60 protein-coding genes and 2 pseudogenes (2 of these 62 cut by a window edge) are annotated in these 56343 nt (G+C 50.2%); 34 read left to right on the top strand and 28 right to left on the bottom strand.

The window, feature by feature from the left end; genetic code table 11:
* Window positions 1–563 carry the 5' portion of a sigma-70 family RNA polymerase sigma factor gene (locus tag EL633_RS35055; RefSeq protein ID WP_126631838.1) on the bottom strand. It extends 325 nt beyond the left edge of the window, so only the first 563 of its 888 coding nucleotides appear in the window; its start codon is at window positions 561–563; the stop codon falls past the left edge of the window.
* Between the two features lie 208 nt (window positions 564–771).
* Between EL633_RS35055 and EL633_RS35050 the strand changes: the two genes are divergently transcribed.
* The 5 genes from EL633_RS35050 to EL633_RS35030 all read left to right on the top strand — a co-directional run bounded on the left by EL633_RS35050 (window position 772) and on the right by EL633_RS35030 (window position 5927).
* Entirely contained in the window at window positions 772–1401 is a 630-nt protein-coding gene (locus tag EL633_RS35050; protein ID WP_126631837.1) for an LUD domain-containing protein, read from the top strand.
* Between the two features lie 77 nt (window positions 1402–1478).
* Complete coding sequence (locus EL633_RS35045; protein ID WP_126631836.1) at window positions 1479–2450, top strand: NAD-dependent epimerase/dehydratase family protein; 972 nt, start codon at window positions 1479–1481, stop codon at window positions 2448–2450.
* 52 nt (window positions 2451–2502) lie between these two features.
* Window positions 2503–4074, top strand: a complete 1572-nt coding sequence (locus tag EL633_RS35040) for an FAD-dependent oxidoreductase (protein ID WP_126631835.1) — start codon at window positions 2503–2505, stop codon at window positions 4072–4074.
* A gap of 102 nt (window positions 4075–4176) precedes the next feature.
* Window positions 4177–5061: an SDR family oxidoreductase gene (locus EL633_RS35035; protein ID WP_246039327.1), complete on the top strand. Its 885-nt coding sequence runs from the start codon at window positions 4177–4179 to the stop codon at window positions 5059–5061.
* A gap of 656 nt (window positions 5062–5717) precedes the next feature.
* Window positions 5718–5927, top strand: a complete 210-nt coding sequence (locus tag EL633_RS35030; protein ID WP_246039326.1) for a hypothetical protein — start codon at window positions 5718–5720, stop codon at window positions 5925–5927.
* 8 nt (window positions 5928–5935) lie between these two features.
* On the opposite strand, the gene EL633_RS35025 is transcribed toward EL633_RS35030, so the two are convergent.
* Window positions 5936–6865 (bottom strand): NmrA family NAD(P)-binding protein, encoded by a 930-nt coding sequence (locus tag EL633_RS35025; protein ID WP_126631834.1) that lies wholly within the window; start codon window positions 6863–6865, stop codon window positions 5936–5938.
* A gap of 72 nt (window positions 6866–6937) precedes the next feature.
* Window positions 6938–7168 carry a hypothetical protein gene (locus EL633_RS35020; RefSeq protein ID WP_174845196.1) on the bottom strand — a complete coding sequence of 77 codons (231 nt, stop codon included), beginning with the start codon at window positions 7166–7168 and terminating at the stop codon, window positions 6938–6940.
* 589 nt (window positions 7169–7757) lie between these two features.
* Here EL633_RS35020 and EL633_RS35015 point away from each other — a divergent pair.
* The 7 genes from EL633_RS35015 to EL633_RS34985 all read left to right on the top strand — a co-directional run bounded on the left by EL633_RS35015 (window position 7758) and on the right by EL633_RS34985 (window position 14126).
* Window positions 7758–8489 carry an SDR family oxidoreductase gene (locus EL633_RS35015; RefSeq protein WP_126631833.1) on the top strand — a complete coding sequence of 244 codons (732 nt, stop codon included), beginning with the start codon at window positions 7758–7760 and terminating at the stop codon, window positions 8487–8489.
* A gap of 532 nt (window positions 8490–9021) precedes the next feature.
* On the top strand, window positions 9022–10335 hold the full coding sequence (locus EL633_RS35005; protein ID WP_246039325.1) for an ISL3 family transposase: 1314 nt from the start codon (window positions 9022–9024) through the stop codon (window positions 10333–10335).
* The gene (locus EL633_RS37750) at window positions 10266–10592 is read left to right on the top strand and encodes a transposase (RefSeq protein WP_307720629.1); all 327 of its coding nucleotides are present in this window, start codon (window positions 10266–10268) and stop codon (window positions 10590–10592) included. Before EL633_RS35005 ends, EL633_RS37750 begins: the two co-directional genes overlap by 70 nt.
* Before the next feature lie 251 nt (window positions 10593–10843).
* Window positions 10844–11470 carry a TetR/AcrR family transcriptional regulator gene (locus EL633_RS35000; protein WP_126631832.1) on the top strand — a complete coding sequence of 209 codons (627 nt, stop codon included), beginning with the start codon at window positions 10844–10846 and terminating at the stop codon, window positions 11468–11470.
* Between the two features lie 12 nt (window positions 11471–11482).
* Window positions 11483–12382: a DUF4013 domain-containing protein gene (locus tag EL633_RS34995; protein ID WP_126631831.1), complete on the top strand. Its 900-nt coding sequence runs from the start codon at window positions 11483–11485 to the stop codon at window positions 12380–12382.
* A gap of 56 nt (window positions 12383–12438) precedes the next feature.
* Window positions 12439–13734 (top strand): glycosyltransferase, encoded by a 1296-nt coding sequence (locus EL633_RS34990; protein ID WP_126631830.1) that lies wholly within the window; start codon window positions 12439–12441, stop codon window positions 13732–13734.
* A gap of 38 nt (window positions 13735–13772) precedes the next feature.
* On the top strand, window positions 13773–14126 hold the full coding sequence (locus EL633_RS34985) for an MFS transporter (RefSeq protein ID WP_126631829.1): 354 nt from the start codon (window positions 13773–13775) through the stop codon (window positions 14124–14126).
* A gap of 456 nt (window positions 14127–14582) precedes the next feature.
* On the opposite strand, the pseudogene EL633_RS37995 reads toward EL633_RS34985, so the two are convergent.
* Both EL633_RS37995 and EL633_RS37990 read right to left on the bottom strand, forming a co-directional pair.
* Window positions 14583–14849: pseudogene (locus EL633_RS37995) on the bottom strand (tyrosine-type recombinase/integrase); the annotation flags it as partial.
* A 40-nt stretch (window positions 14850–14889) separates the two neighbouring features.
* Window positions 14890–15177: pseudogene (locus EL633_RS37990) on the bottom strand (tyrosine-type recombinase/integrase); the annotation flags it as partial.
* An 81-nt stretch (window positions 15178–15258) separates the two neighbouring features.
* Here EL633_RS37990 and EL633_RS34970 point away from each other — a divergent pair.
* From EL633_RS34970 to EL633_RS34950, 5 genes are all read left to right on the top strand, one after another.
* Window positions 15259–15543: a hypothetical protein gene (locus EL633_RS34970; protein WP_126631826.1), complete on the top strand. Its 285-nt coding sequence runs from the start codon at window positions 15259–15261 to the stop codon at window positions 15541–15543.
* Between the two features lie 285 nt (window positions 15544–15828).
* Window positions 15829–17031 (top strand): sigma-70 family RNA polymerase sigma factor, encoded by a 1203-nt coding sequence (locus EL633_RS34965; RefSeq protein ID WP_126631825.1) that lies wholly within the window; start codon window positions 15829–15831, stop codon window positions 17029–17031.
* Window positions 17028–18077, top strand: coding sequence for a F0F1 ATP synthase subunit beta (locus EL633_RS34960; protein ID WP_126631824.1), 1050 nt, complete (start codon window positions 17028–17030; stop codon window positions 18075–18077). The genes EL633_RS34965 and EL633_RS34960 overlap by 4 nt, the downstream gene beginning before the upstream one ends.
* A gap of 558 nt (window positions 18078–18635) precedes the next feature.
* Window positions 18636–19094, top strand: coding sequence for an SDR family oxidoreductase (locus EL633_RS34955; protein WP_246039324.1), 459 nt, complete (start codon window positions 18636–18638; stop codon window positions 19092–19094).
* Window positions 19095–19343: 249 nt separating this feature from the next.
* Window positions 19344–20204 (top strand): RNA polymerase sigma-70 factor, encoded by an 861-nt coding sequence (locus tag EL633_RS34950; RefSeq protein WP_126631823.1) that lies wholly within the window; start codon window positions 19344–19346, stop codon window positions 20202–20204.
* A gap of 163 nt (window positions 20205–20367) precedes the next feature.
* Here EL633_RS34950 and EL633_RS34945 read toward each other — a convergent pair whose 3' ends face one another.
* The 6 genes from EL633_RS34945 to EL633_RS34925 all read right to left on the bottom strand — a co-directional run bounded on the left by EL633_RS34945 (window position 20368) and on the right by EL633_RS34925 (window position 24557).
* Window positions 20368–21147: a hypothetical protein gene (locus EL633_RS34945; protein WP_126631822.1), complete on the bottom strand. Its 780-nt coding sequence runs from the start codon at window positions 21145–21147 to the stop codon at window positions 20368–20370.
* A 429-nt stretch (window positions 21148–21576) separates the two neighbouring features.
* A complete protein-coding gene (locus tag EL633_RS34940) occupies window positions 21577–21972 on the bottom strand; it encodes a hypothetical protein (protein WP_126631821.1) in 396 nt (131 codons plus the stop codon).
* A 33-nt stretch (window positions 21973–22005) separates the two neighbouring features.
* A complete protein-coding gene (locus tag EL633_RS34935) occupies window positions 22006–22776 on the bottom strand; it encodes an SDR family oxidoreductase (protein ID WP_126631820.1) in 771 nt (256 codons plus the stop codon).
* Window positions 22777–22972: 196 nt separating this feature from the next.
* Window positions 22973–23359, bottom strand: a complete 387-nt coding sequence (locus EL633_RS34930) for an NmrA family NAD(P)-binding protein (RefSeq protein WP_218027648.1) — start codon at window positions 23357–23359, stop codon at window positions 22973–22975.
* Window positions 23319–23567: an SDR family oxidoreductase gene (locus EL633_RS37385; RefSeq protein WP_218027647.1), complete on the bottom strand. Its 249-nt coding sequence runs from the start codon at window positions 23565–23567 to the stop codon at window positions 23319–23321. Before EL633_RS37385 ends, EL633_RS34930 begins: the two co-directional genes overlap by 41 nt.
* A gap of 687 nt (window positions 23568–24254) precedes the next feature.
* On the bottom strand, window positions 24255–24557 hold the full coding sequence (locus EL633_RS34925; RefSeq protein WP_126631819.1) for a putative quinol monooxygenase: 303 nt from the start codon (window positions 24555–24557) through the stop codon (window positions 24255–24257).
* Between the two features lie 327 nt (window positions 24558–24884).
* Here EL633_RS34925 and EL633_RS34920 point away from each other — a divergent pair, with 327 nt between their 5' ends.
* Window positions 24885–25832, top strand: a complete 948-nt coding sequence (locus EL633_RS34920; protein WP_126631818.1) for an MmyB family transcriptional regulator — start codon at window positions 24885–24887, stop codon at window positions 25830–25832.
* 255 nt (window positions 25833–26087) lie between these two features.
* Window positions 26088–26258 carry a hypothetical protein gene (locus tag EL633_RS36870; protein ID WP_161982701.1) on the top strand — a complete coding sequence of 57 codons (171 nt, stop codon included), beginning with the start codon at window positions 26088–26090 and terminating at the stop codon, window positions 26256–26258.
* A 36-nt stretch (window positions 26259–26294) separates the two neighbouring features.
* Here the strand turns inward: EL633_RS36870 and EL633_RS34915 are convergent, their stop codons facing one another.
* Window positions 26295–26492, bottom strand: coding sequence for a hypothetical protein (locus EL633_RS34915; RefSeq protein WP_126631817.1), 198 nt, complete (start codon window positions 26490–26492; stop codon window positions 26295–26297).
* A gap of 1153 nt (window positions 26493–27645) precedes the next feature.
* On the opposite strand from EL633_RS34915, the gene EL633_RS37985 reads away from it, so the two are divergent.
* Window positions 27646–27771, top strand: coding sequence for a hypothetical protein (locus EL633_RS37985; protein WP_281275974.1), 126 nt, complete (start codon window positions 27646–27648; stop codon window positions 27769–27771).
* A 5-nt stretch (window positions 27772–27776) separates the two neighbouring features.
* Here the strand turns inward: EL633_RS37985 and EL633_RS36865 are convergent, their stop codons facing one another.
* The gene (locus EL633_RS36865; RefSeq protein ID WP_161982700.1) at window positions 27777–27935 is read right to left on the bottom strand and encodes a hypothetical protein; all 159 of its coding nucleotides are present in this window, start codon (window positions 27933–27935) and stop codon (window positions 27777–27779) included.
* A gap of 315 nt (window positions 27936–28250) precedes the next feature.
* On the opposite strand from EL633_RS36865, the gene EL633_RS34910 reads away from it, so the two are divergent.
* Window positions 28251–30203: a glycoside hydrolase family 30 protein gene (locus EL633_RS34910; RefSeq protein ID WP_126631816.1), complete on the top strand. Its 1953-nt coding sequence runs from the start codon at window positions 28251–28253 to the stop codon at window positions 30201–30203.
* Window positions 30204–30369: 166 nt separating this feature from the next.
* Here the strand turns inward: EL633_RS34910 and EL633_RS34905 are convergent, their stop codons facing one another.
* The gene (locus tag EL633_RS34905) at window positions 30370–30942 is read right to left on the bottom strand and encodes a hypothetical protein (RefSeq protein ID WP_126631815.1); all 573 of its coding nucleotides are present in this window, start codon (window positions 30940–30942) and stop codon (window positions 30370–30372) included.
* A gap of 299 nt (window positions 30943–31241) precedes the next feature.
* Between EL633_RS34905 and EL633_RS34900 the strand changes: the two genes are divergently transcribed.
* Both EL633_RS34900 and EL633_RS34895 read left to right on the top strand, forming a co-directional pair.
* Window positions 31242–32204 (top strand): alpha/beta hydrolase, encoded by a 963-nt coding sequence (locus tag EL633_RS34900; protein ID WP_126631814.1) that lies wholly within the window; start codon window positions 31242–31244, stop codon window positions 32202–32204.
* 428 nt (window positions 32205–32632) lie between these two features.
* Window positions 32633–32920: a GlsB/YeaQ/YmgE family stress response membrane protein gene (locus EL633_RS34895; protein WP_126631813.1), complete on the top strand. Its 288-nt coding sequence runs from the start codon at window positions 32633–32635 to the stop codon at window positions 32918–32920.
* Between the two features lie 98 nt (window positions 32921–33018).
* Here the strand turns inward: EL633_RS34895 and EL633_RS34890 are convergent, their stop codons facing one another.
* Window positions 33019–33492: a MarR family winged helix-turn-helix transcriptional regulator gene (locus tag EL633_RS34890; protein WP_126631988.1), complete on the bottom strand. Its 474-nt coding sequence runs from the start codon at window positions 33490–33492 to the stop codon at window positions 33019–33021.
* 290 nt (window positions 33493–33782) lie between these two features.
* Here EL633_RS34890 and EL633_RS34885 point away from each other — a divergent pair, with 290 nt between their 5' ends.
* Both EL633_RS34885 and EL633_RS34880 read left to right on the top strand, forming a co-directional pair.
* The gene (locus EL633_RS34885) at window positions 33783–34220 is read left to right on the top strand and encodes an organic hydroperoxide resistance protein (RefSeq protein WP_174845195.1); all 438 of its coding nucleotides are present in this window, start codon (window positions 33783–33785) and stop codon (window positions 34218–34220) included.
* A gap of 191 nt (window positions 34221–34411) precedes the next feature.
* Window positions 34412–34654, top strand: coding sequence for a hypothetical protein (locus EL633_RS34880; protein ID WP_126631812.1), 243 nt, complete (start codon window positions 34412–34414; stop codon window positions 34652–34654).
* A 49-nt stretch (window positions 34655–34703) separates the two neighbouring features.
* On the opposite strand, the gene EL633_RS34875 is transcribed toward EL633_RS34880, so the two are convergent.
* Complete coding sequence (locus tag EL633_RS34875) at window positions 34704–34961, bottom strand: hypothetical protein (protein WP_126631811.1); 258 nt, start codon at window positions 34959–34961, stop codon at window positions 34704–34706.
* A 158-nt stretch (window positions 34962–35119) separates the two neighbouring features.
* On the bottom strand, window positions 35120–36157 hold the full coding sequence (locus tag EL633_RS34870; RefSeq protein ID WP_126631810.1) for an NAD-dependent epimerase/dehydratase family protein: 1038 nt from the start codon (window positions 36155–36157) through the stop codon (window positions 35120–35122).
* A 279-nt stretch (window positions 36158–36436) separates the two neighbouring features.
* Between EL633_RS34870 and EL633_RS34865 the strand changes: the two genes are divergently transcribed.
* The 3 genes from EL633_RS34865 to EL633_RS34855 all read left to right on the top strand — a co-directional run bounded on the left by EL633_RS34865 (window position 36437) and on the right by EL633_RS34855 (window position 40374).
* Window positions 36437–37321 (top strand): aldo/keto reductase, encoded by an 885-nt coding sequence (locus EL633_RS34865; protein ID WP_126631809.1) that lies wholly within the window; start codon window positions 36437–36439, stop codon window positions 37319–37321.
* 314 nt (window positions 37322–37635) lie between these two features.
* A complete protein-coding gene (locus tag EL633_RS34860) occupies window positions 37636–39297 on the top strand; it encodes a GAS domain-containing protein (RefSeq protein ID WP_126631808.1) in 1662 nt (553 codons plus the stop codon).
* Between the two features lie 303 nt (window positions 39298–39600).
* Window positions 39601–40374, top strand: coding sequence for a class I SAM-dependent methyltransferase (locus EL633_RS34855; protein WP_126631807.1), 774 nt, complete (start codon window positions 39601–39603; stop codon window positions 40372–40374).
* Between the two features lie 239 nt (window positions 40375–40613).
* Here the strand turns inward: EL633_RS34855 and EL633_RS34850 are convergent, their stop codons facing one another.
* Window positions 40614–41195 carry a TetR/AcrR family transcriptional regulator gene (locus tag EL633_RS34850; RefSeq protein WP_126631806.1) on the bottom strand — a complete coding sequence of 194 codons (582 nt, stop codon included), beginning with the start codon at window positions 41193–41195 and terminating at the stop codon, window positions 40614–40616.
* 151 nt (window positions 41196–41346) lie between these two features.
* Between EL633_RS34850 and EL633_RS34845 the strand changes: the two genes are divergently transcribed.
* The 3 genes from EL633_RS34845 (at window position 41347) to EL633_RS34835 (ending at window position 43724) form a co-directional block, all read left to right on the top strand.
* The gene (locus EL633_RS34845) at window positions 41347–41979 is read left to right on the top strand and encodes an NAD(P)-dependent oxidoreductase (protein WP_126631805.1); all 633 of its coding nucleotides are present in this window, start codon (window positions 41347–41349) and stop codon (window positions 41977–41979) included.
* An 83-nt stretch (window positions 41980–42062) separates the two neighbouring features.
* Window positions 42063–42815: a hypothetical protein gene (locus tag EL633_RS34840; protein WP_126631804.1), complete on the top strand. Its 753-nt coding sequence runs from the start codon at window positions 42063–42065 to the stop codon at window positions 42813–42815.
* A gap of 12 nt (window positions 42816–42827) precedes the next feature.
* Window positions 42828–43724: an NADP-dependent oxidoreductase gene (locus EL633_RS34835; protein ID WP_126631803.1), complete on the top strand. Its 897-nt coding sequence runs from the start codon at window positions 42828–42830 to the stop codon at window positions 43722–43724.
* 88 nt (window positions 43725–43812) lie between these two features.
* Here EL633_RS34835 and EL633_RS34830 read toward each other — a convergent pair whose 3' ends face one another.
* The 5 genes from EL633_RS34830 to EL633_RS34810 all read right to left on the bottom strand — a co-directional run bounded on the left by EL633_RS34830 (window position 43813) and on the right by EL633_RS34810 (window position 47534).
* Window positions 43813–44280, bottom strand: a complete 468-nt coding sequence (locus EL633_RS34830) for an SRPBCC family protein (RefSeq protein WP_126631802.1) — start codon at window positions 44278–44280, stop codon at window positions 43813–43815.
* Between the two features lie 307 nt (window positions 44281–44587).
* Window positions 44588–44920 carry an AzlD domain-containing protein gene (locus EL633_RS34825; RefSeq protein WP_126631801.1) on the bottom strand — a complete coding sequence of 111 codons (333 nt, stop codon included), beginning with the start codon at window positions 44918–44920 and terminating at the stop codon, window positions 44588–44590.
* A gap of 17 nt (window positions 44921–44937) precedes the next feature.
* Entirely contained in the window at window positions 44938–45639 is a 702-nt protein-coding gene (locus EL633_RS34820; protein ID WP_174845194.1) for an AzlC family ABC transporter permease, read from the bottom strand.
* A 72-nt stretch (window positions 45640–45711) separates the two neighbouring features.
* A complete protein-coding gene (locus EL633_RS34815; protein WP_126631799.1) occupies window positions 45712–46527 on the bottom strand; it encodes an AraC family transcriptional regulator in 816 nt (271 codons plus the stop codon).
* Between the two features lie 308 nt (window positions 46528–46835).
* Window positions 46836–47534 carry a TetR/AcrR family transcriptional regulator gene (locus tag EL633_RS34810; protein WP_126631798.1) on the bottom strand — a complete coding sequence of 233 codons (699 nt, stop codon included), beginning with the start codon at window positions 47532–47534 and terminating at the stop codon, window positions 46836–46838.
* Between the two features lie 177 nt (window positions 47535–47711).
* On the opposite strand from EL633_RS34810, the gene EL633_RS34805 reads away from it, so the two are divergent.
* The gene (locus EL633_RS34805; protein WP_161982699.1) at window positions 47712–48698 is read left to right on the top strand and encodes a YndJ family transporter; all 987 of its coding nucleotides are present in this window, start codon (window positions 47712–47714) and stop codon (window positions 48696–48698) included.
* 3 nt (window positions 48699–48701) lie between these two features.
* A complete protein-coding gene (locus EL633_RS34800) occupies window positions 48702–49634 on the top strand; it encodes a TIGR01777 family oxidoreductase (RefSeq protein ID WP_126631796.1) in 933 nt (310 codons plus the stop codon).
* Between the two features lie 503 nt (window positions 49635–50137).
* Here EL633_RS34800 and EL633_RS34795 read toward each other — a convergent pair.
* Window positions 50138–51121 carry an aldo/keto reductase gene (locus EL633_RS34795; protein WP_126631795.1) on the bottom strand — a complete coding sequence of 328 codons (984 nt, stop codon included), beginning with the start codon at window positions 51119–51121 and terminating at the stop codon, window positions 50138–50140.
* A 382-nt stretch (window positions 51122–51503) separates the two neighbouring features.
* On the opposite strand from EL633_RS34795, the gene EL633_RS34790 reads away from it, so the two are divergent.
* Complete coding sequence (locus tag EL633_RS34790) at window positions 51504–53924, top strand: serine/threonine protein kinase (protein WP_126631794.1); 2421 nt, start codon at window positions 51504–51506, stop codon at window positions 53922–53924.
* A gap of 18 nt (window positions 53925–53942) precedes the next feature.
* Here the strand turns inward: EL633_RS34790 and EL633_RS34785 are convergent, their stop codons facing one another.
* The 4 genes from EL633_RS34785 to EL633_RS34775 all read right to left on the bottom strand — a co-directional run.
* Window positions 53943–55190, bottom strand: a complete 1248-nt coding sequence (locus tag EL633_RS34785) for a cytochrome P450 family protein (RefSeq protein WP_126631793.1) — start codon at window positions 55188–55190, stop codon at window positions 53943–53945.
* Window positions 55187–55309, bottom strand: coding sequence for a hypothetical protein (locus EL633_RS37980; RefSeq protein ID WP_281275973.1), 123 nt, complete (start codon window positions 55307–55309; stop codon window positions 55187–55189). The genes EL633_RS34785 and EL633_RS37980 overlap by 4 nt, the downstream gene beginning before the upstream one ends.
* Before the next feature lie 226 nt (window positions 55310–55535).
* Window positions 55536–56201 carry a DUF998 domain-containing protein gene (locus tag EL633_RS34780; protein ID WP_126631792.1) on the bottom strand — a complete coding sequence of 222 codons (666 nt, stop codon included), beginning with the start codon at window positions 56199–56201 and terminating at the stop codon, window positions 55536–55538.
* Between the two features lie 12 nt (window positions 56202–56213).
* Window positions 56214–56343: the final stretch of a hypothetical protein gene (locus EL633_RS34775; protein ID WP_126631791.1), read on the bottom strand. Its footprint extends 329 nt past the window's final position; the window shows 130 of its 459 coding nt (coding positions 330–459); its start codon lies beyond the right edge, outside the window; the stop codon is at window positions 56214–56216.

The raw sequence follows: 56343 nt of genomic DNA, 5'->3' as shown, positions 1-56343 counted from the left end.
GCCGCCGCTAAAAAGGCCTCCACCACCGCGCGCTGGGAGGCGAGATCGGGTTCTTTGAGCAGGGCCGATCCACGTACACGGCGGCGCGCCCGGCTGGCAAGCTGCCGGGTCGCCAGCGGAGAACGTTCCACGAGGGGCGCAATCTCATCGAAGGGGACGCTGAAGATATCGTGCAGGACGAAGGCGAGGCGCTCGGCGGGCGCAAGCGTGTCGAGCACCACGAGCAGAGCCAGCCCCACCGCATCAGCAAGCTCGGCCTCCTCCTCCGGGTCAACCTCACTCTCCTGGCTGGTGGGAGGATTGGAGGCCGACGCTTCCAGCGAATCCTCACGGCGCGTGGTACGTGCATGGAGCATGTTCAGGCAGATGCGCGCCAGCACCGTCGTCAACCATCCCTCCAGATTGGAGACCGCGCTCACATCGGCCCGAAAAAGGTGCAGCCAGGTCTCCTGGACGGCATCTTCCGCCTCGGCAAGTGAGCCAAGCATGCGGTAGGCCATCGCACGCAGGCGAGGGCGCTCCGCCTCAAATTGTTCTGTTAACCAGTTGGGTATCTCTCTCATCGGTCACACTTCCTCGTTTCAGTTTGTCATAGGTATAACGAAGAAAACCTGATCGGTGGAAGGGGAACAGCTTCGCTGCTGTCCGCCGATTCTCTCTTTCTCATCGGTCACATCTCGTCGTTTCGGTTTGTCATAGATATGACAGAGCAAACCCTCTGAATGTGACCAATGAGGATAAATAATAAACGAGAAAGTGACAATAAACACCATGACTCTCAATTCCTCACATTCCACCTTCACACAATTGGCAGCAGATGAGCAGGTCGAGAGGACCGTTCAAGCACTACAAACGCACGGCATACACGTGGTCGTCTGCGAAACAGGCGAAGAAGCAAGAGCATATGTGCTGGCTTGCATCCCCGCCGGTGCAGAGGTCTACGATGCGCCCTCACGGACGCTTGAAACGCTTGGTCTGACAGAGCAGATCGCACGCGCAAGCCGCTTCCAGTCCGTACGTACGCAGTTAGCGACGCTTGATCTCGCGACGGAGCGCAACAAGATGCGTAAACTGATTGCGGCTCCTGATCTCCTGCTGGGGAGCGTTCAGGCGATCACCGAACAGGGCGAGATCCTGCTTGCCTCTGCCTCCGGCAGCCAGTTAGGGGCCGCCGTCTTTGGGGCAAATAAAGTGATCTGGGTCGTGAGCACGCAAAAACTTGTGCACACCTTGGCCGATGGCCTGCGTCGCATCCGCGAATATAGCCTCCCCCTAGAAAATGAACGCGCTCTGCAAGTATATGGTCAAGGCAGCGCCATCAATAAGTTGCTGACCGTCAAGGCAGAGCACGAACCCGACCGCATCACGCTGGTCCTGGTCAAGCAGCAGATTGGTTTCTAGGCGCTCTGGGAAAGCGCGTGACATTGCAAAAAATAGCCATATAGGTATGGAGAAAGTGTCTGAGATAGGAGATAACGATGAAAATACTGATTGCTGGAGCAAGTGGGGCTTTGGGCGCCCCTTTGACCCGTGCATTGATCACCAAAGGACATCAAGTTTTGGGTCTGGCCCGGACCCCTGAGAGCCGAGCGCACCTCACCCGTCTTGGTGCTCACCCGCTTCAGGCCAATGTGATGGAGCGCGACGAGCTGCTCAAAGCGGTCAAGGGTGTACAAGCCGACGTCGTGATTCATGCCCTGACCGCGCTCAAGAAGTCGCCCCTGCGTCATCAGGACATGTATGCGACCAACGCCCTGCGCGATGTTGGCTCCAGAAATCTGCTCGCAGCAGCCCGCCAGGTCGGAGCACGCAGGTTCATTGCCGAATCGATGACGCTGGGCTACGGCTATGGAGACTGGGGCGCACAGGTCCTCACGGAAGACCATCCCTTCGCGCCCATGGGAAGCTCGGCGCAACTCGAACGACACGTGGCCGGGTTCCGCTCCTTGGAACGCCAGCTCTGGGAGGCGACCCAGGAGGGTTGGATCGAGGGGATCGCCCTGCGCTATGGCTACTTTTATGGCGCGGCCTCTCTCCCCCCGCTGCTGGAGGCCCTACGCCACCACAGCCTTCCTCTGCCCGATGGAGGCCGCGCGGTTACCTCCTGGATCTATCTGGAAGATGCCGCCGCCGCCACCATCGCCGCGCTTGAAGGAGGGAAGGCGGGAGAGGCATATAACATCGTCGATGACGAACCGGTACGCAACCAGGACTTCTTCGCGTTCCTGTGCCAACAAACTCACCTTCCCAAACCCTTGTCGCTGCCAAGTTGGATGATGCATCCCCTCGCCCCGCTAGCAACCGACTTTTTCGCAACCTCCATGCGCGTCTCCAATGCGAAAGCGGTGCGTGAGCTTGGGTGGAGGCCAACGATTGCCCCCAGCTATCGACAAGGGATCGCTCAAGCGCTGGAGGTGCTCAACTCGGAACAGGGCGCTATCAAGCTATAAGAAATACTATCTCAATTCAACATAATCACAAAAACAGTAAAGGTGCTCTATTATGCAGAACAACACAATAGGAACCCAGGCAAAACAACGGCAGGCGATCGTCATTGGTGCCGGGATCGCCGGCCTGTTGGCGGCCCGTGTGCTGGCGGAGTATTATGAACGAGTACTGGTGGTAGAGCGTGACCAGTTGCCCAGCCAGCCCCAACCGCGTGCGGGGACACCGCAGTCCCATCATCTCCATCGCTTGTTGCCGCGTGGCAAGATGATCCTGCAACGCCTGTTTCCCGGTTTTCTTGAGGATCTCCTTGCGCATGGAGCTGTCCCGCTGGAGCAGACCAAGAGCCTGTTGATCGCCAAAGATGGACGTACGGCCCACAGTGCGCCCAATGCGCTGGGCAAAGACGCCTCGTGTAGCAGGGCGCTGTTGGAGTGGGAGATACGGCAGCGCGTGCAGGCCATGGCAGGTGTGCATTTTCTGTCCCAACAGGACGTGGTTGGTCTTATCGCGGCCCCCGACCAAAAATCTATCGCCGGTCTCCATCTACGTAAGCGAGGACAATTGGAAAAGCGGACCCCTTTGTTCGCGGATCTGATCGTCGATGCCAGTGGACGCTCCTCCAAGCTCCCATCCTGGTTACAAGAATTAGGCTATCACCTGCCTGAGACTGAGCAGGTCCATTCCGCGATCGGCTATAGCACGCGCTACTACCAGTTCCCGGTAGAGACTGAGCCGGAGTGGAGTAACGCGCTCAAGCCATTCTCTCAGAGCGATGGGGTCGCCTTCTCGCTCATCGAGAACCATACCTGTGCCGCGATTATTGGCAATATCGGCGGCCAGTACCCTCCGACCGATGTGGTGGAGTTTGAGCAACGACTCTCCGACGCCATCGGACCCTATCTCCCTCAATTGTTGCGAGATGCTAAGCCCCTTGGTAATCCGCGTGGGCAGCGGATTCCGGTCTGTAAGCGCCATCACTTTGAGCAGATGGAAGATTGGCCTGCTGGTTTGCTAGTACTAGGAGATGCCTTTTGCAACTTTGATCCGATCTATGGGCAGGGCATGAGCGTGGCCGCGATCGAGGCCGAGACGTTGGCACAATGTTTGCAAGAGCAACAGAGCCAGCCCCGGCCTGGCTTTGAACGCTACGTACTTCAACGCATGCAGCAGGCCATCGACCCGGCCTGGTGGCTCAGCAGTGTCTCAGACCTCAATGCGCAGGGTGTCACCTATACAGGTCATTCTCCAGTACGCGGGGTCCGGTTGGTCCAATTGTATCTCGACCTGTATCTCAAGTATGCTCCAGTGCTGGATCGGGAATTGCTGCAACAAGGGAAGTATGGACAAACGTACCTGCTGAAAAACTTCTTGATGAATGGCTTGCTGATCTCACCGTGCGAAGTCATCAATGCGCGCGTACTGGCCGCCTTACTTGCGGTGGGAGGGGCTTCAGAGGAAGGACGACTGCTGGCAGAGCTGCTTCAGGGTTATCCGCAACGCTTCGAGGAGATCCTGGATGATATTATTCCTGACTTCTCCTTGTCCTTTCAGGAGTCTGTCCTGCTCTCTCAACCTCCGGTTGCTCAGGTCGTCGGGACCAGAGCAAGGAAGGAGGCCTTCGGATAAGAGGGGCGGTGGGCGAACGGGTACGGGGATAGATTTTCAACCTGTCCCTACAAGAGTTCGGCGTGAGATGTTTCAGTTTTCAGGATTGGAGTGACGACATATATGATGGAAACCGGTAACATGCAAGGGAAGGTTTGTCTGGTGACGGGGAGTAGTTCGGGGATTGGCAAGGCGACGGCGAAAGGACTGGCGCGGACGGGTGCGAAGGTGGTGATGATCTGTCGCAATCGTGCCAAGGGCGAAGCCACCCAGGCGGAGATCAGGCAGGAGATTGCGCACGCGCAGACGGATTTGATCGTTGCCGACCTTTCGGAGCTGGCCCAGGTGCAGCGCGCTGCTCAGGAGTTGACGCAAAGGTATCCGCACCTGCACGTGTTGATCAATAACGCCGGAGGGTTGAAGAGTAAGCGGGAAGTGACAACTGACGGCCTGGAGTACGCTTTTGCCACCAATTATCTGGCTCCCTTCCTGCTCACCCAGCTCCTGCTGGATACGCTCAAGGCCAGTGTTCCTGCGCGGATCATCAATGTCAGTTCGGCCGGGCACAGCCTGGGGCGGATCGATTTCGCGAATCTGCAAAGCGAGCAACGCTACAGTGCCTCAAGGGCTTATGCCGATACCAAGCTCGCACAACTTTATGCCACCTACGAACTGGCCGCCCAGCTCGAAGGGACGGGGATTACCGTGAACGCGCTTCATCCGGGGGCGGTCGCGACCAACTTCAACGACAACCTGACTGGGCTGGTGGGTTTTATTGGAGCCTTCAACAATCTGGTGGGGGCCAGCGCCGATAAAGGAACGCAGACGACGCTGTACCTGGCAAGCTCGCCTGAGGTGGAGGGAGTCACGGGGAAGTACTTCTCCAAATGTCAGCCGGTCTCTTCCTCCAAACGTTCCTATGATCTGGAGGTGCGCAAACGCCTCTGGCAGGTGTCGAAGGAGTTGATCCAGCCATATGCTTCTCTTACCAACACAAAGAGCTTCTAAGATAGGACCCTTGTGTGTCTTGCACACAAGGGTTCACCTTCCCATTTTAGAATTACTGGACGAAGAACCAGCCACCTACCACAACTGATGCTCTCTGGACGCGCCTGCAGCCCATGCCCCTGCCTCGCTCCCAGCAGTTCGACGCCGATCTCCACCGCATCGTCACCCATATGCGCACGTCTTTCCCGGATCACACCATGCACATCGCCCAGCTGGCCACCTTCCTGTGCACACCATTGGAACCAGAGCAGCCAGCACCCTGCTCACTGCTGTTCACCTCTCACGTCGTGTTCACACATTCATCTCATCTATCGATCAAAAAATGACACTAGGAGGCTGGCACAGTCAATTCCATTTTTATTTAGGGTGCTTTTTTCTTTGCTTTTTGAACACTTCTCCTTCTCCCCCCACCAACTTCTGCCCTCTCGCCCCACAAGCTTTCTCTCCCGTTTCCCCCCTTCCTCCTTCTCTCCAGGCCACCACGAAAAAATGTGATCATTTCATTTTCGCGTTTACAAATAATAGATTCAAAAAAGGATGAGCTGGAGACTATCTACAAACATCATCCTTCATGCAGTTGTAGCATGAAGGATGACATCTCCCCAACCATATGAGTTAGTCTTACTGGTGAGATGGAGAAGGCAGTATATTACCATATGGAAAAACGAGCAGAAGCGGTTGCCGATCAGGCTCATCGCCGCTGGATTGCCTCCAGTGATCCTGATGAGCACGTCGAACAGATTCGCCCCTACATCGAACTTGGCTTTACACACCTGATCTTTCACGCTCCAGGCGAAGATCAGTCACGCTTCCTACAGATCTATGCCAAAGAGATCTTACCGCGCTTACGCAAACGCTTCGGCTAAGAACTCCGTCAATGTGTAATTTCACGCCGCGTAAATTCGGCGGCATGCAGCTTTACAAAGTCGTGCACATTCGTTGGCCTCTCGCCAGTGAGCTTGAAAAAATCGTCCGTCATGCGGTCGTAACGTCCCTGTTCGTGCAGTTCTGCCATTACCCCAAAATGGTTGACGAGATATGGAGGCAACCCTGCCTCACGAAGTTGATCGGTCCATGTGGCGAGGGGTACATTGCGATAGCGAATCGTCCGACCGAGTGCCCTGGAGAAGAGGTACGCATAATGATTGAGATCTGCAGACTCAAAACCGGTGAGATTGTAACTGTGACCAATATAGGGAGCCGGGTCATCAAGGATGACAGCTACGGCGCGTGCTACGTCGACCGCCGAGATTGGTGAGGTCTTGCCTTCGCCCATCGGCAATGCCAACTCGTTGGCTTCCCGTACACTCGTAGCAGCGAGAAGCAGGAAGAAATTTTCAAGGAAGACCGTTGGTCGGACCGTAACGACTGGCAGTCCCGACCATGAGAGGGCTTGCTCCGCTAGCCAGTGCAATTTTTGCTGCTGGCTGTCTGTGGTCTCGGTGATGCTCATCTGCGAGACCGTCATTTGCGACATATTCACAAACGCCTCGACACCATGGTGGCGCGCCACGGCGGCGGTGTTGACCGTGGCTTCCAGATACGTCGGGGAGACGGACATGCCGAAATACATGCGCGCACAGCCTTCGATCGCGCGGTGCATCGAGGTAAGATCTGTCAAATCTCCTTGCACAACTTCGGCTCCGAGTCGGCGCAAAGCCTCGGCACGCTCATCCTCGCGCCGCACCAGGGCGCGTACCTTATGTCCTCGGGAGAGCAATAACGCAGTGAGGTTGCGACCGATCGAACCAAGACTACCGGCTGCCCCGGTCACAAGAGTCATGCTGTCATCTGTAGATTTCATTGTCATGCCTCTTTATTTATGAGTATGCTCAATCGCTATGGGTGGCTAAGGTGCAGTCTAGATATGCGAGCGTTAGGCACGCTGAAGCGGATCCCATGGTGTGTTCATCACATGGCCAGCGAAAGACGCCTTTGGATGGAGGCGCTCGCTGACAACGCCCCCCGTGGTGGTTTCGATCGCGATACGATCGGGTGTGAAAGCGGTGTGCCAGTCCATCTGGCCGAATGGGCTGACGGACGCAGTTTCCTCATGAAGCGTGATTGTCTCCTCACGGGGATTGGGATCCTGCTCGAGACCCTTCATCGGCCACACCCCCCCACCGGTGATGACCGTAGCAGTCGCCCTCTTGAATGTATTCCAACGATCAAGGCCGCCATGTGCGGCAATGACTTGGGTTAGTAGATCGTCCATCTGTTCCCCCCTCTCATCCTTTCATGATGCGCTAGAATAGAAGCCGTTGGAGTGATATACCAACCATACCAAACACTCGTGCCATCCGACTTTTGAGGAAGTTTTCTCGAGCACTGCATTACTCAGGAAATATCTTCTCACCCTTCAACTCTAATACGGGCGCTCTCTATTAAAGGTATCTTATACAAATCTGGTCATCGGTGATTCAGAAGATCAGGAAACCAGTTGGTGTTACCTTTCGACTGACGCATCGTGTCCTTACTGGAGGAAGAGAAGATTACTGTTACATCCCGTATGAGAAAAACCATGAAGAAGGATACCACTATGGCACCATTGGTGACGGTATAGTGAGCATACATGATTGAGGGCTATGTTTTTCTTTTTAGGAGCAAGAGTTGTGCTAGAGAAGCTTCATCTTGATGAGTGGATGATGGGAATGGCCTCGCCGCAAAAGCACTATTCATAAGTAGGAGGAACACCAATGGAACGATGTGAGGGGACGCTCCACGAGAAACAAGTTATCGTCCTCGGAGGCAGTTCGGGTATTGGCCTTGAAACGGCACGTCTCGCTGACGCACAGGGTGCCAAGCTTGTGCTCGTCGCTCGTGATGTGCACAAGCTTGAGGCAGCCTCCCACGCACTGGGAGGTTCGGCTCGGACGGCCATCTTTGATGTCGCCGACGAAGGGGCCGTCAGAACGTTCTTCGAACATATTGGGAGGATTGACCATGTTCTCCTCGCGGCGGGCAATCCTTTCTATGCACCGCTTGTACAGATGAACTTCTCAGAGGCGCGTCGCTACATTGATAACCGTATTTTGTCGATACTATATATAGCACGGTACGCTGGGCCGCATATGGTTCCTGCTGGCTCATTGATCTTTCTCAGCGGAACGCTGATTCAGCGGCCAGCTCTCGGCCTCAGTGTGACCTCAATCGCTGGCCATGCCACAGGGACGCTGACAAAGAACCTCGCTTTGGAACTGGCTCCCACTCGGGTGAACACCATTGCCTGCGGATTCGTCGATACTCCCTTATCGGCTGCTCTGCTTGGCGAGGGGTTGCAGGCACGTCGGGAAGAATTAGAACGGACACTCCCTATTCATCGCGTGGTGCAACCCGAGGATGTAGCCAAACTGGCTGTTCACTTGATGCTAAACACTGCCATCACTGGATCAACCTATGCAATTGATGGTGGTCAAAGCCTGTTGTAAAGACGCATAGACACGCAGTTTTCCATCTGGTAAGAGGCCATGCATCAAAGAGTACAGTCGTTCCCTACCGAAAGACTGAACCAGATGGCAGGGGACTGTGCCTCATTTTCCTGCCAATGGTATAATGGCAAGGTAAACCAGAGCGCGGCCCCTCGCCAGGAGCACACTGTACTCCAGCGTTCCCCTCATGCCGTTCAATGAACACCCGGTACTCCAGCGTTCCCCTCAGAACACCCGGTACTCCAGCGTTCCCCTCATGCCGTTCAATGAACACCCGGTACAAATAGAGGGGCAATCCGCAACTCAAATCGTGTCCATGTTGGATGGAACTGCCTTTGTGTCGTTTGTACAAATTTTTCAGCACGTAGAAGAGAGAGATGGCGCACTGTAGACATACCCCAGGTGTGGTTCTCTGTTGTTTGACGCATATCTCGGCTCTGGCACAACTTTGGTGATCATTGTAAGTTTGCTTGATACAATTACCTGAAAGCATCGTTCTACATGTAAAAAAGAGAAAGATGCCTATTCAGAAATGGAAGAATCTCACATCCTCTCTCTTGGCGAGGGGTTACAACTGAGAAAAATGGAAGTGGTCAATGATCACTTCGTTTTTCATGTGCAAGCTACGGCTGATGTTTCGATCTGTCCTCTGTGTCAACAACCAGCAACGCGCATTCATAGTCAATACTTCCGTGTCGTTTCTGAACTTCCTTGCATAGGACATCAAGGACAAATCGTCTTGCATGTGCGCAGGTTCTTCTGCAATCGTGGAGATTGTCTCCGGAAAATCTTCACTGAACGGCTCCCCCATCTCGTGGCTCCCTGGGCTCAAATGAGCCAGCGACTCTGTTCGACTATCCAAGCCATTGGACTTTCAACTGGTGGAAGATTGAGGCAGCACCTTGCAACTCGTCTTGGCATTCAAACATCGCGAACGACGATTGTCAGACGAGTCATGGAGATTCCAACTCAGACGCCTCAGACCATTCCAGTACTTGGAGTTGATGATTTCCCCTTTCGGCGTGGCAGAACATTTGGGATGGTCCTTGTTGATCTGGAAACCCATCAGATTTGCAATGTCTTGCCCAATCGTCTGGTCGAAACAGTTGCTGCATGGATGCGTTCTCATCCAGAAATTACCATCGTGAGCCGTGATCGAGGAAGTGAGTATGCATCGGCAGCCTCTCAAGGAGCGCCTCAAGCGGTGCAGGTAGCCGACCGTTTTCACATCGCCAAAAACATGACAGAAGCAGTCCAAAATCTTCTTGCCCGTGTCCTGCCAGAGATGAAAGGATACGGACAGGAGAAAGATGTTTCTGAACTGACAAAGGCAACGGTCTCTCTTCCTATTGAGGAATTGCGTCCAGCGCAAGAAGCGAGTGTCAAACAAACCGTTGCCACACGACGTGCAGAGCGACAAGACCGTTATCAACACGTAATGATCCTCTCTGAGCAAAAGATGACATCGCAAGAAATTGCGAACCATCTTGGGATGAAAGCACAAACGGTACGGGATTGGCTTCATAAAGAGGTTGCTCCTGATACGAGACCGCGTCGAAAACAGCAGAGCGATTTTGACCAACACGCGCCCTATGTGCTGAAACGATGGCGGCAAGGCGAGCACAATGGCCGACCGTTATGGCGTGAAATCACACCTCAAGGATTTAGGGGCTCCGAACGTATGGGCTATCGGTTTCTAGAAACATTGAAAAATACAGACATTTTGTTTTCTGCTGGACATTCTCGTCTGCCTTATTACACTTCAAACACGGCAGTCTGGTTATTTGTACGGATACTAAGACACTCAATGAAATTGAGAGGCAAGATCTCGATGCCTTTCGCTTAGCGCACTCAACCCTTGATATGACTTATCGCTTTTTGCAAGATTTTTGGCAGATGCTTCGGCATAGCGAAGGAGAACGATTGGAGACCTGGATAGAGCACGTCATGCAAAGCCAGATTCCTGAACTCCAACGTTTTGCGAGAGGTGTGGAACTTGATAAGGCTGCTGTCCAATCAAGGCTGACACGTTCTATCAACAATGGACCAGTAGAGGGCCAAGTAACGAAAATGAAACTGATCAAACGGATGGTGTATGGCTAGGCTGGCTTTCATTTGCTCCGCCAACGAGTTTTACATATGTTCTGAGTGCGAAAACAACCAGGCAGAAATCACCAAAGTTGTGCCAGAGCCAGATATGTGTCAAACAACACTGAAAACCTGTCTTGCTACACTCATAACCAATGTTGGTCGAATGGTATCACAAGCCTTGACAGCCTGGCATCTCTCTATTATAATGAGTGAACAATCATTCATAATGAACGATCATTCACTCACATGAAGAAGGCAGGCTTATGAAAGATCCCGTGAAAGCGTCCCTACAAGAGCAATTGGCTGCCGCCCGGCGCGCCCAGATCCTCGATGCGGCGATCAAGGTGTTCGCGCAGAAAGGCTTCCATGCGACGACCATTAAAGATATCGCGCGCGAGGCTGATCTGGCGGATGGAACGATCTATAAATACTTCGAAAATAAGACGGCGCTCTTGCTTGGCATCCTTGAGCCCCAAAGAACGCAAGCTCAACAGGATATGAGCTTTTTGCTAGAACCCGATGCAGACATTCATAGCGTTATGAAGGCCTTTATCCACCAGCCATTGATGGCCTTCAAAAAAGATAATTTCGAACTCTTTAAAGTGATTGTCTCGGAGATTCTGGTCAATCAGGAGCTACGCGAACGGTTTCATCAACAAGTGCTGGGACCGATGCTGCAAGGAGGTGAAGCATACCTGCGCCACTGGTCAGAGCAAGGCATGATCTCACCACAGAATACCGATCTGACAATACGTGCCATTGCAGGGATGATCCTTGGCCTGTTGCTAGAACAGAGCATGGGCGATCAAACGCTCGAAGCACAATGGGATACGTTGCCTGATACGCTTGCCTCACTGATTGTCAACGGCATAAAAAAAGAACCATTGTAGGAGAAATGAAAAATGATCCCGACACAGGCATTACGTTATCCTTTTCAGGGGACGGGCTGGACTCGCCGCCTTCTCGCTCTGACACTGCTGCAATTGATTCCTGTTATCGGTCAGCTTATGCTCCTTGGCTATCGCCTCGAGATCGTGCGTGCGGTCTACGCCGGAGAGGCCAATCTGCCACCAATACGCTGGCAACAAGCACTCGGCAATGGCCTGCGCATGATCATGGCTGGACTCCTCTACTGCCTGCCCATCATTATAACCGGAGCCATCATAGGGATGAGCACAATTGGTCTACGTGTGGACACCGGCAGCATGGGTACATTGAGCATTATCCTCTCTATCGGCATCCCTCTGATTGCCATCGTTGGAAGCTTACTCATGAGCAGCCGCAAGCAGCCACAAACGGGAGCCGCACTCAAGCAGCCACCAAAACCTGGTTCCATCTTCGCAAAGATCGTACCGCTTTTCGTGATGATTCTGGCCATCTTTGTCTTGCAAGCTGTTGTGTCAGATGCGAACTTTAGCAGACCAAACGCTGCAGCTATCGCGCTGTACGTTATACTCACCCTGCTCATCTCTGTGATCGGGCTGGGTCTGGGAGGAGTACGTCAGGCGATCATGCAACGGGGACTCTTCTCACCAACGACTAGTATCACGCTTCTTCTCCAGCACCGCTCCACCACTAGTATACTCATACTCAATCTATTCCTGCTGGGAGTCATCACGCTCCTTGTAAGCTGCCTGGGCCTGGTCTTGCTGGTCCTGCCTGGCTTATTCACCATTGTCGTCTGCTCGCTAGCAATGGGGTATCTCTTTGCCCGCTATGGAATGCAGATCGGGATCGCATCAATAAACAGCACGACAACATCAAACAATGTCTCTTTTTCAGAGACACCAACAGCAGTGTAGTACAGACATACGGACTATCGTTCAACCGTACAAATAAAGACAGGAGTACACACTTTATGCAGATTACTATTATTGCAGGAGGGAGCCGTGGTGACGTGCAGCCTTATGTAGCGCTGGGCAAGGGCTTGAAGGATGCAGGTCACGCTGTTCGCGTCCTGACTTCGGACGATTTTCAATCACTGATCACCGAGTATGGCCTGGAGGCTTTTTCGACTGGCGGTAGTGCTGAGGCTGCCGCCAGAGAGATGCAAGGGCTCTTAGACCAAGGGAACATGCTAACCGTTCTAGCACGTATGGGGGAAGCATCCGAAAAGCAGGCCGTACAGGCCGTTGAGGCCAGCATCCGTGCCTGCGAAGGTTCAGATCTTTTGCTGGGTGGACTCAGTGGCATCGCTAGCGGCGCCTCGCTCTCGGAGTATCTCAACATCCCACTCCTGCTCGCTTACCTGGTTCCTTTCCATCCGACCAGCGAGTTTCCCAGCGCGCTGACGCCCCTGCCGCAGTCTCCACTGACCCGCTGGCTTAACAAGCCATCCCACCATATCGCGCAACAGATGATGTGGCAATCGTTCCGTGGAGGGGATACGAAGGTCCGCACGCAGGCTCTGCACTTGCAACCCTCCTCGTTCTGGGGACCCTTCTCCGCTTTACGCAAAAGCAAGCAACCAACACTCTACGGCTATAGCAAACATGTCATTCCACAACCTCACGATTGGGATGCATCGCAACACGTCACTGGCTACTGGTTTCTCGAACCATCCGAGGGCTGGGAGCCACCCGTCGAGCTTGTGCAATTCCTGCAAGCGGGTCCTGCACCGATCTATATCGGCTTCGGCAGCATGACTAATAGCAAGCCAGAAGAGACAGCGGACCTGGTCCTGCACGCATTGGAGCGCACCGGCCAGCGCGGCGTGGTCTACGAAGGCTGGGGCGGCCTCAAAAAAGAGCAGTTGCCCGCGAATGTGTATATGACGCAGTCGATCCCCCATAGCTGGCTCTTCCCACGTATGGCGGCGGTCGTCCATCATGGTGGCGTCGGTACCACAGCAGCGGGACTGGCGGCAGGGGTTACCTCGATCATCGTCCCCTTCTTCGCCGACCAGCCATTCTGGGGTCAGCGCGTCCACCAGCTCGGCGTTGGACCTCAACCGATCCCGCGCAAAAAGCTCACCGCCGACAGGCTCACACATGCTATTGAGCAGGCCATGAACGATAACGCGATGCGTGAGAAGGCGGCCACACTTGGTCAGCGTATCCGCACCGAGAACGGCGTTGAGCGAGCAGTTGAGATCATCGAGCAGAGCCAGAATAAAAGTTTTTCCGCTCCACGAAGCACCGGATTACCCAGGTGAGCACAACACGAGACAGCGCCACAGAGAGCGCAAACACGGTGTCAGCTCGCTTGCGTGGTTGGCCGCTCGTGGCAACCATTAGCGCGCTCTTTACCACCCTGCTGATGGCGGCCATCGATGGCTCGATCGACGATCGAGCCACGCCACGTATTATCGCGGACCTGCACGGCTTTAGCCTGTACGGCTGGCTGGTAACCATCTATCTGCTGGCCTCGACCACCACGATTCCCATCGCGGGCAAGTTATCCGATCTTTTTGGTCGCAAATGGTTTTTCATTGGAAGAGTATTAATCTTTCTGCTAGGCTCAATGCTCGCCAGAACATTGTACAGAAAGGGCTTGTCCCGACGTCGCTACTCGACCATCTTTTTGAGATCGTACGGCAGGCATTAGCGAGCAGCATTCATCAGGCATTCGTCATCACGTTCTGCCTCAGCCTGCTCAGCCTGGTCGTGGCAGTGTTCTTACGGGATGCACCCGCATCTCAAGGAGAAGATACCATCGCTACCCCTCAGGTAGAGGTAGCAAAAGATAATCGTTACGCCAAACAGTAAAACAAGGAGAACAAGATTATGGAACTGACAAATATTGATATCACCAACGCGACATTCAAAGCCAATCCATTTCCGTTCTAGACCCAACGCCGAGATACGCGTAAAATAGGACATAGGGGAAACGAGTAAAACATGCAGAAGATTTCTTCTGTTTAGAAGCCAGTCCACTCGGCCTCCGCTCAGCGAAAACCAGATGCTAAGGACCGCAAGTGGGGAAATGGTCCTTCTGCTGACAAACGCTTTGCCGCCTGACTTATGGCAGAAGCAGCTCCAGAGCCACACACTGGACAGGAATTTAATCCTCATAGGCGTTTTGTCGCAGTCCTTCCACGCGCACGGCTAGTTGCTCAACCGTAGGTTGGCTGTAGATTCTGGTCGTGTCGAGGGACGTATGCCCCAGGAGCGTTGCCAATTCTACCACGTCGCCGGGGTACTCGCTTAAATAATTGCGCGCGAACGTATGACGCAAGGTATGTGCGCTGGCCTGAGCCGGGGCCAGTCCAGCATCGCGGACCAGCACATCGATCATTTGTCGCATCGCCGAAGTGGTGAGTCTCCCATGCTTTTGGCTCTGCCAGAGGGGAAGTTCTGCTTCCCTCGAATCACGCCGAGGCCACGGCTTTCACGGTAGGGTCACATTGGAAGCGCGGCTCCAGGTATGCGGCCAGGGCCAGGCGCGCGGACACATTGAGCGGGACGGTCCGGGCCTTGTTGCCTTTGCCCTGGCGCACAATCACGGACCCGTTGCGCTCTCTGATATCGATATCAGAGAGCAGCACATGACTGCATTCATCCAAGCGCAAACCAGTTTGGAGAAGGACTTGCACAATGGCGTAATTGCGCTTCCCTTCACGACTCCTCTGGGCCTGACGTAACAGGGCATCGACCTCGTTCTCATTGAGACCCTCGCGTGATGACGCCGCTTATCACCCCACCAGCTTGATGCGGCGGGCGGGATTCGCTTCCAGGTAATGTTCTGTGGTGAGCCAAGCGCACCAGGCTCGCAGCGCGCTGAGATGTCCATTCACCGTACTGGTGGCTCGGCGTTGGGTGTGTTGGAGAAAATTCCGATAGCCGACGATGGTCATAGGGGTAAGGGCCGCAAGTTGTCACGGACGCTGCTCGACCTCTCGGTACCACACAAGAAACCCCTCCACAGCGCTGCGGTAGCAACGGATGGTTCCACTGGCTCGATCACCCGCCTGGAGTTCCTCCAGCCAGAGCGTGAAGACGGCTTCGGGAGAAGGAGCGGGTAGCGAGGAACTCAGCATGTTTTTTCACCTGTTTTTGCAGGCGTTAGCAGTATAGCACACCGATGTCTCCGAGCGGAGGCAGATGAGTTTTTCAAGGAGGAAACAGGTGAAAGTAGTCCGTCTCGCCTGTTTACCGCCTCGGCTCCTACCGCAACCAACGATCAAACATCTGCCTCACCAAATTGTAATTTACAGGTGGAGGTGGCAAATTTTTCAGTATCCTTTTTCCTCTAGATTGGGACTTTTCTCTAGAAGAAGTAAACGACATGGAAAGGTAAGGACAGGACGATGGAAGCACTCGATACGCTGGTGAGAGCGGCTCAGCATGAGGATAAGGAGGCCTTCAACACGCTGATCGAGCGTTTTCAGGACATGGCTTGCGCCAGCGCGTACGCCATGCTCGGAGATTGGCAACTCGCCGAAGATGCCACGCAAGAGGCGTTCATCGAGGTGTATCTGACGCTAGAGAAGCTCCGCGAACCGGCGGCTTTTCTGAGCTGGTTTCGCCTCATTATTTTCAAGCAGGTGGATCGGCTGACGCGCGGCAAGCGCCTGGCAAGCAGTTCTCTGGAAGCCGCGGCATCGGTACCGGGAATCGAGCCAGATCTGAGCGAGCTGATTGATACTCGCGACGTGCATCACCAGGTACGCAACGCCATCAACGCGCTGCCCGAACGTCAACGCCTGGTCGTGCTGCTCTTCTATGGCACAGGCTACGCACTGAAAGAGATCGGAGCCTTTCTGGAAGTCCCCGTGACCACGATCAAGAAACGGCTCTACGATGCTCGCCAGCAGCTCAAAGACGAACTGATCGATATGATGCGCGATGTCTTGCAGGAGCAGCGCCCATCGCTCGTTAATACACTTCCGGCGAACATTCGTTTGCTGATTGCCGCGCGCGTCGGCGATCTGGACGCGGTGAAGACACTGCTGGATCAGAGTCCCTATTTGCTGAACATGAAGATGGGACGCAACGAGGCCGGCATACGCCCAGCCGTGTTTCTCCCGACGGGCATTACTGCACTTCACGAAGCCGCGATGCACGACCATGCGCAAGTGACCACATTACTGCTGGCCTATGGCGCGCACGTTGATGCACGCACAGGCGGAGGTATGACGCCTTTGCATGGCGCGGTGATGTATCGCTGCTCTACCAGCGCCGCCATCCTGCTCGCGCACGATGCCGACGTCGCATTGCCGATGGATAACGGCTTGACGGCTCTGCACCTTGCCGCGATGAACGATGGCATAGAGATGGGGCGTTTGTTACTTAAGCGTAGCGCAACCGTCGATTGTCAGAGCCAGCACGGGCGCACGCCTTTGCACTGGGCCGCACTCAAAGGTCACAGCGAAATTGTGCATCTCCTGCTTGCTCACGGCGCGAATCCACAATTGCGCGATCAAACGGGTAAGACGCCCATTGCCTGGGCCATCTCCAGAGGACACACAGCAATTGTTGCTGTGTTACAAGAAAGGACTGAACGCTCATGAATACTGCTCTCACGTTGCCTGTCGGTGACGCCATTCTGGGACGCGTTTTCAATGCGAACGGTGAACCGATTGATAAGAAAGAGACACTAGAAAATGTCACACGCGTACCACTCGCCACGCCAGAGGTGTTGAACAAAACAGCCAGCACGCCCACGCGCCTCTTGGAAACAGGCATCAAAACCATTGACCTGATGGCTCCCCTAGCCCATGGTGGCGTCGTTGGCTTGATCGCAGGCTACGGGGTGGGCAAGGAGGTTGTGACCGAAGAGATCATGCAGCATCTCTTCACCAAGTGCCAAGCCATCGGAATCATCGCCGGGATGCGCGAGACGACCTATAATGCCAGCAGCCTCTACGAGATGGTACGCGAAAGCGAGCTTGAAGATCGGATTACGATGTTTTTCGAGCAAATAACCGAAGATCAGGCCGTACGTCAGCGCCTCCTGCACGCCGCAATGACGGCTGCCACTCACTTTGCCGAGAACGGACGCGAGGTCCTGCTGCTGATCGATAGTCAGGTCATTAGTAAGGCTATCATGGCTGATGTGCGCCAATTTGCCAATATGAGCGGCATCACCACGCTGGTCCTTGTGCCGGTAGACGATCAGCACCAGCCGCAAGATCGTGCCCTGCTCGCCGAACTCGACGCACAACTCTGGTTCAGCCAGGCACGAGCCCGGGAATATCTATGGCCCGCGATCGATCCTATCGCCTCCAACTCACATCTGTTGACCAGCGAGACGGTTCCAGCCGAGCATCAACAAGTTGCTCAAGGTGTGCGTGAAACGCTGCAACGCTATCATGAGTTGCGCGACCGCGCCAATCATTCGTCGCTCAACGCAGAAGAGCGGCAAATCCTGGCACGTGGCGAGAAGATCAACCTCTTCTTCACGCAACCCTTCTTCGTCACCGAAGCCTACACCGAAATTCCCGGCACCTACCTGATGCGCGAACAGACCATCCAGAGCTTCCGTGACCTGCTCAACGGGCGCTATGACGAGATGCCTATCGAAAAGTTCAAGTTCGTGGGGGAGATCGAAGCGTAAAAAATTGAAGGTGGCCCTCCCATCCATTCGTCGTGGCGTGCCATGACCGATGCCGATGCCTCTTGCGGGACACGTCCATCGGCTTTGCTGTACTTTTTTGCATAAGAACATCATGCCAAGATGCGTCATTTTTTTCAAGCCTTTTCCCCAATTTCACCAGTTAGCGGGGCACCACTATCAGTGGAGACTCCACGAAAACTGGGCAGGGACACAATCTGGGTGTAAGGTAGACTGAGTAGCCTAATACTGAATGAAGCCACTTTCTATTGTAAAATTGCGCAATGTAGATAAAAATGTCTTGTCGAACCTTAAGGTGGGTCATGTAGGATTGATGATCGACGCATGGGGCTGTGGAAGAACGCGTCGCCAATTGAAGTTTGACAAAGTAATGGGGCGAAATTGCCAGGAAAGCTGTCCCAAACAGAATGGCTCAACCCTCTTTCTATGTGACGACCACATAATTGGTCATCTCATCCATGTCTCTCCTTAGAGAAAGAACATGAAATCCTTGACATTCAACCATCGTAGAGTTTCCTCTACAGATAGAAGGAGCTTACAATGATTCTGGTTACCGGAGCGAGAGGAAACGTCGGGCGTGAAGTCGTGAACCTGCTACTCTCTAAAGGTGAAGAAGTAGTGGCGGTCACCCGCCATCCCGCCACTGCCACATTGCCCGATGGTGTTCATGTGGTGGTTGGCGATCCCTCCCATCCACAAACCCTGGCACCACTGCTACGCGGCGTGAAGACGATTTTCATTAGCCCACGCGCCCTGGGAGATAGCACGGCTGGGGCTGCGACCGCTGAACTGCTGAAGCTGGTAGCCGAGCAGGGGGCGCAACGTGTCGTTGCCCTATCAGCAGTGACCGTGGAGTACGGCGGTGGCTATCAGCACTTCTCCGACGCCTTCAGAGCAGTTGAGGAGGCAGCCAAAGCCTCTCGCTTGCAGTGGACTATTCTGCGCTGCACTGACTTCGCGTCGAACGCTATGGTTCACGCTGCCGCCTTCCGAAACTGATACGAATATCGTTGGGTAGCTCGTGAAAAAAAACGCCCCGCTAGGGGAAACCAACTTTGAACTAACTGCCCGCTCAGTTCCCGGACAGGTTGACACAGGATATCTGTCCGGGAACTGAGCGGGCAACATCAGATAGTCAACGCTCTTTCTTTATGATGATCGCAGACAAGAGAATGACCTCAATGTGAAGCAATCCTCATATAAGGAGAGAACAGCTCTGCTCAAGAGTCGTTTCCAGGAGGAAACAACGTGGAATCTTTCGAAGCCTATCGGCCTTATCTTTTTTCTATCGCCTATCGCATGCTTGGAAGTGCTATGGATGCCGAGGATATGGTGCAAGAGACGTATATACGTTATCAGACTGCGTCATCACAGACTATTCACTCGCTCAAGGCCTATCTGACCACGATTCTGGTGCGCTTGTGCATGGATCAGCTCCAGCTCGCGCGCAGGAAGCGAGAACTCTACATCGGCCCCTGGTTACCAGAACCCATTCTCACAGAAGACATGCCCGAAGCTGCCGATCCCGAAACGCGTGTTGAAACAGAAGAGTCCATCTCACTGGCCTTTCTGGTACTTCTGGAGCAACTTCAGCCATTCGAGCGAGCAGTCTTTCTGCTACGCGAAGTCTTCGAGTACGAGTTTGTGGAGATTGCGGGCATCCTTGGGAAAACGGAAACAGCCTGCCGCCGCTCCTTCAGTCGGGCGAAGCAACACCTGATCGAGCGGCGACCACGTTTCTCACCAGTGCCCGAAACACACCAACAACTGCTTACCAGCTTCCTGGAGGCCGTACAGAGCGGAGACATGACTGCTCTGGCGAATCTGCTTTCTACAAATGTCGTTCTGTGGGCAGATGGAGGTGGAAAGGCCAGAACTGCCACCTTGCGTCCCATTTATGGACGTGAACATGTGGTTCGTCTCTGCTTGAGATCGAAGCACTTCTGGCCCGAGAGCATTCGTTTCGAGCTCAGGGAAGTCAACGGTGGGATGGCGCTGGTGGGTCGCGTCGATGATCTGGCCTGGAACGTCATAGCGATGGATATAGCGCAAGGGCAGATTCAGGAGATTCGGATCATTGCTAATCCAGAAAAACTCACACGAGTCTGACGAGTATTGGGACACGCACGTGCGTACCAGAAGATCAACCGGTTCTCCTTGCGCAAAAGATTGTTACATTTGTCGGTGAGTCAAATGTGCTCGGGTAGCACAATCAGATAGGAAAGTTGTCCCAAAGGAAAGTTGTCCCAAAAAGGATCATTCAATCTATGAGTCATCCCCAATTTTTCTGAAACCGCTCAAGATCTCGGATGAGCGAACCAACCGCAAGGAGATCATCAGCCGGTGGGAGAAAACAGCTGAACCGAGGACGATAATCGCTCCAGAGTCGACTGAGTGCCCACCGGAGCCGATAGAGCGGTGCCTGCACCTGCTGGCATCGCTTTCCGGTTCGAGGACAGCGGAAGCGTAAGAGGGCTTGCACCAGTTCGTGATGCTTGGGATCAAGCAACGAGAGCAGGAACGCATAGACAAGCATGACCATTCCCAGCAATTTGAGTCGAGCCTCCAGCGACCATAAGCGAGGACATTTCAAGGCCAGCTCACATTTGGCATAGCGGAAGCTCAGCTCAATTTGCCATCTCCTCCGATAACTGAAAAAGATCTCCCATGCCTGCGCTTCTGTGTACACAGGCTCATTAGTGATCACGTGATGATTTTTGATCCAGCGGATGATAAAACGGCTTCGGTAGGTCGCCGGGACGCCGAGCCAATACCCCGAGGCATAGCCACGATCAAACACATGGACCAGCAACGGTCCCCATTTCCTAACACAGATGCGCAATCCCTCTTCTTCCAACTTTCTGAGCTTGGTGCAAAAGACGCCTTTGGTTGACCACAACCTGGTGACTGCCAAATGCACGGGGCCATACATGCCAGCAATGAGATCTGCATTCCACTGCATCCCCATCACCCGCACTGGGCAAGGGGCAGGCCAATTGAACATCAATCCGCGCTTGGTGCGCTGACGCCGCTTCGCTTTACTGAAGGGCACGGGACACAACCCTTCGAGCTTTTCACTTTTACACTTCCATCCCAGAGACACAGGATGCGCTGACCTTGAGCCTGCATAATGCGTACCTGTTCATCCGCCTTTTCGAGCAGGAAGCGATCAATGAGCTCCACCGTCCACTTGTATTAACGCCGACGTAATTACTTATCTGAATACTCGTACGATGATACAAGCCGCGCCGAAGCCCCTCCGAGCGTACCCCGTGCTCCAAGGGGCAAGCGCAAGCGTCGCCAGTTCTTCACGCCACCATCGGCCAGAGCGAGCATAGCGGTTATCCAACAGCGCCTCCGGCGGGACTTAGCGGGACTAGCTAGTGCCTCGTGAGAAGGGAGCACTGACGTGCTAGAATGTGGGGGTCATCTGATGGGTTCTACCGAGTTCAGCCAATCATTTCCGCTCTCTATTCGCCGCTCAGGCGGTCTCAGAGGAAAACGTGTCCTTACTCATCACTGTCTTGCGGTGTGCCAAGCGCTCACCAATGACTCCAATGAGTGCCAGTGCACCAAATCCCACGGCTAAATGGGTTGTTTCAATGAGCCAGTGCAGGTCGCCTACCAGAATCAGTTGTTGCTTGACACCCAATAACGGCATGACGACGGCGTACACAATCCCTATTGCTCCCAGTCCTCTTAACTCACGAGTAAAGGTTGCTAGAAGCGATAGGAGCAACAGCATGAAAGCAACAAGAAGCCCAAAAAGAATATGCATATTGGTAAAATTCACATGGGTATAGGTCCCTATCCCCAAAGCTGCGGTAATCACGGTTGCGATTGTGGAAAGAATTCGCACAAGACGTACTCTCTTCATAGAAGTCTCCTCTCCTTTATTGCTGCGTCTCTATTAGACGGCTGGCATCAAACCACCATCGATAACAACGTTGCTTCCAGTCATCCATAATGCTCGATCTGACACGAGGAATCCTACTAGCTCCGCAATGTCACGCGGTTGTCCAAACCGGCCGAGCGGAATTCGATGCAGAGCAGCCTGACGCGCCGCGGCGATATCAATTCCCCTGGCTTGAGCAATATCTTGCTGATCTTTGTCAAGCCCGGGGGTCTCGACCATTCCGAGGGTAGCCATATTGACACGTACTCCTCGTGAAGCAACTTCAAGCGCGAGCCCTTTGCTATAGGTCGTGAGCGCAGCCTTGGAGGCTGCGTAGTGCAACATCGCAGGCATCGGCAAGCGTGCGGTCCCCGAAGAAATGTGGATAATGGAGCCTGAATGACGCTCAAGCATACCTGGCAGGAGCGCCTTGTCTAGCCGAACTGACGAGAGCAGATTGACGTTGAGAGCCTGCTCCCATGCTGTATCCTCGATGGTCATCAACCCACCAGCGTGGAACAGATGTTGTGTTGCAGCAGCGTTGTTGACCAGAATATCGATGGAGCCAAGCATGTTCAGCGCCTGTTCAGCCAGGTGTTGCGTCCCCTCGGCCGTGGCGAGGTCAGTTTGCACAAACAACACTCCAGCTGGAAGGGTCTCCTGGGAGGAGCGAGCACAGGTGAGCACTGTCGCACCCTCTTCCTGCAGATACTGCACAATCGCGGCCCCAATACCACTGGTTCCTCCAGTTACGACGGCCTGCTTCCCAATAAGCGTTTCTGTCATGATTATTCCTTTTCGTCTAAAAATGGTTCTCTCTGTTTTATTCATGCGTTCTTGCAATATCTCTTTATAGATCTCAGCATAGCTTGCTAAACTTCAGTATCCTGACTTAACAGAGAACTGCTAATAAAGTGGCTGCGATCTATAGGAAAGAGGTATTAAAAGAACATTTTGCTTGAACTCTGGTCGGGTTGAAAGGTTAGTTCCAGAAGGCAGCAGCGTGTTCGCTTGCCCATTCCGCGAAGGTAAGGGCAGGGCGACCCAGGATCTGCTCCACAGCGGGTGAAATGGGCATCGTTTGCTGGCTGCTCAGACTAGACCAGAAGCCAATGATCCTCTCAGGGACATCCTCGGGTACCCCCTGGGCAAGCATGGCCTGGCGAAACTGCTGGGGTGGGACTTCTTCCCAACGCACCGGTTTCCCAATGGCTCGGCTGATCAGGTCAACTTTATCACGTTGACTCAGCGATTGGAGACCGGTGAGCACATACGTATGTCCCGCGTGGATAGGATCTAGCGACGCTTGTGCACTGACGGCAGCGATGTCACGCTGTCGCGCTCCCTGCTGTGCTATCGCCGAGGGCACGGGGACTAATAAAAATCGTCTTTACACCCTTGAGGATGGATATGAGGGTGTGCGGACGGGAGGCATCTCCAAGAAAGACATCAGTGCCATTGGGGAAAGTAGCAGTGGATGGATGGCGAGTGACAGCGATCACCTTTTCACCGCTCTCTCGTAACAGGTCCACGACCTCACGCCCAACATTTCCTGTCGCGCCAGTAATCAGAATCATAGAAAACTCCTTTCATTGAGAGAAAAAACTCTCTTGGTTGCACATGAACCATTTTTCTGTATATTCTTTCAAGAGGGGCATGACTATGAGAATCAATCATACCGTCATCATATCTAAAGAGGGATGAGTGGCTCTTTGTGGGACAGCTTTTCGGCCTGATTTTGCCCATAATAGATTGGTGAGTCAGAGGTTTGAGCAAAGAAGTCCGTTTCTGGGAACCAGGAAGAGGCTGGTACTGATTCCTGGGCAATTGGGATGGTCACTGGTGATGAGAACAGGATGGTATCAGCGTATCACGCTCGCGCTAGCGGCCCAATCAGGGCAACGTTGATGCAGGGCCAAGCCAACGCAGAACAGGGAAAAAAGTCCAGATACCACCCTTCAGAAGTTGCAGCCTGGAGAGATTCAAGATCCAACACAAGCTGCAAATTCTGGCTGATCCTCTTCAGTTTACCTGAAGGGAGGAATAGACCTGGCATGGTCCTTGGTCCAGCAGAAGGTGACCATGCACGCTCACGTCATCGCTTGGTCCTGATTTCGCCGTCATCATCAAGCTGTGGCGAAAGCCTCTCATTACAAACGGCAACTCATTCTCAACACTTCTTAACTCCAACTGTAGTACCAGCTGTCATCATTTTCACTTTACTCTTACCTGTTTTGCTGTCTACCTTACAATCTTTGCCATCCCTACTCAGGAAGCTTGGCCGCCAGAATATCAACCCGCTCCAAGACCAATGATCCTTCCACAAACAGTTCGGAACCTGCCGCTTGCAACGCCGCCGCGTTGGCATTGAAGTGGGCTTGTCTCCCTTCTTCATCTGGAAAAACGTCGAAAACAACGTACTTCGAGTGTCCCATGCGGGCCGCAAACCAGGCGATTGTTGCTGGCTCCTTCTGGACGACCGCCAACGCTTTTTTGAGCTCTTGCTCAACATCCGCCTCTTTTCCTGGCTTTGCCTCAAATTGAATGAGAAATCCTACAGTAACCATATGTCTCTCCTTTTGCTTTTTGTATCAGCGCCCTGCTTGGAAATTGATACATGTACTAATTCACTTTCTGGGAGCCTGCGACGCACACAGGAGCCAGCCTTGCCAGAACTTCAGCATTCTAGCTCATTCAAGGGCGAAACACTTATTAGCCCCCTCAAGAGAGCCTCTCAAGCAGCCATGCGCATCGGGGTACTTTTCTGTTTCTAGGAAATAGTATATGGGGGGAAAGGTGTTCTACCAAGTGTAAAACTACGCTGAATTGGCGAGAGATCGAGACACCGGTCAAAGACAGACCTCTGCCACGGTTTGAGAACAGGAGAGAGAAACATGATGAATAGCGAACCCGATTCTTCCCATAGATTGGATATCCTACGTGATGTTCTTCACCAGATTGAAACCTTGCGGATCAAAAGACAGCAGGAGGCGAGGGATCGTCCTCATCCGCTCCTCAAACGCTTTTCGCAACAAGAGTTAGCCGATGAAGCCTGTCCCACCTACAGAAATTTGTTGGAGGGGCGTTCGCGCCGAGTGCCAAACCAGACAATGATCATGCAGATTGCACAGTATCTCGAATGTAGTGCGCAAGAGCGCAACAACTTGCTCTTAGCCGCCCGATATCTTCCTGAAAATCTTGAATTGGAAGGGATCGCGCTCAAGCAAGCGCTAGAGCAAGCACAACAAGTGATGGGAATGCTGCCTTACCCGGCCATCATTGTCACCCACACCCTCTCGGTCCACGCAGCCAATAATGCCTTCCAGAGGGTATTTGAAATCCCACCACTCGAAGCTCTCCAGAAACAACAACGTCATCTCTTCTATTTCCTGTTTCATCGCGACTTCCCAATGCGCGCACGTTCGACGTTCAATGATCAGGCCAGAGATGTCTGGCACGTTCAGGCGTCTCTGGGAATTGACCTTTTTAAGCACAGTAACATCCTATACCAATTTGAGCCCTGGTATCAGCAACTGATTGAACAGTTCTCTACACTCTCGGATTTTCGCGCGTACTGGGGACAAGAGAGCCAGGAACAAGAGGGAAAGCCGCTTCCCCAAAAAAATACTCCGTCAAAAATAGTGCTCAGCCGTAATGCCGAAACGTCCGAACTACTTCCAATACAACTTCGGCAAATCTACATCTCAGTCTGTAGCCACAAATATCCCTGTATTGCTGCGTTTCTGCCCCTGGATGAGGCAGCGCGTGTGGTTTTTGCTTCCCTTGGTAGTGCCAAAGAATCGAGTGAGCATCTTTCTCCTTATCCAGTATCCCATATGTAGATTCTCACGCATAAATGATATGGATGGCGAACCCTGAGATAAACCGAATGGGGAATGAGGAACATGGCCTGGTATGAGAATGGGAACCTTACTTATCATTATTTCGTTAAGGAGGGATTTTCCAAGAGAAGACTCCCATGACAGTATTGAGCTATCAATTCTGGAACCCTCGTCAACATCAGCATGCTCATTATCTATATATACAACAATTTTTTTTATAACCTCTATGGACAACCCCTGCAAGCACTACAAAACATGCTGCACCCTTACCTCGCGTCTTTTCCCCTGGTTGGTCTCTATGTGCTTCTGGGAACCATCGGAACATTCTTCCTGGGTCGTCTGGGTTCCAAACTGGGCTCAAGGTATAGGCGACCGCAGCCAAAGGAAGAGCGTCCAGACCTTGCCACCCATAGCATAGACCGCTAAATGAACGCCCTGGGTGAGAACAAGCCCACATACCTTTCATTGAGCAAACCAGGCAGCAAGAACAGCGATGCGCATAGGTTTGGCCCTCAGCGGCCGATTGCCACCTCGGGAGGGTGGCCCGGTATCTTCACCAAGCAGTTGCTTGTCTCTAAGATCTCGGCCCACGCGGTGCCCAAACATGAACCATGCTTTTGACATATCGGTCACAGCCAGGTTAATATGATTCAGTTTCATAAAAAGTTCCTCCTGATATAAGTTGCCACTCAACTCAAGAGCGGTTAGATGCTGTTGTAAAAAGATAAGTGAAGATATGTTCATGTCTGTGAGAACTAAAAACATGGCCATCACATGTAAAGAGGGATGAACTATCCTTTGTGGGACAGCTTAAACATGGCACTGCTTGTGAAAATTTGGTACGCACATTCCACAGATCTAGGCGAATGCTTCAAGATGTCTGAGATAAGCAACAACAAGGGGGCGTATTGTCCCAAATCAGATGATTCAACCCTCTTTCTTTGTGAAGCCCACAACTGGTGGGCTTCATGACAACACTTCACATCACGAGAAAGGTGAAATATATGCCATTGGTCTGGTGGCCCGAAGTTTGGTGGCCTGGAGTAGCTCACTAAGCCTAGGCGATTGCAATCACTTCTAAGCATCTGGCGGAGATACCGCAGGGGCATCTCTGCCAGATGACCAAGGGAAAGCGCGGTGAGGCCGTCTGCACTTTCTCGTTCTTCCTGGTTATGAGCAGAGCCAATTACCCTTATTAAAGCCGGTGTATATTCGGCTCATGAAACTTTTTGGTGAAGCATTTTTTTGCGGAGAAGAGAGAAGCTGGCTCGTCCATACATGAGCCTTTTGTGCGTTTTTATTTTGTTCACGGCTCCTTCTACCGGACCTTGATTCAAAGAATAGGTTAATCCTGCTCGAACTGCGTCATAGTCTCAGTCAATACCATTGACAAAACTGACGAGTTCTTTGATCTTACAGCAACAGGAGATTTTTTTATTCTTCATCTTGGTATTTAAAATGTGATAAAAAGAGTACTTTCTTTATTTAAACCTTATCCAAAAACCTAATCACGAGAGACATACTGAAAACAAATGAGTCCGCAAGCCAGCTGCAAGAAAGCTTGATAAGTATTTCCAAACTTTTCCCAGTGAACCAGCAAGCGCTGCCAACAATTGAGCTAGAAGAAAAAGCGCTCGACCACCCATCGCCGAGGCGTTTTTCCTTGTTCCAGGTTGTTGGCCTCTTTCTGGGGAGGCTGATACCACTTGTGGCATTGCCGGTTGAGCCGCACGTGTGGCTCATAGCCTCATTCATAGGGCTCACCCTAGATTGCATCACGGTCATAAGCCACATCCATGCACAGGTTTTGAGGATGCTCCACGGTTGGTTCTTGTTGCTCAGCAATGAGCGTATCCAGGGTGGAGAAAAGCAGTTTGCTATCATGGCGATTGACCCCATCAATACACAGAGCCAGGGGCAAGTCACGGCGATTACATAGGATGCTCAGATCCGTTTGGTTCCCTGTTTGCCGCGATCGGTGGTGGGAACGGTACCGACGGTGGCTCTGGCGAAAGGGGCTTTCACAGTCGATCTGTTGGTGCTTTGCCAGTCCCAGCCGATACCTACCAATTCGTCATAGTGGTGCAGGCCAGCCTGCCACAAGAGCTCAAAGATGCCTTGGGTTGGATCTAGAAAAACACCTCACACAAGGCTTGACGAAAACAATCGGACCAAGATGATGCGCCGAAGTTATGGCTTCAAAAATCGTCGGCATCTTCGGCTCCGTATTCTAGCGGGCAAACTTCGATGAATCACGTTTTCACCCACAAGAAAAGAAAGTCCATAATAATTGTGTAATAAATTAACAATTCCCTTGATAGCGTTGTCATGAATGTTGAAAGATGTGTATAATGAACTGATTGAGAAGTGCGTGGAAGCACTCCCATTCTCTAGAGACACTCTATCAAGGAGGATTCTATGTCTCGGCTACTATTAACCATTGGTCGCCCTCTTATGGTCGTTTGCTTTATTTTAAGCACGGTTTCATTTGTGGCGATATATCCTTCACAGGCCCAGGCCGCCGATGATAACCATGTAAATGCGTGGCTTACAACACCTGATCAGAGCAATCTGCTGACACGGCAGCCAGCCATTTCTTTTTCTAAAAACACTAACGCCAATACTTCGACCATTACGGTCAATGATGCACAAAAATATCAACGTATGACTGGTTTTGGCGCTTCTTTGACCGCTTCATCGGCGGTAGTCCTGTCTCAACCGAATATTTCACAGGACCAGGTGATGCGCTCTCTCTTTGATCCTCACACTGGCATCGGGCTGAGTTATTTGCGCCAGCCAATGGGATCATCTGATCTGGCTCCCCCACAGGACACAAGTAGGGGCTGGGTCGGCGAATATACCTATGATGATATGCCTTCCGGCCAGACTGATCCTACGCTCAGTCATTTCTCGATCGCGCAGGATGATCGCTATCACATTACGTCACTGCTTAAACAAGCCCTGCACATTAATCCCAATCTCAAGATTATGGCGACCCCCTGGTCTCCACCTGCCTGGATGAAGTTACCTGGTAATAGTTGGGGCCACTGCGCTAATTGTGATGGTAATAAGCTAGGTTTTTATAATGGAAGTAACAGTTGGGACAATACTCCCAATGATTATACATCCATCACCTTCAATGGGACCCAGATCAAGTTCTATGCAGTCGTGGGTACGGATCACGGTATTGGTGCCGTCTCCATCGATGGTGGACCTGAAACCATGGTTGATTTCTACTCACCTACTAATGCTGGTAACACATTGGCCTATACCAGTCCGGTCCTGACTGCTGGACAGCATACACTCAAGGTGCGTGTCACCGGGCAACAGAACAGTAATGCACATTGGAATGGTATTAACCCTGATCGTGTCGATATTATCTCAGCGAGTGACGTTACAACTGTTGATGATAGCGTACAGGGTTCGAGCCTCAACCAGTTCTACTATGGTGGTTCTGGCGCCGCTAGTATCAACCAGGGCTACCTCAATCCAGAGTATTATCAGGCGTATGCTCAGTACTTTGTCAAATTCATTCAGGCATATCAGAAGGAAGGTATACCTATCTACGCCATCACGCCGCAAAATGAGCCGCAAAATGGCAATTACATGCCAACGATGCTCTTGCCTGCCACCAGCCAGACTTCTAACGGCCAGGCCATTGGCAATGAAGCGGATTTTATCATACATCTGGGCAAAGCCTTCCAGCAAAGTCACCTCAAAACAAAAATTCTCGCCTTTGATCATAACTGGGACACACCAGAGTATCCCCGCGCGATCCTCAATAGCCCGGCGGGAAAATATGTAGATGGTATCGCATTCCACTGCTATGGGGGAGATGCCAGCGCACAAGATCAATTCTATGGTCAGAAGGATATCTACGAGACGGAATGCTCGGGTGGACAGTGGGAAAATAATGGTAATCCTACCTTTGGAGCAACTCTTAAATCGGTAATGGATCTAGGGATTAATTCAACTGTCCATGGTGCCAAAACGGTTGTACGTTGGGGTCTGGCACTCGATCCCAATGGTAATCCGCATCTGGATACCTCTGGATCGTGTGGATCATGTCGTGGGGTTATCTCCATTGCCGTAGACGGTACTGTGACAAAGAACTCTGATTATTATGGTCTTGGACATTTTAGCAAGTTTGTCATTCCTGGTGCTACGCGTATTGCTTCGACATCCAACAGCAACCTTGAAAATGTAGCTTTCCGGAACCAGAATGGCTCTCATGTGCTGGTAGTCTACAATAATAACGCGAGTAGTTCTGGAACCACAACCTTCCAGGTTCAGCTACAGCACCGAACCTTCTCGTACACGCTGCCAGCTGGCGCAGCCGTAACCTTTACCTGGTCTGGCGAGGATGACTAATATAGTTCATGGCTCATCGAAGTAAGTAAATATGAGATCTTCTATAAACAGGATGTATTTCAATCCTGTTTATAGAAGATCTCTACAGTTTCGCAAATTGGTAACACTTGAAAAGTGTACGCTAGCGAAGGGACGAAGATAATCTAATACTCATAGAAATATGCCATTATTCCATACCAATGCAGACTAATCGGAACTGATCAAGTGGAAGTGAGAGCTTCCAATCACTACGTCCTATGGCCAGATATAAATTGAAATGATAATAGAGCCGCCCTTGCTTTGCAAAAGCTTCCCTGAGCAACATCGCTCCCGGAGGAGTAGGATACAGTTCGGGGAAATTCGCCCACATGTCCTCTTCTCGCCCCAGATACCAGTATGATCCTACCTCAAATCCATCTTCAAAGTGAATCCAACGCTCGTTACATACCTGATCATTATCATGACCATATAGAGCTGTCGTATGGAGTTGCTTGCTTAGGTAGGCCATAAGCTCATCCTGATTATATTCATCATACTCTGCCCACAGAATGGTCCATCCTTGAGCATCCGTTGGTGCTATTACATATCTCAACACGTCATCATTCACAGCATCAGCGAGCGCCTCTCTTTCTTGACTATCCTCCGGCAAAGGAAACACATCAAAGGATAAACACTTGCGCATATGAAAGAACGCTTCCATCCATTTCAATACAGACTGCTGTGGGGCTCGTACATGATGCTCGTGTGAATAACGACTCATCTTTTTCCACTCCTATCATTTAGCATAGCTGCTTCCTGATAGCATTATATGTTACTAAAGGTGAAATAAAGATAATTTTCTTCGTGAAATAGTTTTGTAATTTAAATACTGTTAAAGATCATCATCTCCTATATATCATCAGACCAACCAACAGCCACCATCGAGAAACACACGCTACAAACTTAATTTAGAGACCATATTATTAGCATAATCCTGTATTTTGTATCAAAAAAACTTTGTCATTTGACTTTTCAAGTATAATTTAATAAAACCATCAGTCAAGCAAAGGATAATATTGCATGGAAAGCAAAAAACACGATATAAATGTTACTCTGTCAAACATACAAAATTGTCTTCAGGCAATTCGGGAACAGCCGCTTGACTCCCTTACAGTTGAGCACTATCGTGCCAGCTTTGATGCTCTATCTACACTTTATACTATGCAGTCAGCTGTTACGATTGAGGCTTTTACCCTTGAAGGATTGCCCGCTGAGTGGATTATTCCAGCTAATGCAATACCAGAACAGACGATCCTTTATTTTCATAGCGGCACATACATTAATGGCTCATTATGTACTGATCGCGCCCTTGTCTCTGCATTGGCTTCTATGACACAAACACGCATACTACAGATAGCTTATCGTCTTGCGCCGGAGCATCCATTTCCGGCAGCCATCACTGACGGCCTGATAGCTTATCAGTGGTTACTTGCGCAGCACCACTCACCCAGACATATGGCCATTATGGGTACAGGAGCTGGTGGAGGCATTGCTCTTTCAGTTCTCTTATTGGCTCGTGATCAACATTATCCATTTCCAATTATGGTTGCCTGCCTTTCACCCTGGCTTGATCTCACTACGGCAGGACTGAACGTCAAGAAGCAAGTGACCACAGATAGTGTCCTTTCCATAGGACTGCTCACCTATGCCGCACAACTCTATGTAAGCCCGGAAGAAGCTTCTCAACCTCTGGCATCTCCACTCTATGCAGATCTACATGGACTTCCACCGCTCTTTCTGCAAGTCACACAGCACGAACTTCTCCATGATGATGCCTACACACTGGTAAAACATGCTACGGCTTCAGGCGCCAAAGCTAGATGTGTTACCTGGCCAGATGTATTTCATGGTTGGCATGCGTTTGCAGATCGCTTGCCAGAGGGCCAGGCTGCGCTGGACCAGATTGCAGCCTATTATTCCAAACATGTGGCCCTTGCAAACGGCAACTGGCCCGATAAGACAGCGGATAATCCATATTCATAATAATCACATGGCGCACACCTGGCATGGCGCTGGCAGACGCAACGTTCTTCAGGAAATTGCGTTGTATACATAGTATATGGTCCAGAAGAATTATAGGAATAATCTCACTTTTCTGGATAACTATTACTACTTTATAGACCCACTTTATTTAGAACCACACTATTTATGACACGAAATCGTTCTAATAGAAATTTTCATTCTTGCTATAGTACCATCATTTTTAGACACACGCTTAAACACAAAATTACGTGATGAATAACTCCATAAATCACCTGGGGCCCACCATTTAGAACTTTGTATAAAAAATACCGAAATTTTAGCCCTGCGACCTCATCTAAGGGTGGTTGTGGATCGTATTACTAGTGATAGATACACATATTGGTCTATCAGGAATCTTTCTTTTTTTAGCATTTTGAGAGGTGAAAATTATGAGTATTGTTTTAGGTGCAACACTTCAACCTGGTAACATCATTGCATGGGTTATTATTGGCCTGGTTGCCGGCTGGTTGGCTGGCGTAGTTATGCCAGGCAAAGGATACGGCATTATTGGTGACCTGATTCTTGGTCTGGTTGGCGCATTAATCGGTGGCTTCGTTGTAGGCTTAATCTCACCTGATGCTACCTTTGGCTTCTGGGGCAGTCTGGTTGTCGCTTTTATTGCATCCTGTGCCCTCGTCGCGATCTTGCATGCTGTTATGGGACGTAGAACTGTCTAAGTAATCATTAATCATGCATGAAAAAGGGATAGGAAGATCTTATGGTTTTCCTATCCTTTTTTATTAAGGATCATTCACATCAATGCGCTATGTTGTCATTACCTATTAAGCGTTGATAAATGATCAGTGAGCTTTTTGAGACGGCCTAATAGTTCGATATATTCATCAAACTCTACCCCATACTGACAACGGATCTGTTCTGGAACTCTGCCAGCCTGAATTTTTAGTTCATGGCCAGCATCAGTAAGGATGATATCCACTACGCGCTCATCGCTGGATCTTCGCCGCCGTGAGATAAAGCCTGCTACCTCCAAACGCTTCAACAAAGGGGAGAGAGTTCCTGAATCCAGATGCAATATCTGCCCAATCTCTTTAACTGAACATGTCTCATGCTCCCACAATACTATCATCACTAGATATTGTGGATAGGTCAACCCTAATTCATCCAGTAATGGTCGGTAGATATCCATAGCGGCCCGCGATGCTGAGTATAAAGCGAAACAAAGCATGTCACTGATCTTGATATTCATATTTCCTGCGAGGGCATCATCCTGGCTCTGTATTTTTGTCATCTTACTCATACCTTTCTCTCCTTCCCCTTAGCTTGCATACAATTATATAGCACACAATAAAATGGAAGTCAAATGATTTCATTAGCCCTCTTTTTGCTATCCATTCCCCTTGACAATATAGTGCATGGTGGTGTATAAATTGAGAGAAATTGAATTGTGCACAATTCAATTTCTCTCAATTTATACACCACCATCTGCGAGACGGCCCTGATGGAGATGAAGAGGGAAAAAGGAAGTACTGATAGCTGCCTCGCGTAAATTTCTATTATAAAAGAAAGGTATTGATTATCATGAAAGTTCTCTATACTGCAGAAGCAACCGTCCAGGGTGGACGTGATGGAAAGGCCCAATCTTCGGATGGTCATCTGGCTGTAAATCTCAGTGTGCCGAAGGAGATGGGAGGCCCAGGTGGTGAGGGTACAAATCCGGAACAGTTATTTGCGGCTGGCTATGCAGCTTGCTTCCAGTCGGCACTCATGCTCACCGCACGTCGTCAGAAGCTTGATGCTAGCGCCTCTACCGTTACCGCCAAAACGAGCATCGGTCCAATAGGTGAAGGTGGTTTTGGTCTAGAGGTTGAGTTGCATGTCTTTATACCTGATATGGACCAGGAGACTGGTGAAAAAATGGTTGAGCTTGCTCATCAGGTATGCCCATATTCCAATGCTACCCGTGGCAATATTCCCGTCAGACTATACTTTGAAGAACAACCTCTGGCTATCCACTAGATTACAAATGAGTCAAGCATAGATTGTGACTATTAGTAATAACTAATTGCCATAATCTATGCTCTATTTTTTCTCGCAACTAATACAAAAGTACTGACAGCTTGCTAACAAATTCAAAGCTCTGGCATACTAATAGAAGATTTTATCTTCCTCTAGACACCACTATATAACGCTTCGGATAAGGAGCACACATGTATAAAGATACCCCTAAATTCCGTTTAATCATGTATCGCCAGTTTAGTCAGCATTATGGTGAGTTGATCTCTGATGGAGACTATATGCTCAATGACAAGGTGAAGTTCGCTAATGGCAAGGCCATAGGAACAGTGACTTGGAAGTATTTGCAACGAGAAGAGGAGCTTGTCTATGTACTTGAAGATTATTCGGGCTTCCACTTTCAGGTCACGGCTAATGAGATTATCAGCAAGGCTTAGTTTAAAACCTGGCAGTACAAAACATGCTCCTGCCGCAGCGTCTACTTCTTTATTCGCTGAGATTGCGCAACGTCATTAGCTCGTCTTGCAAGCCATGGAGAACCTTCTCAAATGCATGGATTTCCTCTATGGCTTGCTCAACCGCTCCCAGCTCACAGTTACCATGCTCTTCGATCGCATCCAGAATTACATAGAGCGATGCGCTGAGCGATCCATCCTGCATACTCATCTGCACTATTGCCTGGAGCATTTTCTCTCGCACAAGCATACATTTAGCATTACTGCTACTTTGTTGCTGCTCACCCATGTCACTTTCCTTCCTAAAAGATCATTTATAGCAAGCACGCGGCAACTCTGGCAATAGTGACAAATCCTACCACAACAATACTATCAGACAAACTCTACACAGCATGTACCTGATCTTTGACTGGTGAAAAGCATTTTATATGATGGGCCTCGCTTACTTTATTGACGATGCCATGCTTCCAGTATTTGCCTCTCTTGCTCTGGCTCAAGTCCGGCTCGTCGTTTTTCGTTGGGTGAACGCTGAGCATCCCAGGTAAATGTATCTTGAACTGTTTTGGCTAGTGGACGAAAGATTAGACCTGTCGCAAGCGCTTTCTGTACGTCAAAGGCCTGAAAACCCTTGAGGCCTTCTTCTTCGTCTGGTATCCACAACGGCATCTGGGACCAGGGCTCGACTCCTTTTTTGAGTAAGAAGGAGTCGTTGATCCAGGTAAAGGTGCCTTGCTTCTCGCTCACAATCTTGCATGTCTCTAATAGATCTTGCATAGTAAGAGGGGAAGCTGGACCGTTGGCGTTGTAGATGCCATTTCGTTCGGTTTCGGCCATCCTGATAATCCATTCTGCGAGATCCCTTACATCGATCAGTTGAATAGTGCGCTCTGGACGACCGGGAGCAAGCATCTCTCCTCCTTGCGCTACGCGCCATGGCCAGTAAGTGAAACGATCGCTGTAATCATAAGGACCAACGATGAGGCCTGCACGAATGTTGAGTACCCTCCCTGGCATTGTTTCTTCTAGTACCTGTTCACACAATGCCTTTAGTGGACCATACATGGGTCCATAGGTCAGGGCAATAACACCATTTCGTGCTGGTATCAGTTGTTCGGCTTCGCGCACTTGCTCTTCCGTCAAAGTCCCAACTGGCGCAGACTCATTCATTCCTAATACGTTAAAATCTTGGTAGACAGAAATGCTGGATATAAAGATGTATTGATTTACACTATCTGCTAATAATTGAGCGGTTGCCTGTACACGAGATGGTACATAGCCATTGGTATCAATTACTACGTCCCAACTTCGACCTCGTAGGGCTGCTAAATCATCAGTACGATTCCCTTTTAGCTGCTCAACTGGTCTAGAAAAACTTGCTTCATGCACTCCACGATGAAATATTGTGACCTCGTGTCCTCTACTAAGCGCGGCTTCAACCAGATGTCGCCCCACAAAAACTGTCCCACCAAGGATAAGAAATTTCATCTTTTTGTCTCTCCTTTTTCACTTTTTCAATAAATACCAGACGATAGATAAGAATATATGGCTTACATGAAAAACAGAATACATGCTCATGGTTAGATAAAACGAGCTAAAAAATATGTTCTAAGCATAGCTACCTCCAAAATTGGCTCTCTTCCCCAATATATCGCTGGCCTTCCCGTCACTATTTTCCATTTATTTTCAACAATACTGAAACCTTGCTGTCCATTATCTCGTGCCATAGATTGAAAGAATTCAATTAAAAAAAGGAGCACATTTTATATGAGCACTATTAATGCCGCTGCCAGTGGACAGTTCAAAATTGGTGGCGATATTACTATAAATCGCCTCGGCTATGGAGCGATGCGCATCACGGGTAAAGGCATCTGGGGAGAGCCAGATGACCGTGAAGAGGCCTTGCGTACGCTGAAACGTCTGCCAGAGCTCGGCGTAAACTTTATCGATACTGCGGATAGTTACGGTCCCGAGGTCAGTGAAAATCTGATACATGAAGCACTCCATCCTTATAAAGATATGCTTATCGCGACTAAAGCTGGATTGACCCGTCATGGACCAGATATCTGGCCTCCTTTAGGACGACCTGAGTATCTGCGCCAGTGTGTGCTGATGAGCTTGCGTCGCCTGGGTGTGGAGCGTATCGATCTGTGGCAGTTGCATCGTATCGATCCAAAGGTCCCACGCGATGAGCAGTTTGATGTAATTAAGCAGATGCAGCAGGAAGGCTTGATCCGCCACGTTGGTCTCAGTGAGGTCAATGTTGAAGAAATTGAGGCAGCCCAAAAGTTCTTTAAGGTCGTGACTGTACAGAATTTGTATAATCTCGTGACCCGTCAGAGCGAGGATGTCCTCGATTATTGTACTACCAATAATATTGGCTTTATTCCGTGGTTTCCACTGGCGTCAGGTGATCTGGCACAGCCAGGGACACTCCTCGATACTATTGCCAAAAAAAATAATACCACCCCCGGCGGCATCGCCCTTGCCTGGATCCTTCAGCGGAGTCCGGTAATACTGCCTATTCCTGGCACCAGTAGTGTGAAACACCTTGAAGAAAATGTTGCTGCGGTAAATATTCATCTCGACGATGAAGACTTTAAACAACTCGATCAGCAAGGTCGCCAGGAACAGCAAAAACAGGGCTCTTAATTATCGCATATTATTTGCGAAGTACAATTAATGCCTGTTTATATAGAAGTACAATTAATGCCTGTTTATATAGAAGCACGGGGGACGGTTAGCGACCGCTCCCGTGCTTCTATATAAGAAGCGAACACGAGACTTCACTACCACTATATCTCTCAACAAAAGAAATTGTCATTCACACACAAATAGTTGACATACATGCCATAATGTAGAGCAATCTTGTACTATTTCAATCTATAGTAGAGCTTCCCCGTAGGATGTCCCTCATAGAACCACCTCATCTCACTTGTAAAGATCAACATCTCAAGGAGAGAAGCATGCTTTATTCCTCCAGGCACATAACTACTCATACGATACAGGCACAGCGTAATAAGTGGAATTTGCTGATCAAACTAACAGGCGTACTGGCACTCGTTGTAATCATGCTCCAGGTTGTTCCGGCCATCGGTATCTTCTCGCAGATAAAATTCTTCTCGCAATTCATCTGTGCACTTGTGGGAGGAAGCATGACGATTGCCGCGGCAAACGGTCCATTGGGCCAGCAAATGGGGCGCATGACACAAAGAACCTACCGCGAACGGGTTGGCTGGACATTGATTGGCATTGGCTTATTATCATGGGCAGGAGGTGAATTGATCTGGCGCTATCTATTGCTCCACCAGAAAAATCCTTTTCCTTCATTAGCAGACCTTGGCTACGCTTTGATGCCGCTCTTTGTTTTTTTCGGCTTACTCATCCAACCTGCTGTGTTTCGCTCTCGTCGTGAGCGTTTGTTCACTTTTCTAGATAGCTTTATTGCTGCCGGCTCTATTATTGCCATTAGCTGGTATTTTTTAGTCGGAAAACAAATCCTGATGGTCCATCAGATACAAATTGCACGCTTTCTGGCTATTTATTATCCTATCGCGGATGTTATCTTGCTCTGTTGTGCTGTCACTTCTCTCTTACGCGGCAGAAACTATCGTTATCAAACCCTGTCTTTTAAAGGAAGTTGGGCACTCGTGTGCATTGGTCTATGCGGCTTTCTCTTATCCGATTTTCTGTTTGATCTACAACAAAATACTGGCACATATGTCAATGATACATCTTTAACACTGGGATGGTCACTTGGCATGCTTATTCTAGGTATCGCGGCCCCTTTACGTTATGTACACTCACATGCTGAACAGGACCTCTATCCCGAATGCCAGGATGATCCTTGCGCACAATCAGGACTCTCTTTTGTCTTGCTATTACCCTATCTGCTGTTTGCGGTCCCATTTCTTGTTTTAACGATCGATATGTGGAATCGTTATACTCTCCGTGATGCATTCCTACCAATCCTGGGTAGTATAACACTTGTTGTTTTCTGTATCCTCATTGTACGCCAGATTCTGACGACCAAAGAAAATCAGGATCTGATTAGAAGTCAACGCAAAGCTTTAGCAGACCTCGAAGCTATCCAACAGCAGATTGAACTTCAAGCCCAACGGATAGAGAATCGTAATCGACAACTGGAACAGGGAATTCAACATTTGAAATTTGTTCAAGCCAGTCTGGCCAATGGCCATTTACGCACACGAGCTCGCCTCACATCAGATGAACTCCTACCACTGGCTGGTGGACTCAATCTCCTTGCAGAACGCTTGAGTCGATTAGAACATGCGGATGTCTATGCTGAAACACTTACGAGCATCCTTGTTGATATCTGTAATGCTCTAGAACGCAAACAAGCAGGCAAACCTTTTGTGCTCTATCCTGTCTATAAACAGCTCGCTATTACCCATCGCCTGGTTTTAGCACTGGATCTCAAGATAACTTCGACACTACCAGCTCATCTCCCTATAACCGAACTGACAAGACAGATTTCTCAGTGTTCCGAGCCTAATATATCGCCAACCGGCCCTTTACCTATGTACCAACCATACTCACATATGCTGAAACGCTATCCACTACAAAACAATGAACATGATAACCACATCAATAACAAGACTAGATAAAAACTGCTTCGCTTTTTCTGGTAATAATTAAACATATAATAGGTTCGATAAAAAAGAAGGTTATAAACTGTCTCGGCAACCTTCATGACCGCACATGTTCGTCAGGCACTTACCTATTACGCCGTCTTATGGCTTCCAGCATCTAACCAGTGTCAACTTTTCTCCATGAAAAAGAACGCGGCATGGTGACTTGTCGACTTATAATATGTATAGTCTGATTTGACGATTGGCAGACAAAATCGCTAAATTATCAGGATCAGAAAAACATATGTGACTGTTTGAGCATAAGCAAAGGAAAAATTTATGCCCTATCTTTTTAAAGATACCACGAGAGCCGCTCAAAGGCTACAAGTCCTGGCCGAGGTGTTCGCTACATCAAGTCGTGCGTTTCTACAGGACGCTGTCAGTACAACACCAGAGGTGGCGATAGATTTAGGTTGTGGGCCAGGCTACACAACCCATCTTCTCGCAGAAACTACGCATTGTGGGCACACCTTTGGCTTTGATAATTCTGAGCACTTTATTGTTCTGGCCACTCAAAGCTCAACCTTAGATATATCATTCGTCCACCACGATGTCACACAGCTTCCTTTTCCTACTGGACAAAGCAATCTTATCTCCTGCCGCATGCTCCTCACTCATCTACAAAATCCAGCATCTATTATTGAACGCTGGAGCACACAATTGCACCCACAGGGCCTCTTGTTGTTAGAAGAAGTGGAGTACATTCAGACCGAATATCCTCCCTTTCGCAGCTATCTAGGGATAGTTGCGGCTATGCTAGAGCAACAGCAAAATCAACTCTACATAGGCTCCACGCTGGATACTCAACGGGTGAGCAGCGATCTACAACGCCATATAAGCCGTGTCTATAGCTTGCCAGTATCAACGGCACAGGCAGCTACAATGTTCTTTCTCAACATTCAATCCTGGAAAAATTCCCCTTTCATCCAGGAACAATATTCAGCCAACATGATTGATCAGATGGAACGTGATCTACAAGAACTGGCTGCCACTGCCACCAACACAAATGAAATAGAGTGGGGTATGCGTCAGATCGCTTATGAACGGTGCTAAAATTAGATAATCCCAGGAAATCCAATGCTACTCTCGCTGGCTTACAACAAAAAAAGCAGATGCGCCAATAGCCATCCGGGCACTTCATGAGGCGTAAAACAAAAGAATATATTCCTCCACCAGAGATACTCAGTCAACATCACCTATAAATAAACACAGATCTCCCCATAGTTCACTAGAAAAGTGAACAGGGGAGTTTTTTTAGTAACTAGCTGGTGGAGTTATCTAAGCCTGGAGTTCTAGGCGCGCATCCCTTTGATGGCCATAGAAATCAGGGTGTGCGCCAACTCATCTGCACTCACAACCCCAGACTTCAAGAGGTCGTCAAAATCAGTCTGGAAGGCCTGGAATAGCAGACGCACCAGGACTGGTGTCGAGAGGGCAACGTCTATTGTGCCTTCGGCCTTAGCTTGCTCAATCAACTGTGACCATTGCGCCGAGAGGCGATCTCTCTGAGCCAGATAAGCTGGATCTTGCTGCACTACGGCGGCCGCCAGTTCGATGTTGATACGCCTCATCGATGAACGCCGCTCCAGGCTTTTGCGCAGGATGGCTTCCAGGCGCTCTAGTGCAGAGGCATTGGACTCAAAGTCCGGTGTGAGTTCTTCTTCAATCACTTTCATACCACGTATGATCACACCGATCACCAGTGCTTCCTTGGAGGAAAAATGCTGGTAGATGGTCATTTTAGCCACGCCAACACGTGCCGCTAGTTCATCCATATTCATCTTTTGATAGCCCTGTTCCAACAATAATTGGTAGGCTGTATCCAGTATCACGTCCTCACGTAGCTCTCTTTGTTTCTCACGAAATGATCTCATTAATCTATACCCTCAGTATAAATTTAGACTTGACGTATAAAAAATAAACTGTTAGTATCTATTATAGCAAGGCAAGCAATGTCTGGCCACTATTACCAAAACACGTATAGCTTTAGCGATCCTTATAGATCACGGTCAGGAGCAACATCCTATGAATATTCTTCTTCTTGGTGCCACGGGGCGCGTTGGCTCATTTGTGATCGAGTATGCCCTGGCGGCCGGACATCATGTAACGGCCATCGCGCGTAATCGTGCCAAAATTCAGCAGACCTCCCCTAATCTTGTCGTTGTAGCAGGCGATATCTATCAGCCACAATCCTTTATTGATCAACTCAAACAACAACCGTTTGATGCCCTTATCAACGTTGTTGGTGGCGATGTCTTTAAGCCGTCTACGGTGGTGACGGATAGTGTGAAGGCCGCGCTGGAAACGGTACAACAGCTCAATATCCCACGCTATCTGGGCATTACTGGGGTCGCGGAAATGCCCACCTGCGGCTTGTTTGGTTCTATCACTGCCGGCCTGCTCCGTCGCTCACCGATTCGCTATGCCGTTCGTGATCATGATCACGCCTTTGAACTGGTCAAGAATTCTTCAGTTGATTGGGTATTGGCTGGCTGTCCATACATCCGCGATGGCCGCCATACCGCCAGCTATAAAGTTGCTCCAGGTTGCTTCCCCGGGGGATTCAAACTCATTTCACCTGCCGATGTGGCCGATTTCCTGTTCAAAGAGGCCCAGGAACAACGCTATAGCAAACAGATCGTCGGCATCTGGAATTAAAAGCTTGTCATACTCTAACCAGGTATATAGTAATTCATATAACTTGTTGCGAGATCAGTGTAGGATACAAATAGAGGAATACCATGATACGTGCAAGCCAGTTGGCCCATGCCAACACCCTCATTCGTTTTATCGGTTATCAACCCCGGCCAGGTGTGCCAGCTGAACAGTTTATTGCGGCATGGCAGAATGTGGTGGCCAGTTCACCACAGCCACAGGGACTCATCTATCGTGAACTATGCCAGCAGATGCCAGAATGGAACGCTCAGGTCCACGATGAGGCGCAGAATCCTAATCCTTACGATTTCATCGATTATACTCTGCTGAGCCCTGATGTGGACCCGACAACTTTGCCGGCACTGCCTGCGGAGATCACGAAACAATATGCAACGGTTGAGGGATTGTTCACTATTGTCCATCCATTTGTGAAACCTGAGCTGACAGGCAACCCGGAAGCGCTGCTCTATAATTGCTTTGAGATCGATGGACCTCCGGCAGTCGAGCAAGGCTTTGTGCTGGGCTGGCCCGCACGTGGTGATTATCAGTCTCAGCAAGAGGGTTTCTATTCCGCCTTTCTGCATCGCCGTATCCAGTCGGATATACGCATTGCGGCCTTTAATCGTGCTGAATGGCAAAGCGCCACAAAGTATGCGGACACGCTGGCAGGTTTCGAGCAAAATTTTCCTCGTCAGGCCCGGGCTGCGGCTGGCGCTCCCAGTGGTTCAGGTCGTCCACCGGTTCACAGTTATCTTGGACTCTATCGCATCGTTTCTGCCTTCCAGGGACCTCCCGCGCCACCCCCGGCCATGATGAAGGCGGTAGTAATGCATGGTTAGGGGGGACCCGAGGTGCTAACCTATCAGGAGATAGCCAAACCAGTACCAGGACCAGGTCAGGTGTTGCTGCGTGTCCAGGCAGCCGAGATTAATCCGCTAGACCTCAAGATGCGTTCGGGCGCGGTCAAAACTATCCATCCAGTCTGGCCTGAGGATATCCTGGGCTTTGGCCTATCCGGTATAATTGAAGCCGTGGGACGTGGTGTCGATAAACAACGTATTGGAGAAGCTGTCTATGGTACTGATTCGCCATTTGTACGCGGTGGCTACGCTGAATATGTAGTTGCATCAGCCGTCAACTTGCAGCCTAAACCCAAAAATCTTCCCTTCACGCAGGCTGCGGCCGTTCCAGTAGGCGTTCTGACCGCGCACAATGCTCTCTTTGCGATGGCTCATTTACAGGCGGGACAAAGTATCCTTATCCATGGCGCCTCAGGCACTGTCGGCAGTTTCGCGGTCCAACTGGCTAAACGTGCCGGCGCACATGTTGTCGCTACCGCCTCTAGTAGCCGCATGGACTATGTGCTCGGTCTGGGCGCTGACGAGGTCATAGACTATCAGAAGCAAAACTTTGATGACCTGGTTACCCAACAGGATGTGATCCTTGATACCATTGGAGGCACGACCAGGGAACGCTCATGGGGAGTATTGAAACGGGGAGGTATCCTTGTGACGCTGGTTCCACCCTTGCCCGATCCTGCCATTGCTGCCCGCTATGGTGTCAGGGCCGTTATGAATCAAAATACTGGCGACGAAAGTCAGTTGCTGCGCCAGATCACCGACATACTCGAACAAGGCACGCTACGGCCTCATCCAATCGGACTCACTCTCCCTCTCCAGCAGGCTTCACATGCCCACGCCCTGCTCGAACAAGGCACAGTACACGGACATATCGTTCTAGAAATCTAAATCATCTCTCTGCTTCCAGCTAACAAAGGCTACGCTTCATGATTTTTAGGCTATATGAAGTGCAGCCTTTGTAAATGTATAGGATTTTTTAGCTCGCTTTCACTACCTCAGCTTCTGCGGTCTGCTTCAGGTACGCATTCCTGGTTACGAGTTGTTTCTTCATATACTGGGTCAAAAACAAAACTTCGGCCAGGCGGCCAAAAATCCCCATTGGAGCCTGAAACCGAAAATCGTCTATCATGAGGGTTCCTCCCTGCTGCTCTACAAATTCATGATGGTGCTTCATTTCGTAAAAAACACCTTTGGTCATTTCATCGGTAAAGCGAGTGGGACGTTTGTAAACAGTAATCTCTGAGGTGAGGTGCTGACGAATACCAAAATGGGTGGCTTCCCAGGTTACTGTATCCCCCAATTTCATTGCGCCAGACATTACTCCGGCTACTGGATGCTCATGGGTGTTGGCAACCGATTTGCTATGTTCGTCAACATTTAAGGAAAGATCAAAACAACGTTCTACCGGGGCCTGGATGAAGGTCTCTAAACGTATTACTGCCATAAGGGTCACCTTGCTTCCTGCCAGGGGGCACTGGTTGTCTATCACAATCAACAAGTATGTATTAATAGACATCAGCACTCCTATATATATTATAGGCTCCTCAATATTTTATAGCAATAGAAAATATATTCATCCAAAAAATTCATATCTATGCACTTTTCTCTTTATCTGACTTCTGCACACAAATAGTTTAGATTGGCAGGCTATAAGCGGATAATAGAACTTTCACCAACAACACTTCAACATATTTGTGCGGACTAACTACGCGTAGTTAGCCCGCACATCTTATCTCATTGTCAGTCGTTTATTAGTGTAATCCCAACAATGCTTGCAAGAGCCATAAACTTGCCATTCCTATACCTACGGTTAGCAGGACATTTTTGGTGCGCCACGCAATGATAATCGCGATAATCCCTGCGCATAAGCGTGCGTTATTTAGCGAGAGGGCTAGATGGCCTTGCTTTAAGAAGAGATCGGGTAGGATCAGGGCCGAGAGGGCGGCGACCGGGACAAAGCGTAGCGCCTGCTGTAAAAACGGTGCCAGGCGCAACTTCCCCGATGATCCTATAAAAGAGAGGCGGGTGGCGAAGGTGAATATACCTATCACAATAATGGTGATCCAGACTATTTTTTGCGACATACTCTCTCTATCCTCACTTAGGCTTCATATTTTTTCCTACGTGTTTCCATCAACAGGCCAACGGCAATACCAATAAAGACGGCGGCGACAATACTGAGTTTCAGTGGTAACGCTACAAATACCAGGGCGGCCATTCCCGCAGCCACGGCAGCGGCTGTATTGGCACGATCCTTGAGGGCTGGCACGACCAGAGCGATAAAGGTTAAGGTTGATGCGAAGTCTAACGACCAGCTCGCGGGTATCTGCGCACCCAGAAATACACCAACGGCTGTACTCAGTTGCCAGCCAGTCCATAAGGTCAGGCCTGCGCCGAAGAAATACCAGTGCTTGTAATCTGGCTCGGCCTCTGGCCGTTGATAGCGCTGTATCGTTACAGCATATGCCTCATCGGTAAGCAGGTATGCCAGTACGATCTTCCAGCGCCAGCCTAATTTATGCACCTGACCAGCAAGTGATGCACTATAAAGCATATGGCGAATATTGACGACGACTGCTGTCACCACCACAACCAGGGCTGGCGTTCCTGCGGCCACTAGTTGTGCAATAATAAATTGTGCGGAGCCAGCAAACACGATAAAGGACATTGCTTGCGCAATTACAGCTGGAATTCCAGCTCCTAGCGCTGAAACTCCATAGATCATGCCAAACGGTATTGCTCCAAGCAATATTGGTAGTTCAGCGCGTGCGCCACTCCAAAATTCTGAAGATCTTGTACTCATGTAGACTATTATAAATACATCTGTACACATAAATCTTGTCTAAAATTGCTTTTTTTAGCGGCGGTATCCCTATCAACCACGATAACGACCGGGTGGTATGCCGACGATGCGCTTAAAGTGACGGGTGAGATGACTCTGATCCGCGAAACCTACCTGTTGGGCGGTTGTGGCTATCGGTATACCCAGTCGTAGCAGGTCTCTAGCCCGTTGGACCCGTACCTGCGCTTGATAGGCATGTGGTGGCACACCAGTATGTCTGCGAAATGAGTGTAGGAGATAAAATGGGCTAACATGGAACTGCTGGGCTAGTTCTTTCAGTGAGATGTTCTCGGCGTAATTCTCTTCTAAATATGCCCGAATCTGCTGGACCCGCCCTTGATCGTTGGGGAGCGCTTTCTGTTGGGGATGATCATCGGCAAAGCGCAAAACCAGTTGCGAAAATGTCCATAACAAACGTGACTCGCGCTCTAATGCCGATACCGGCTCTTCAAATGCCCGATGCAGGTCGGCGATCTGCCGCGCAAGTTCTGGATCATAGACTACGGGATCGGGAAAGAAGGGGACATCGTGTGGCTTACCAACAATCTGTCGGGCCGCCTCCTGCAAAATAGTGGCATCGGGATACAACACACGGTATTTCCAACCTTCTTTCTCCACAGCCGATCCGGTATGAATTTCGCCGGGATTTACCACAAATATACTGCCTTGCGGTACTATATGGTTGGCATGACGGTACCAGAACTGTTCGGCTCCTTGCTCAATTACTCCTAACGCATATCCTTCATGCATGTGTGGCGCAAAAGTATGTGTCACATATCTGGCATGCAGCAACTCTAAACCATGCACCGCCGGGTCCCGCCAGAATTTCGCCTGCTCGCCTACACCCATTTTATTTCATTTCCCCTTTCCAGGACATTTACCTGCACGCACCCCTCTTCTGTAATTCTATCATCAAAACTATCAGCTGATGTGCGCTTGTTTTGCCATAAGTTCCTCGAAAAAACTATTCCGCCCAGATGTGTCAAGGCCGATAAAATCGGCCTTACGATAATATATCCTTGGCTAAGGGTGGAAGGGTAGGAAGAGCCGAAAAGAACTGAAGAGCTTTTAAGTGATGAAGTAGCTCATGGAACGCCTTCTGATCACCTCAACTCGCCAGCCCTCTTTTTCACAAAACGGACAGGAGGCCAAGATTCCTAGTTGGTGCTGGCAGTCTCACTCTGTCCGAGCAATGGTCCAACAATCTGAACCAATCGAGTGACGGTTTGAGCGACCCAAGGAAGGCGTAACAGCGGCCGGGTGCGCCCTAACAGTTCGTTCACGAGCTGTAAGAGTTCCGTCGTTTTGAGTGTCTCGCTGCTCAGATCCTGTAACCAGAACAGTACCAGAGCCAGTTGTAACCCGTAGAGCATCGTGGCCAAATCGTCTCCTTGCGAAGCACGAGGAGCATCCTTGGCTTTGGCAACTACAACAAGATAGGCTGCTCGCGCCCGGCGACGAACTTCTGCCCCTTCCGCGCCAAAAACTCCAGCTCGCGAGAGCGGATTCAAGGCAGCTCCGGATAGGGCCACCAGGGTCAGCCGGTGCGGGGCCATCGCGACCAGTAACTCGCGCATGAGGTGGTGGAAACGATCAGCGATGGAAGTGGCAGGGAGCACGTCCACCAATGCTTCCAATTGAACAGCCAGCCAGCGGTAAAGCTCTAAAACCAGATCTTCTTTGCTGGCAAAGTATCGATAGGTGAGCCCCAATGAACACCCCGCCTCAGCCGCGATGTCTCGCATAGTTGTCTGATCATAGCCTTTGGTGGCAAAAAGTTGCAGTGCCGTATCAATGATGCGTTGCCGCGTCAAAGCCGCTTTCCGGCTAAGTTTAGTCGTCTCAGAAGATTGCATAATCTCTCTCCCACAAATGAATGTGCCCTCGAACAGTGTCAGCTGCACTCTTGACACCAGCATAGCGCATCTGGTAATATCTTAGCAAGTGAACACTGTTCATTTTTAAGAACACACCTTCTTGACTGCGGATTCAGCCAGTGCGAGGGGATCACCTTAAAACAGATGGAGCTACCTATGTTTATTGATACCTTTGATCTGACCAGATGGAACCGCATCAGTGTAAGCCTTGGAGGAAGCGTTTGGATGTTGATACTGTTCGCCAGGTTGTTTGGTTGGATCATGCTCGACGACCTGGATCTCATACTTCTCCTGGCTCTGTGCGTCATTACACCGTTAGCGGTCCCGCTGGCAACACTTCCCAGGAAGCCTTGCTTGTCTGGTGATCTCTGTGGTCTCGTCATTTTTCTACAACCCTTTGCGACACTCATTGGGGGAGCTTCTTTGCTGCTTGGCAGGGGACTGCTCGCTGCTGCCGCTGCCGCCGTATGGCTCCTGTTCACAGCGTTGATTGCCCTGATCGGTGTGCTCCTGCTTTTCCAGAAACGTGGCAGATCTCTCCCCGACGCCTGTCTGGCTGTGGCGTTGGCTTATGTGCCAATCGGCGGAACGTGGTTGGTGCTGGATCGTTTAGGTCTCCAGCCACTCAGTTTCAGTCAGACCATCGTTTTACTTACCGCTGTCCATTTTCACTTTATCACGCTGGCGGCACTCATAATAACGGGCCTCACCGGTCGAGCTATCCTGGCAACACGGCGCGAGATTCCATGGAAAACATATCGAGTCACCGCTATGTGCATGCTTCTCAATCCGCTGCTCGTAGCCACAGGGATTACCATTACTCAGATCACTGGCGTGAGCTTTTTGGAGTCTGCCGGGGCTTGCCTCTTAGCACTCAGTATGATACTGATAGCGCTGCTTAATCTGATCTGCATAGTTCCTACCACTGCTCCTTTGCTTGCCCGTGGGCTTCTGGCCTTTTCGAGCACTGCGGTGGCAATTACGATGCTATTTGCCGGGGCTTACGTTCTGGGAAATGTGACAGGGTTCTGGACCATTACCATCTCTCAAATGATCGTGATACATGGATGGATAAATGCGCTGGTCTTTGGACTCTGTGGATTACTCGGCTGGCGACTCAGAGTAGAGGCAGAGAAGGCGTAAAATATGCGAATCATCATTACTGGTGGAACAGGGCTCATCGGGAGGTCGCTCGTGGATTTGCTGGCACACGGCAGCGATGAGGTCATTGTCCTGAGTCGCAATCCCACCCTGGCTGCTCAGATGTTTCAGCAACAAGGACTGGCGAATATCCAGACAATGGGTTGGGACGCTCAGACTGATCAGGGATGGGGAGAACTGATCAGCAAAGACTGCGCCATTGTCAACCTGGCTGGTGCAAGTCCAGCTCATTGGCGCTGGACACAGTCGTACCGGGCATGTATTCTTGAGAGCCGGTTGCGTGCCGGGGAGGCGGTAATGCAGGCAATTGAACGCTATGGGCCACCGGAAGTGCTGGTACAAGCCTCAGCATCAGGGTATTACGGGGATCGCGGGCAAGAAATCCTCACGGAAGCGAGCACCTCTGGTCGGGGCTTCCGTGCTCAGGTGTGCCAGCAATGGGAAGCATCTACTATCCACGCCCAGACCAGGCACTGCATTGTGCGGACAGGTCTCGTCCTTGATACACACGAGGGTGCCCTCCCTCCACTTTTGCATTTTGCCCAGCTCCTGGGAAGCCAGTTGGGCGATGGACAGCAGTGGATTCCCTGGATTCACAAAAAAGATGTGGCCAAAGCGATCCAGTTCCTACTTGCGCATCGTCTGCTTTCTGGCTCGTTCAATCTGTGTGCGCCAGAAGCCGTGACGAATAGGGATTTTATCCGCAAGGTGCAACATGTTCTGAAGCGGTTCCCTGTGTTCCCGATGCCAGCCTTTGCCTTGCGAGTACTCTTGGGGGAGTTGTCAACCGTCGTGTTGGACAGCCAACACCTTCTGCCTCAACGCTTGGTGGAGGCTCATTTCCTCTTCGACTATCCCCGGCTTGATCAGGCACTGTACCACCTGCTGCAAGGGGAAAAGGAGCTTCCAGTTGCATGAGCATACCGTATACGCAAGGAAAATAATGGATACGCACGACTTCTCTGTTAAAACGGACCAATCGGGACCTGCACCGCAAGTTTCGTCAGGTCTTCACCTTGGGCAGTCACACAGGAGCCGAAGTGACCATCTACTTGCAAGTTCGGCGGCTGCTGCTCGATGGCCCGGGGGAAGCTAGTGGAAAACCTCGCACGCACTCTATTTCGAGCTGCGAAATCTCCACCCTTAACGAGGGATACATTATCAAATAATCTGGCTATAGCAAAGGACACTTAATATGCGCACTTCACTTGAAGCGAAACATCCTGTTCTTGCGGCTATCTCCATTGGACTCGGCGGATGAAAACAAGCCCCCATACCTTTCTTAAAGTACAATTTCTTTAGCTATCTGGCAAGCAGGGTATTGCTTAATAACTGAAAATACAATAAAAGCATACGTACAGTATATTGATAAATTATTATATACGTATGCTTTTATTCAGGAAACGGGCCACAAAAAAGCTTTAGTCGCGGGAAATGGCGCGCATGCCAGTTTCACTATAGCGGGCTCCAGCGCTCTTTCCAATGCTGGCTTCTAATTGGGACATCTCTTCCGGGCTTAAAGCAATCTCGGTTGCGGCAATATTCTCTTCCAGGTACTTCAAGCGTTTGGTGCCAGGAATAGGCACGATGTCGTTACCTTTGTGCAGCAGCCATGCAAGGGCGATCTGACCCGGGGTAGCATGTTTGGTTGCGGCCAGTTGTCTGACAAGCTCAACCAGTTCCACATTGCGGGCAAAATTCTCTCCCTGGAAACGTGGATCACTACGACGAAAGTCATTCGCATCCAGATCCTGTACTTTCTTGATTTCACCGGTCAGGAAGCCACGCCCCAGTGGACTGTAGGCCACAAAACCTATCCCCAGTTCACGCAGGGTTGGCAGTATTTCAGCTTCGGGATCACGCTCCCAGAGTGAGTACTCGGTTTGCAAAGCGGTAATAGGATGGACCGCGTGGGCACGGCGTAACGTCTTCGGGCCGACCTCTGATAGTCCAATATGGCGAATCTTGCCCTGCTTGATTAGTTCAGCCAGTGCGCCAACTGTCTCTTCGATCGGCACTTGCGGATCCAAACGATGCTGATAATACAGGTCAATATATTCAGTATCCAGACGCTGTAAGGACTCATCGACCACTTTGAAAATATGATCAGGACGACTATTGAGGCTGCGCTCACCATTTACGGACCAGACCCAGCCGAATTTGGTCGCGATAACCACGGAGTCGCGCCGTCCCTTTAAGGCACGTCCCACCAGCTTTTCATTGAGGAAGGGACCATACGACTCGGCTGTATCAAAAAAAGTCACTCCTAAATCAATGGCTTTATGGATCAGATCAATCGCCTCATTCTCAGCTGCGGGTGCTCCATAGAAACTTGTCAGTCCCATACAACCAAACCCTTCCGCCGAGACCTTTAGATCCGTTTTGCCCAGTGTTCGTTGTTGCACTCTTTCCATCCTTTCTCATTCTAGCATTATACAACTGCCTCCACGCTCTATAACTAGAGGCAGAATATATGGGCATCTTATGGTCAACCAGACTACGGTGCCCCTATACATACACTACAAGTCTACGCTTTAAAGCACACTCTACGTCAAGAGGCAACCATACTACCAACCAGGTCACACCAGCATCCCATCTAATCAGACGCCAGTTTTTCGGGAGATTCCTTTGCATACCCCTGCCCTCAAATAGGAATCTCCACCAATGTCGTACTGTACTTTACAACATACACATGCATCTCTATAATGGTTAGCAAGATAGAAACTTATTAATTTATAAATACTATTTATATGCTCACCAATAAATGGATTTAAAGGAGATTATGCCATGCCGCCGGAAGAAATCGTCGGTCATTCGCTGGGTAATTACAGCATTGTGCGGCCAGTGGGTCAGGGAGGTATGGCGACTGTATTTCTTGCTAAGGATACTCGCTTAAAACGAGACGTTGCGGTCAAAGTTTTTCGCTCTAAACTTCATGACAATGAGATATTTATGCGCCGGTTCGCGCGTGAGGCCAAGGTCGTTGCTCGTCTGGATCACCCTAATATTCTGACGGTCTATGATTATGGTGAACAGGATGGTCTGGCCTATTTTGTGATGCCTTATCTCACCCAGGGTACTTTACGTGATCGTCTGCACCAACAACAGGTGCTCCCCATTGCGGATGCTCTCAATATAACTATCCAGATCCTACGTGCCCTACAATATGCTCATACCAACAACTTTATCCACCGGGATATTAAACCAGGAAATATCTTGTTCAAGGATGACAATACGCCCGTCCTGAGCGATTTTGGACTGGTTAAGTCTATCCAAAAGGATGATCAGACCGATAAGCTTCTCTCCTCTGTAATTACCCATACTGGCGATGTAAGCATTATGGGTACCCCTCAATATATGGCACCCGAACAGATTCAGGGTCGGCCCGGTCGTGGTAGTGATATTTATAGTGTCGGCATTGTACTCTATGAAATGCTCACTGGCGCACCACCATTCTCAGGCGAGAATACAATTCTTGTCTTAAGTAAGCATCTTTATGAACAGCCATCATCAATGCGTTTGGTGAATTCCACTATTCCACCTGAACTTGATCGTGTGGTACTACGTGCACTGGCCAAAAATGAGTCGGAGCGCTATGCGACTCCTGCCGCATTTATTGCAGCCCTGACTGACGTGGCACAAAAATTTGACACCACAGCCATTTCATCTAACCAACGACAGACATCTTCCTCTTCCTCAGATGAGGAGGCTTCCACAAATCTGTTATCTACGACCCACCCGGACGCTTCTCCCGATTACAGAACGGTCTATCGTCCAGATACCATCGATGCCAAACACCTTACCACACAACCGTATGCGACCCGCGTCCTGTATACATCTGAAAACCAGAAAAAGCGCTCTCCACGCGTCTGGGTCATGCTGCTCTCGTTCTGCCTTGCTCTCGTTGTGTTTGCCTCTGTCGGTGCCTGGTATGCGAGCACACTCCATAGTGCGGCACCTGTGAGCAAAAATACCTTCGTTCCTACCACAAAAACTACGCCTACAGCTAAGGCTACCAATCCCAACACGCTCGCCACCCTCCCAACTTATGATACAAGTTGTCCACCCACGGGACAGGTCCGTAAGCCGAGTCTCTTGAATCTAGCCAATCGGGGCAGCGATGCACAGGTCATTTATTATTCTCATCAGTATAATGCTGCCGACAATAAATTCTCTGGCTCATTGATCCGCTATTCAGCCATTAATGGAAGTAAAACTACCTTACTGACCTCGACTACATTCGCGATCGATCAGGCCGTGTTATCTCCTGATAAACAATGGATTCTTTTCTCGACCTCCGTTGCCAACCAGCCTGCGAAATTACAGCTATTACGCGTCGATGGACAGGGGCTGCAAACGCTGTATTGTACCGCCAATCCGCTCCAGATCAACAGGCTATCGTGGTCTCCTTTTGATGAGACGGAAACGGGCCGCGTCTTTTTTGAAGCCACGGCAGACCCAGCAGGCACAGCGCAGGCTCCACCAGCAATCTCTGCCTATCAGCTTGATGTGCAGAATGGTCAGCTCATGCAGGAAAAACTCGCTACACAAAACATCACCTGGGGAGTGCCTATCGGCTGGTCCGATGCGAGGAGCGTTTATCTTGAAGGACCAGATAGGAGTGTGTATCTCTATCCTCTCTCCCAAAATGGCGAACCATCAGAGGCAAAATTAATTCACAGCGGCTCAACATGTGATAGCTACGCGCAAGATCCTACCACCAGCAGGCCGCACCTGTTTGTAAGCCACTGTACAGGCTTTGGCAATGGTGATTGTAGTGGCGCGTGCTCCAACGCAGGTCCAAGTACCATCACTGATATCAATACTAATACAACCATCTATACATCACAGGATCTTGCCATTGTCGGCATCAGTTCTCTTGACGATGGTAAATTTCTGGCCCTGGTCAAGAATGTTACTGCGGCTCAGTATAGTCCAAACAATGGTCTCTATCTGATCGATCAAAATAACCATGCAACCAATCTTCGTAAAGATGATGGCACAGTCTTTTTCTTCTCTCAACAATCAGCTCTTGATGTCTTCTGTAGTAGCCAGTATCAATGCCCTTATTATGCGGTCCGTATGGGTTCCTCGCAAGCTACAGGACTTGATCAGCTCTTATTCGGCAAGACTGATGGGACGGCACTGTCATCTTTTGCCTCTTCACAAAGCGCCAGCCTGAATATTGCAGGCTGGACACAAATGTAGTGCCGACCCATCGCTATCCTAGAATGCTACTGGTAGTGCCTCAAGTCCACGCAGGATGAAACTACCATGCCAGCGGATCTCTTTTGGCTCGATGTTCAGACGTAGAGCAGGAAAACGCTGGATTAATGCGCTCATAGCGATCTGTCCTTCCAGGCGGGCCAGCGGCGCACCCAGGCAGTAATGGGAGCTCAGGCCAAAGGCCAGGTGCCTGTTATTCTTGCGCGCGATGTCTAGCTGATCAGGATTGTCAAAGTAGCTGGCATCACGATTGGCTGATCCTATCGCGGCCAGGACCATCTCACCACGCGGAATGGTGGTTCCGACGATGGTGATGTCTTCACGCGCATAACGTTCGGTGGCTGTTTCGACAGGACAGACAAAGCGCAGGAGTTCTTCGATGGCTGGTTTGATCAGTTCTGGCTCGTTCTGTAACTTTGCTAGTTGCTCAGGATACTGCAATAGGGCTAATGTGCCGCTGGCAATCAAATTCACCGTTGTTTCATGCCCAGCGATCAGCAACAGGAAGATCATAGCTACGATTTCGTCTTCACTCAACGTGTCGCTACCGTCTTTGGCCTGCACTAATGCTGTAATCAGATCGTCTTTGGGATGAATACGTCGCTCTTTGATCTTTCTCCGCGCATATGACATGAATTGCATAATGGTTGGAATAAGTCTCAAGCTATCCCCGCTCGTTTTTATGGAAACTATCGCATTGCTCCAGCGGTGAAATTTGGTATTGTCCTCGGCTGGTATCCCTAAAATGCGCGCGATCATCGTCAGCGGCAACACCAACGCAAAGTCAGCAAGCAGATCCATCTGGCCTTTGGCCTCGACAGCATCCAACAGTTCATTTGTTAGTTGTTGGATCTGCTCACGCATCTGCTCTACCAGACGTGGCGTAAAGGCTTTATGCACCAGAGCGCGCAATCTGGTGTGATCAGGACTGTCCAGATCGAGCATATTGCGTTCAAGCGGCTTGAACATTGGCGGCATCCAGGGAATCTTTTTCAATTGCTCAGCCGACATGACGTTACGACGGTTCTTGGCAAAACGCTCGTCTTTCAAAACATTCACCACATCATCATAGCGTGTCACCAACCAGGCTCGCTGCTTACTTGGTAACATGATTGGAAATACCGGAGCCTCGGCGCGCAGCTGCGCATAAAATGGAAATGGGTCAGCCTTAAACTGAGCGCTGGTAATATCAACAGGTATAATGCCATTTACCGGCGTTGCTGCCGGTACAGATTGCTTCTTGATCATGATTGATCACTCCCCTTCTGTGCAAATACCGTCTTCGCCGCATCCAGAATCTGATTACGCCGAGCAGCAATGAGTTGTTCCTGTATCGCACCTTTGATAAGCATCTCCCCGGTGAACATCTATTCACCACAATGAATATATACTCATACTGTACGATACAATCTTATGCCTGTCAAACTTCTATTATTTATTATTAGAACAATACAGAACTGAAAGTAGAGTAGAGGGATATATCCGGCAAAGATCCGGGTATATCCCTCTACTCTACTTTCAATTTTACTTTTTTAATGGTCATCAGCTAACTGTATAATCTACTTCATTGTTGTATAAATTCTATTTTTACAGCTATTCAGCTCGATGACGCAGTTTGAGTGTATAGAATCCAACGGTTAGCAGCCAACACAGGTATGAGACTATAAGAAAACGCCCGCACAGACCAGCCAGCACACCAGGACCGAATTTTCCATCATGCGGCAGAAGGAGCATAAATGCAACCATACCCACCAATGTAATGCCAGCAGTAATAAACAGCTGCATGCGCATAGGTTTCCAGGCTGGATGACGCGTTAGTACATAACTCAGCAGGAGCGCAGCTACCGGTGTATAGTCGAGTGAAGCCCCAAAGACGTGCATATTGCCGCTCAAGGTTGCTGCCTCCTGGCTCGTCGCGATTGGATCGGTAGTAAAGATGCCTGCAATAAAGAGTCCAATGGCACCAATGACAAGGATGATCAGACCAAGATAGCCCAAAACAGTCCGGATATATGGAAAGATCGCCACCCCGGCGCTTACCAGGCTTGTCGCCAGCAAGCAGAATGCCAGGTGCATCATCCAGCCAAAAGAACCGAGAGCATACTCACTGATAAAGCGCCATGTTGGATCAAATGCCGGCTCAAGCACATGCAGGCTCAGGAGGAGAAAGACGAAGAGCACTCCTGAGGCGATGGATAGCCGTGCAGCCAGGACTTGAGCGTTGGACACCGGTTTCGTCATTGTGAGTGATTGCGCCATGCTTGACTCCTTCTAGTTTACAACTCTGGTCATCGTAGAACTATATCCACCCCCACCAGGAAAGACCCAGCCGCCTGCGCAGATAGTGCCATCTGCGTTAAACGTTCCCTGGTAGTAAGCAGGAGAGCCTTTCTGCCCTCCC

The sequence above is a fragment of the Dictyobacter alpinus genome (assembly GCF_003967575.1).
Lineage (GTDB): Bacteria > Chloroflexota > Ktedonobacteria > Ktedonobacterales > Ktedonobacteraceae > Dictyobacter > Dictyobacter alpinus.
The sequence above is the reverse complement of the archived record's forward strand: the minus strand, read 5'-3'. Positions and strand labels throughout refer to the sequence as shown.

What these genes read in the sequence shown, in the direction of transcription:
- EL633_RS34915 (WP_126631817.1), bottom strand. Translation starts at nt 26,492, where the DNA reads ATGAAACTGAATCATATTAACCTGGCTGTGACCGATATGTCAAAAGCA.
- EL633_RS34880 (WP_126631812.1), top strand. Translation starts at nt 34,412, where the DNA reads ATGTATAAAGATACCCCTAAATTCCGTTTAATCATGTATCGCCAGTTT.
- EL633_RS34815 (WP_126631799.1), bottom strand. Translation starts at nt 46,527, where the DNA reads ATGGGTGTAGGCGAGCAGGCGAAATTCTGGCGGGACCCGGCGGTGCAT.
- EL633_RS35045 (WP_126631836.1), top strand. Translation starts at nt 1,479, where the DNA reads ATGAAAATACTGATTGCTGGAGCAAGTGGGGCTTTGGGCGCCCCTTTG.
- EL633_RS34905 (WP_126631815.1), bottom strand. Translation starts at nt 30,942, where the DNA reads ATGAGTCGTTATTCACACGAGCATCATGTACGAGCCCCACAGCAGTCT.
- EL633_RS34965 (WP_126631825.1), top strand. Translation starts at nt 15,829, where the DNA reads ATGGAAGCACTCGATACGCTGGTGAGAGCGGCTCAGCATGAGGATAAG.
- EL633_RS34920 (WP_126631818.1), top strand. Translation starts at nt 24,885, where the DNA reads ATGATGAATAGCGAACCCGATTCTTCCCATAGATTGGATATCCTACGT.
- EL633_RS34970 (WP_126631826.1), top strand. Translation starts at nt 15,259, where the DNA reads ATGTTCTGTGGTGAGCCAAGCGCACCAGGCTCGCAGCGCGCTGAGATG.
- EL633_RS37985 (WP_281275974.1), top strand. Translation starts at nt 27,646, where the DNA reads ATGCTCCACGGTTGGTTCTTGTTGCTCAGCAATGAGCGTATCCAGGGT.
- EL633_RS37980 (WP_281275973.1), bottom strand. Translation starts at nt 55,309, where the DNA reads ATGTTCACCGGGGAGATGCTTATCAAAGGTGCGATACAGGAACAACTC.
- EL633_RS34780 (WP_126631792.1), bottom strand. Translation starts at nt 56,201, where the DNA reads ATGGCGCAATCACTCACAATGACGAAACCGGTGTCCAACGCTCAAGTC.
- EL633_RS34935 (WP_126631820.1), bottom strand. Translation starts at nt 22,776, where the DNA reads ATGACAGAAACGCTTATTGGGAAGCAGGCCGTCGTAACTGGAGGAACC.
- EL633_RS34805 (WP_161982699.1), top strand. Translation starts at nt 47,712, where the DNA reads ATGTTTATTGATACCTTTGATCTGACCAGATGGAACCGCATCAGTGTA.
- EL633_RS34990 (WP_126631830.1), top strand. Translation starts at nt 12,439, where the DNA reads ATGCAGATTACTATTATTGCAGGAGGGAGCCGTGGTGACGTGCAGCCT.
- EL633_RS34790 (WP_126631794.1), top strand. Translation starts at nt 51,504, where the DNA reads ATGCCGCCGGAAGAAATCGTCGGTCATTCGCTGGGTAATTACAGCATT.
- EL633_RS34925 (WP_126631819.1), bottom strand. Translation starts at nt 24,557, where the DNA reads ATGGTTACTGTAGGATTTCTCATTCAATTTGAGGCAAAGCCAGGAAAA.
- EL633_RS35020 (WP_174845196.1), bottom strand. Translation starts at nt 7,168, where the DNA reads ATGAAGGGTCTCGAGCAGGATCCCAATCCCCGTGAGGAGACAATCACG.
- EL633_RS35030 (WP_246039326.1), top strand. Translation starts at nt 5,718, where the DNA reads ATGGAAAAACGAGCAGAAGCGGTTGCCGATCAGGCTCATCGCCGCTGG.
- EL633_RS34830 (WP_126631802.1), bottom strand. Translation starts at nt 44,280, where the DNA reads ATGGCAGTAATACGTTTAGAGACCTTCATCCAGGCCCCGGTAGAACGT.
- EL633_RS35025 (WP_126631834.1), bottom strand. Translation starts at nt 6,865, where the DNA reads ATGAAATCTACAGATGACAGCATGACTCTTGTGACCGGGGCAGCCGGT.
- EL633_RS35050 (WP_126631837.1), top strand. Translation starts at nt 772, where the DNA reads ATGACTCTCAATTCCTCACATTCCACCTTCACACAATTGGCAGCAGAT.
- EL633_RS34855 (WP_126631807.1), top strand. Translation starts at nt 39,601, where the DNA reads ATGCCCTATCTTTTTAAAGATACCACGAGAGCCGCTCAAAGGCTACAA.
- EL633_RS34995 (WP_126631831.1), top strand. Translation starts at nt 11,483, where the DNA reads ATGATCCCGACACAGGCATTACGTTATCCTTTTCAGGGGACGGGCTGG.
- EL633_RS34845 (WP_126631805.1), top strand. Translation starts at nt 41,347, where the DNA reads ATGAATATTCTTCTTCTTGGTGCCACGGGGCGCGTTGGCTCATTTGTG.
- EL633_RS34785 (WP_126631793.1), bottom strand. Translation starts at nt 55,190, where the DNA reads ATGATCAAGAAGCAATCTGTACCGGCAGCAACGCCGGTAAATGGCATT.
- EL633_RS34870 (WP_126631810.1), bottom strand. Translation starts at nt 36,157, where the DNA reads ATGAAATTTCTTATCCTTGGTGGGACAGTTTTTGTGGGGCGACATCTG.
- EL633_RS34865 (WP_126631809.1), top strand. Translation starts at nt 36,437, where the DNA reads ATGAGCACTATTAATGCCGCTGCCAGTGGACAGTTCAAAATTGGTGGC.
- EL633_RS35035 (WP_246039327.1), top strand. Translation starts at nt 4,177, where the DNA reads ATGATGGAAACCGGTAACATGCAAGGGAAGGTTTGTCTGGTGACGGGG.
- EL633_RS34850 (WP_126631806.1), bottom strand. Translation starts at nt 41,195, where the DNA reads ATGAGATCATTTCGTGAGAAACAAAGAGAGCTACGTGAGGACGTGATA.
- EL633_RS37385 (WP_218027647.1), bottom strand. Translation starts at nt 23,567, where the DNA reads ATGATTCTGATTACTGGCGCGACAGGAAATGTTGGGCGTGAGGTCGTG.
- EL633_RS35040 (WP_126631835.1), top strand. Translation starts at nt 2,503, where the DNA reads ATGCAGAACAACACAATAGGAACCCAGGCAAAACAACGGCAGGCGATC.
- EL633_RS34810 (WP_126631798.1), bottom strand. Translation starts at nt 47,534, where the DNA reads ATGCAATCTTCTGAGACGACTAAACTTAGCCGGAAAGCGGCTTTGACG.
- EL633_RS36870 (WP_161982701.1), top strand. Translation starts at nt 26,088, where the DNA reads ATGCTGCACCCTTACCTCGCGTCTTTTCCCCTGGTTGGTCTCTATGTG.
- EL633_RS34960 (WP_126631824.1), top strand. Translation starts at nt 17,028, where the DNA reads ATGAATACTGCTCTCACGTTGCCTGTCGGTGACGCCATTCTGGGACGC.
- EL633_RS34900 (WP_126631814.1), top strand. Translation starts at nt 31,242, where the DNA reads ATGGAAAGCAAAAAACACGATATAAATGTTACTCTGTCAAACATACAA.
- EL633_RS34800 (WP_126631796.1), top strand. Translation starts at nt 48,702, where the DNA reads ATGCGAATCATCATTACTGGTGGAACAGGGCTCATCGGGAGGTCGCTC.
- EL633_RS34840 (WP_126631804.1), top strand. Translation starts at nt 42,063, where the DNA reads ATGATACGTGCAAGCCAGTTGGCCCATGCCAACACCCTCATTCGTTTT.
- EL633_RS34940 (WP_126631821.1), bottom strand. Translation starts at nt 21,972, where the DNA reads ATGAAGAGAGTACGTCTTGTGCGAATTCTTTCCACAATCGCAACCGTG.
- EL633_RS34885 (WP_174845195.1), top strand. Translation starts at nt 33,783, where the DNA reads ATGAAAGTTCTCTATACTGCAGAAGCAACCGTCCAGGGTGGACGTGAT.
- EL633_RS34820 (WP_174845194.1), bottom strand. Translation starts at nt 45,639, where the DNA reads ATGAGTACAAGATCTTCAGAATTTTGGAGTGGCGCACGCGCTGAACTA.
- EL633_RS35005 (WP_246039325.1), top strand. Translation starts at nt 9,022, where the DNA reads ATGGAAGAATCTCACATCCTCTCTCTTGGCGAGGGGTTACAACTGAGA.
- EL633_RS34825 (WP_126631801.1), bottom strand. Translation starts at nt 44,920, where the DNA reads ATGTCGCAAAAAATAGTCTGGATCACCATTATTGTGATAGGTATATTC.
- EL633_RS34955 (WP_246039324.1), top strand. Translation starts at nt 18,636, where the DNA reads ATGATTCTGGTTACCGGAGCGAGAGGAAACGTCGGGCGTGAAGTCGTG.
- EL633_RS34875 (WP_126631811.1), bottom strand. Translation starts at nt 34,961, where the DNA reads ATGGGTGAGCAGCAACAAAGTAGCAGTAATGCTAAATGTATGCTTGTG.
- EL633_RS35000 (WP_126631832.1), top strand. Translation starts at nt 10,844, where the DNA reads ATGAAAGATCCCGTGAAAGCGTCCCTACAAGAGCAATTGGCTGCCGCC.
- EL633_RS34895 (WP_126631813.1), top strand. Translation starts at nt 32,633, where the DNA reads ATGAGTATTGTTTTAGGTGCAACACTTCAACCTGGTAACATCATTGCA.
- EL633_RS34890 (WP_126631988.1), bottom strand. Translation starts at nt 33,492, where the DNA reads ATGACAAAAATACAGAGCCAGGATGATGCCCTCGCAGGAAATATGAAT.
- EL633_RS35015 (WP_126631833.1), top strand. Translation starts at nt 7,758, where the DNA reads ATGGAACGATGTGAGGGGACGCTCCACGAGAAACAAGTTATCGTCCTC.
- EL633_RS34910 (WP_126631816.1), top strand. Translation starts at nt 28,251, where the DNA reads ATGTCTCGGCTACTATTAACCATTGGTCGCCCTCTTATGGTCGTTTGC.
- EL633_RS34860 (WP_126631808.1), top strand. Translation starts at nt 37,636, where the DNA reads ATGCTTTATTCCTCCAGGCACATAACTACTCATACGATACAGGCACAG.